Source organism: Arthrobacter sp. YD4 (assembly GCF_030410515.1).
In the GTDB taxonomy this organism is placed as follows: domain Bacteria; phylum Actinomycetota; class Actinomycetes; order Actinomycetales; family Micrococcaceae; genus Arthrobacter.
Genome location: NZ_JAUHHD010000006.1, coordinates 112,339 through 169,152, shown reverse-complemented (window position 1 = coordinate 169,152; position 56,814 = coordinate 112,339). Strand labels below are relative to the sequence as shown.

General features: G+C 69.9%; 53 protein-coding genes and 3 riboswitches (2 of these 56 cut by a window edge). Of the genes, 37 read left to right on the top strand and 16 right to left on the bottom strand.

Features of this window, described 5'->3' with window-relative positions; all coding sequences use genetic code 11:
- The 7 genes in view from fliP to QWJ39_RS15330 are tightly spaced (at most 40 nt apart) and all read left to right on the top strand, a layout consistent with a single transcriptional unit that may run on beyond the window.
- Positions 1–576: the 3' portion of a flagellar type III secretion system pore protein FliP gene (gene fliP, locus QWJ39_RS15360; protein ID WP_290258802.1), read on the top strand. It extends 213 nt beyond the left edge of the window; only the last 576 of its 789 coding nucleotides appear in the window; its start codon lies off the left edge, out of view; it ends in the stop codon at positions 574–576.
- Positions 573–848: a flagellar biosynthesis protein FliQ gene (gene fliQ, locus QWJ39_RS15355; RefSeq protein ID WP_290258740.1), complete on the top strand. Its 276-nt coding sequence runs from the start codon at positions 573–575 to the stop codon at positions 846–848. Before fliP ends, fliQ begins: the two co-directional genes overlap by 4 nt.
- 1 nt (position 849) lies before the next feature.
- Positions 850–1,608: a flagellar biosynthetic protein FliR gene (locus tag QWJ39_RS15350; RefSeq protein ID WP_290258739.1), complete on the top strand. Its 759-nt coding sequence runs from the start codon at positions 850–852 to the stop codon at positions 1,606–1,608.
- Positions 1,608–2,690, top strand: coding sequence for an EscU/YscU/HrcU family type III secretion system export apparatus switch protein (locus QWJ39_RS15345; RefSeq protein ID WP_290258738.1), 1,083 nt, complete (start codon positions 1,608–1,610; stop codon positions 2,688–2,690). The genes QWJ39_RS15350 and QWJ39_RS15345 overlap by 1 nt, the downstream gene beginning before the upstream one ends.
- Before the next feature lie 40 nt (positions 2,691–2,730).
- Positions 2,731–4,779, top strand: coding sequence for a flagellar biosynthesis protein FlhA (locus QWJ39_RS15340; RefSeq protein ID WP_290258737.1), 2,049 nt, complete (start codon positions 2,731–2,733; stop codon positions 4,777–4,779).
- Entirely contained in the window at positions 4,757–6,229 is a 1,473-nt protein-coding gene (locus QWJ39_RS15335; RefSeq protein ID WP_290258736.1) for a hypothetical protein, read from the top strand. Before QWJ39_RS15340 ends, QWJ39_RS15335 begins: the two co-directional genes overlap by 23 nt.
- 9 nt (positions 6,230–6,238) lie before the next feature.
- Positions 6,239–6,589 (top strand): carbon storage regulator, encoded by a 351-nt coding sequence (locus QWJ39_RS15330; RefSeq protein ID WP_290258735.1) that lies wholly within the window; start codon positions 6,239–6,241, stop codon positions 6,587–6,589.
- Here QWJ39_RS15330 and flgN read toward each other — a convergent pair.
- Complete coding sequence (flgN, locus tag QWJ39_RS15325) at positions 6,586–7,107, bottom strand: flagellar export chaperone FlgN (protein WP_290258734.1); 522 nt, start codon at positions 7,105–7,107, stop codon at positions 6,586–6,588. The genes QWJ39_RS15330 and flgN overlap by 4 nt on opposite strands.
- Before the next feature lie 216 nt (positions 7,108–7,323).
- Here flgN and QWJ39_RS15320 point away from each other — a divergent pair, with 216 nt between their 5' ends.
- The gene (locus tag QWJ39_RS15320; RefSeq protein WP_290258733.1) at positions 7,324–8,142 is read left to right on the top strand and encodes a sigma-70 family RNA polymerase sigma factor; all 819 of its coding nucleotides are present in this window, start codon (positions 7,324–7,326) and stop codon (positions 8,140–8,142) included.
- A 122-nt stretch (positions 8,143–8,264) separates the two neighbouring features.
- Entirely contained in the window at positions 8,265–8,747 is a 483-nt protein-coding gene (locus tag QWJ39_RS15315) for a DNA starvation/stationary phase protection protein (RefSeq protein WP_290258731.1), read from the top strand.
- A 145-nt stretch (positions 8,748–8,892) separates the two neighbouring features.
- On the opposite strand, the gene QWJ39_RS15310 is transcribed toward QWJ39_RS15315, so the two are convergent.
- Positions 8,893–10,455, bottom strand: a complete 1,563-nt coding sequence (locus QWJ39_RS15310) for an MFS transporter (RefSeq protein ID WP_290258730.1) — start codon at positions 10,453–10,455, stop codon at positions 8,893–8,895.
- A 67-nt stretch (positions 10,456–10,522) separates the two neighbouring features.
- On the opposite strand from QWJ39_RS15310, the gene QWJ39_RS15305 reads away from it, so the two are divergent.
- The 6 genes from QWJ39_RS15305 to QWJ39_RS15280 all read left to right on the top strand — a co-directional run bounded on the left by QWJ39_RS15305 (position 10,523) and on the right by QWJ39_RS15280 (position 19,325).
- Positions 10,523–11,062: a TetR/AcrR family transcriptional regulator gene (locus QWJ39_RS15305; RefSeq protein WP_290258729.1), complete on the top strand. Its 540-nt coding sequence runs from the start codon at positions 10,523–10,525 to the stop codon at positions 11,060–11,062.
- 409 nt (positions 11,063–11,471) lie between these two features.
- Positions 11,472–11,569: riboswitch (glycine riboswitch) on the top strand.
- Positions 11,570–11,738: 169 nt separating this feature from the next.
- Positions 11,739–14,588 carry an aminomethyl-transferring glycine dehydrogenase gene (gene gcvP, locus QWJ39_RS15300; RefSeq protein ID WP_290258728.1) on the top strand — a complete coding sequence of 950 codons (2,850 nt, stop codon included), beginning with the start codon at positions 11,739–11,741 and terminating at the stop codon, positions 14,586–14,588.
- An 8-nt stretch (positions 14,589–14,596) separates the two neighbouring features.
- A complete protein-coding gene (gene gcvT, locus QWJ39_RS15295; RefSeq protein WP_290258727.1) occupies positions 14,597–15,760 on the top strand; it encodes a glycine cleavage system aminomethyltransferase GcvT in 1,164 nt (387 codons plus the stop codon).
- A 75-nt stretch (positions 15,761–15,835) separates the two neighbouring features.
- Entirely contained in the window at positions 15,836–16,222 is a 387-nt protein-coding gene (gene gcvH, locus QWJ39_RS15290; RefSeq protein ID WP_290258726.1) for a glycine cleavage system protein GcvH, read from the top strand.
- Complete coding sequence (glyA, locus tag QWJ39_RS15285) at positions 16,219–17,547, top strand: serine hydroxymethyltransferase (RefSeq protein WP_290258725.1); 1,329 nt, start codon at positions 16,219–16,221, stop codon at positions 17,545–17,547. The genes gcvH and glyA overlap by 4 nt, the downstream gene beginning before the upstream one ends.
- Before the next feature lie 365 nt (positions 17,548–17,912).
- A complete protein-coding gene (locus QWJ39_RS15280) occupies positions 17,913–19,325 on the top strand; it encodes an L-serine ammonia-lyase (RefSeq protein ID WP_290258724.1) in 1,413 nt (470 codons plus the stop codon).
- A gap of 9 nt (positions 19,326–19,334) precedes the next feature.
- On the opposite strand, the gene QWJ39_RS15275 is transcribed toward QWJ39_RS15280, so the two are convergent.
- Entirely contained in the window at positions 19,335–19,898 is a 564-nt protein-coding gene (locus tag QWJ39_RS15275) for a TspO/MBR family protein (protein ID WP_290258723.1), read from the bottom strand.
- A gap of 133 nt (positions 19,899–20,031) precedes the next feature.
- On the opposite strand from QWJ39_RS15275, the gene QWJ39_RS15270 reads away from it, so the two are divergent.
- Positions 20,032–21,105 carry a peptidoglycan bridge formation glycyltransferase FemA/FemB family protein gene (locus tag QWJ39_RS15270; protein WP_290258722.1) on the top strand — a complete coding sequence of 358 codons (1,074 nt, stop codon included), beginning with the start codon at positions 20,032–20,034 and terminating at the stop codon, positions 21,103–21,105.
- A gap of 31 nt (positions 21,106–21,136) precedes the next feature.
- A complete protein-coding gene (locus tag QWJ39_RS15265) occupies positions 21,137–22,633 on the top strand; it encodes a threonine/serine exporter family protein (RefSeq protein WP_290258720.1) in 1,497 nt (498 codons plus the stop codon).
- Positions 22,634–22,679: 46 nt separating this feature from the next.
- Here the strand turns inward: QWJ39_RS15265 and QWJ39_RS15260 are convergent, their stop codons facing one another.
- Positions 22,680–23,522 (bottom strand): siderophore-interacting protein, encoded by an 843-nt coding sequence (locus tag QWJ39_RS15260; protein WP_290258719.1) that lies wholly within the window; start codon positions 23,520–23,522, stop codon positions 22,680–22,682.
- A gap of 116 nt (positions 23,523–23,638) precedes the next feature.
- Positions 23,639–24,388: a uracil-DNA glycosylase gene (locus QWJ39_RS15255; RefSeq protein ID WP_290258801.1), complete on the bottom strand. Its 750-nt coding sequence runs from the start codon at positions 24,386–24,388 to the stop codon at positions 23,639–23,641.
- Between the two features lie 301 nt (positions 24,389–24,689).
- Between QWJ39_RS15255 and QWJ39_RS15250 the strand changes: the two genes are divergently transcribed.
- The 6 genes from QWJ39_RS15250 (at position 24,690) to QWJ39_RS15225 (ending at position 30,455) form a co-directional block, all read left to right on the top strand.
- Complete coding sequence (locus QWJ39_RS15250) at positions 24,690–24,935, top strand: DUF3263 domain-containing protein (protein WP_290258800.1); 246 nt, start codon at positions 24,690–24,692, stop codon at positions 24,933–24,935.
- A gap of 102 nt (positions 24,936–25,037) precedes the next feature.
- Positions 25,038–25,676, top strand: coding sequence for a LytR C-terminal domain-containing protein (locus QWJ39_RS15245; RefSeq protein WP_290258718.1), 639 nt, complete (start codon positions 25,038–25,040; stop codon positions 25,674–25,676).
- 166 nt (positions 25,677–25,842) lie between these two features.
- Positions 25,843–26,046, top strand: coding sequence for a cold-shock protein (locus tag QWJ39_RS15240; protein WP_290258717.1), 204 nt, complete (start codon positions 25,843–25,845; stop codon positions 26,044–26,046).
- 110 nt (positions 26,047–26,156) lie between these two features.
- The gene (locus QWJ39_RS15235) at positions 26,157–27,395 is read left to right on the top strand and encodes an ABC transporter substrate-binding protein (protein ID WP_290258799.1); all 1,239 of its coding nucleotides are present in this window, start codon (positions 26,157–26,159) and stop codon (positions 27,393–27,395) included.
- Between the two features lie 286 nt (positions 27,396–27,681).
- Positions 27,682–29,319, top strand: a complete 1,638-nt coding sequence (gene groL / locus QWJ39_RS15230; RefSeq protein WP_290258716.1) for a chaperonin GroEL — start codon at positions 27,682–27,684, stop codon at positions 29,317–29,319.
- A 161-nt stretch (positions 29,320–29,480) separates the two neighbouring features.
- Entirely contained in the window at positions 29,481–30,455 is a 975-nt protein-coding gene (locus tag QWJ39_RS15225) for a ribonuclease HI family protein (protein WP_290258715.1), read from the top strand.
- Positions 30,456–30,458: 3 nt separating this feature from the next.
- Here QWJ39_RS15225 and QWJ39_RS15220 read toward each other — a convergent pair whose 3' ends face one another.
- From QWJ39_RS15220 to QWJ39_RS15210, 3 genes are all read right to left on the bottom strand, one after another.
- Positions 30,459–30,746, bottom strand: a complete 288-nt coding sequence (locus QWJ39_RS15220; RefSeq protein WP_290258714.1) for a WXG100 family type VII secretion target — start codon at positions 30,744–30,746, stop codon at positions 30,459–30,461.
- 164 nt (positions 30,747–30,910) lie between these two features.
- Entirely contained in the window at positions 30,911–32,494 is a 1,584-nt protein-coding gene (locus QWJ39_RS15215; protein WP_290258713.1) for a HAMP domain-containing sensor histidine kinase, read from the bottom strand.
- A 2-nt stretch (positions 32,495–32,496) separates the two neighbouring features.
- Entirely contained in the window at positions 32,497–33,207 is a 711-nt protein-coding gene (locus QWJ39_RS15210) for a response regulator transcription factor (RefSeq protein WP_290258711.1), read from the bottom strand.
- A 184-nt stretch (positions 33,208–33,391) separates the two neighbouring features.
- On the opposite strand from QWJ39_RS15210, the gene QWJ39_RS15205 reads away from it, so the two are divergent.
- Positions 33,392–33,658 carry a hypothetical protein gene (locus tag QWJ39_RS15205; protein WP_290258710.1) on the top strand — a complete coding sequence of 89 codons (267 nt, stop codon included), beginning with the start codon at positions 33,392–33,394 and terminating at the stop codon, positions 33,656–33,658.
- A 1-nt stretch (position 33,659) separates the two neighbouring features.
- Positions 33,660–34,535, top strand: a complete 876-nt coding sequence (locus tag QWJ39_RS15200) for an FHA domain-containing protein (protein WP_290258709.1) — start codon at positions 33,660–33,662, stop codon at positions 34,533–34,535.
- Between the two features lie 114 nt (positions 34,536–34,649).
- Here the strand turns inward: QWJ39_RS15200 and QWJ39_RS15195 are convergent, their stop codons facing one another.
- The 3 genes from QWJ39_RS15195 to QWJ39_RS15185 are packed head-to-tail and all read right to left on the bottom strand — an operon-like array spanning position 34,650 to position 39,047.
- Positions 34,650–36,296 carry a DNA repair helicase XPB gene (locus QWJ39_RS15195; RefSeq protein ID WP_290258708.1) on the bottom strand — a complete coding sequence of 549 codons (1,647 nt, stop codon included), beginning with the start codon at positions 36,294–36,296 and terminating at the stop codon, positions 34,650–34,652.
- Entirely contained in the window at positions 36,293–38,803 is a 2,511-nt protein-coding gene (locus QWJ39_RS15190) for a helicase-associated domain-containing protein (RefSeq protein WP_290258707.1), read from the bottom strand. Before QWJ39_RS15190 ends, QWJ39_RS15195 begins: the two co-directional genes overlap by 4 nt.
- A 10-nt stretch (positions 38,804–38,813) precedes the next feature.
- Positions 38,814–39,047, bottom strand: coding sequence for a hypothetical protein (locus QWJ39_RS15185; protein WP_290258706.1), 234 nt, complete (start codon positions 39,045–39,047; stop codon positions 38,814–38,816).
- Between the two features lie 177 nt (positions 39,048–39,224).
- Here QWJ39_RS15185 and QWJ39_RS15180 point away from each other — a divergent pair, with 177 nt between their 5' ends.
- Genes QWJ39_RS15180 through QWJ39_RS15170 form a run of 3 tightly spaced genes read left to right on the top strand, consistent with a single transcriptional unit; the run spans position 39,225 to position 41,670 of the window.
- Entirely contained in the window at positions 39,225–39,608 is a 384-nt protein-coding gene (locus QWJ39_RS15180; protein WP_290258705.1) for a cold shock domain-containing protein, read from the top strand.
- A 10-nt stretch (positions 39,609–39,618) separates the two neighbouring features.
- The gene (locus tag QWJ39_RS15175; protein WP_290258704.1) at positions 39,619–40,296 is read left to right on the top strand and encodes a DUF3027 domain-containing protein; all 678 of its coding nucleotides are present in this window, start codon (positions 39,619–39,621) and stop codon (positions 40,294–40,296) included.
- A 42-nt stretch (positions 40,297–40,338) separates the two neighbouring features.
- Positions 40,339–41,670 carry an MFS transporter gene (locus QWJ39_RS15170; RefSeq protein WP_290258703.1) on the top strand — a complete coding sequence of 444 codons (1,332 nt, stop codon included), beginning with the start codon at positions 40,339–40,341 and terminating at the stop codon, positions 41,668–41,670.
- Positions 41,671–41,695: 25 nt separating this feature from the next.
- On the opposite strand, the gene serC is transcribed toward QWJ39_RS15170, so the two are convergent.
- Entirely contained in the window at positions 41,696–42,826 is a 1,131-nt protein-coding gene (gene serC / locus QWJ39_RS15165) for a phosphoserine transaminase (protein ID WP_290258702.1), read from the bottom strand.
- A gap of 253 nt (positions 42,827–43,079) precedes the next feature.
- Between serC and QWJ39_RS15160 the strand changes: the two genes are divergently transcribed.
- From QWJ39_RS15160 to QWJ39_RS15120, 9 genes are all read left to right on the top strand, one after another.
- Entirely contained in the window at positions 43,080–43,775 is a 696-nt protein-coding gene (locus QWJ39_RS15160) for a metal-dependent transcriptional regulator (RefSeq protein WP_290258701.1), read from the top strand.
- A 119-nt stretch (positions 43,776–43,894) separates the two neighbouring features.
- Positions 43,895–44,137: riboswitch (cyclic di-AMP (ydaO/yuaA leader) on the top strand.
- Between the two features lie 2 nt (positions 44,138–44,139).
- Positions 44,140–44,958, top strand: a complete 819-nt coding sequence (locus QWJ39_RS15155) for a peptidoglycan DD-metalloendopeptidase family protein (RefSeq protein ID WP_290258699.1) — start codon at positions 44,140–44,142, stop codon at positions 44,956–44,958.
- 112 nt (positions 44,959–45,070) lie between these two features.
- Positions 45,071–45,264, top strand: a riboswitch (cyclic di-AMP (ydaO/yuaA leader).
- A gap of 266 nt (positions 45,265–45,530) precedes the next feature.
- On the top strand, positions 45,531–46,301 hold the full coding sequence (locus QWJ39_RS15150) for an NlpC/P60 family protein (protein ID WP_290258698.1): 771 nt from the start codon (positions 45,531–45,533) through the stop codon (positions 46,299–46,301).
- A 255-nt stretch (positions 46,302–46,556) separates the two neighbouring features.
- Entirely contained in the window at positions 46,557–47,057 is a 501-nt protein-coding gene (locus QWJ39_RS15145; protein ID WP_290258696.1) for an HNH endonuclease, read from the top strand.
- 36 nt (positions 47,058–47,093) lie between these two features.
- On the top strand, positions 47,094–47,741 hold the full coding sequence (locus tag QWJ39_RS15140) for an NTP transferase domain-containing protein (protein WP_290258695.1): 648 nt from the start codon (positions 47,094–47,096) through the stop codon (positions 47,739–47,741).
- Positions 47,742–47,751: 10 nt separating this feature from the next.
- A complete protein-coding gene (locus tag QWJ39_RS15135; RefSeq protein WP_290258694.1) occupies positions 47,752–48,036 on the top strand; it encodes a DUF6457 domain-containing protein in 285 nt (94 codons plus the stop codon).
- Positions 48,033–49,406 carry a molybdopterin-binding protein gene (locus QWJ39_RS15130; RefSeq protein ID WP_290258693.1) on the top strand — a complete coding sequence of 458 codons (1,374 nt, stop codon included), beginning with the start codon at positions 48,033–48,035 and terminating at the stop codon, positions 49,404–49,406. Before QWJ39_RS15135 ends, QWJ39_RS15130 begins: the two co-directional genes overlap by 4 nt.
- Positions 49,407–49,538: 132 nt before the next feature.
- Positions 49,539–50,426, top strand: a complete 888-nt coding sequence (gene fdhD, locus QWJ39_RS15125) for a formate dehydrogenase accessory sulfurtransferase FdhD (RefSeq protein WP_290258692.1) — start codon at positions 49,539–49,541, stop codon at positions 50,424–50,426.
- Positions 50,427–50,511: 85 nt separating this feature from the next.
- A complete protein-coding gene (locus QWJ39_RS15120; RefSeq protein ID WP_290258691.1) occupies positions 50,512–53,532 on the top strand; it encodes a glycoside hydrolase family 38 C-terminal domain-containing protein in 3,021 nt (1,006 codons plus the stop codon).
- Positions 53,533–53,762: 230 nt separating this feature from the next.
- Here the strand turns inward: QWJ39_RS15120 and QWJ39_RS15115 are convergent, their stop codons facing one another.
- From QWJ39_RS15115 to QWJ39_RS15100, 4 genes are all read right to left on the bottom strand, one after another.
- Complete coding sequence (locus QWJ39_RS15115) at positions 53,763–54,497, bottom strand: hypothetical protein (protein WP_290258690.1); 735 nt, start codon at positions 54,495–54,497, stop codon at positions 53,763–53,765.
- A gap of 12 nt (positions 54,498–54,509) precedes the next feature.
- A complete protein-coding gene (locus QWJ39_RS15110) occupies positions 54,510–55,259 on the bottom strand; it encodes a hypothetical protein (RefSeq protein ID WP_290258689.1) in 750 nt (249 codons plus the stop codon).
- Positions 55,256–55,975: a hypothetical protein gene (locus tag QWJ39_RS15105; protein ID WP_290258688.1), complete on the bottom strand. Its 720-nt coding sequence runs from the start codon at positions 55,973–55,975 to the stop codon at positions 55,256–55,258. Before QWJ39_RS15105 ends, QWJ39_RS15110 begins: the two co-directional genes overlap by 4 nt.
- 102 nt (positions 55,976–56,077) lie before the next feature.
- Positions 56,078–56,814: the 3' portion of a hypothetical protein gene (locus QWJ39_RS15100; protein WP_290258687.1), read on the bottom strand. It continues 43 nt past the right edge of the window; the window shows 737 of its 780 coding nt (coding positions 44–780); its start codon lies beyond the right edge, outside the window; it ends in the stop codon at positions 56,078–56,080.

The following is a 56,814-nucleotide window of genomic DNA, read 5'->3' as shown; positions in this document are numbered from 1 at the left end:
CTGCTGCTGATGATGACCTCTTTCACCAAGATCTTCGTGGTGCTGGCGATGACCCGGAACGCGCTCTCGCTGCCCTCGATCCCGCCGAACCAGGTCCTGGCCGGCCTGGCCCTGTTCCTCTCGATCTTCGTCATGTGGCCGGTCATCAACGAGATGAACACCACCGGCGTGCAGCCCTACCTGAATGGCACCATCGACTTCAACGGCGCACTCAGCGCCGGTTCCGTGCCGTTGCAGCACTTCATGCTGGCGCACACCCGCGAGGAGGACATCGCGCTGATGACCCGCGCTGCGGGAATGGAGAACCCCGCCAACCCGGACGCGGTGCCGTTGCAGACCCTCATCCCGGCGTTCATGATCTCCGAGCTGCGCGCGGCCTTCATCATCGGCTTCGTCATCTTCATCCCGTTCCTGGTGATCGACCTGGTGGTCTCCGCCGCTCTGATGTCCATGGGCATGATGATGTTGCCGCCGGTCATGATCTCGCTGCCGTTCAAGATCCTGCTGTTCGTCCTGGTGGACGGGTGGGGCCTGATCATCACCTCGCTGATCCAGAGCTACGCGGGGACCGGATGAACGCCAACGCCGTCCTGGACATCTGCCTCCAGGCCATGATCGTAGCCGCCAAGCTCTCCGCCCCGGTGCTGGTCACCGCGCTCGTGGTGGGCCTCGCCATCTCGCTGCTGCAGTCCATCACCCAGCTGCAGGAAGCCACGCTGTCCTTCGTGCCCAAGCTCGCCGCCGTCGCCGTGGCCCTGCTGGTCTGCGGCCACTGGATGATCACCGAGATGGTCTCCTTCACCAACGACCTCTTCGCCAAGATCCCCGGACTGCTCGGGGGCATGTGAGGTGGGCATCCCGATCGACCAGACCTGGCTGGAAGTCCTGCTCCTGGCGAGTGTCCGGATGACCGCGTTCCTGGTGGTGGCACCGCCGTTCGCGCACGCGGCCTTCCCCGCGCGGATCAAGGCGATGCTGGGCGTGGGCCTCGGCCTGGCCGTCACCAGCCGCGTCTCCGGCGGCTACACCGCCAAGGACACCGCGGGGTTCTTCACCGCCGTGGTCCTGGAACTGGCCACCGGTCTGGTCCTGGGCTTCCTGGTGCTGCTGGTCTTCGCCGCCGTGCAGTCCGCCGGCAGCCTGATCGACCTCTTCAGCGGCTTCCAGATGGCCCAGGCGTTCGACCCGCAGATGATGGTCAACGGCGCGCAGTTCACCCGCCTGCTGCAGATGGCTGCCCTGGCCCTGCTCTTCGCCTCCGACGGCTACCAGCTGGTCATCGCCGGACTCACCGGCAGCTTCACGGCGCTGCCCCTGGCCGGCGGCCTCGACCTCGCCCAGCCCGTCCAGGCCATGACCTCCGCCGTGACCGGGATGTTCCTGGCCGCGGTGCAGATTGCCGGGCCCCTGCTGGTGGTGCTGTTCCTCGCCGACGTCGGGCTGGGCCTCCTGACCCGTGTGGCGCCGGCGCTGAACGCGTTCTCGCTGGGCTTCCCGCTGAAGATCATGCTCACCCTCTCGCTGGCCGCCTTCCTGTTCCTGGCGCTGCCGCGGATCGTGTCCACCCTGGCCGGCCAGGCCGCCAAGACGGTGCTGGGGGTGGGCTGATGGCTGATTCACAGGAAAAAACCGAGCAAGCCACCGACAAACGGATGCGGGAGGTCCGGTCCAAGGGCCAGCTCTCCCGCTCACAGGACCTCACCGCCTGGCTGGCCGTCGGCGCGGCCGCCGTGATGATCCCCGCCACCATCCAGAGCGGCGCCAACTCCGCCGTGGACCAGATCTTCAGCGTCCGGTCCGTCATGGCGGACCCGGACCCGGCGAAGGCCCTCAAGGCCCTCACCGACGGACTCGGCTCCGTCACCGGCATCATCACCCCGATGCTGGTGGTGGTGTTCCTTGCGGTGCTGATCGGCTCCGCCCTCCAGGGCGGCATCCACGTCAAAAAGTTCCGTCTCGACTTCGAGAACTTCAACCTGCTCAACGGGCTCAAGCGCAGCTTCGGCACCCAGGCACTCTGGGGCGGGGCGAAGGCACTGCTCAAGGTCGCCGTCGTCGGGCTGGTGCTCTACTCCGTCGTGCAGGGGCTGATCCCGGTCCTGCTGACCGCGGGCGGGCTGCCGGTCTCCGGCGTCGTCGCGGCGGCCGGCGGCGGCGTCGCCTCCCTGGTGCAGTTCGCGGTCTTCGCCGGCATCGGCCTCGCGGCGGTGGACTTCTTCGTGGTCATGCGCCGGAACCGCAAGAAGACCCGTATGTCCAAGAAGGAAGTCCAGGACGAGAACAAGAGCAGCGAAGGCGACCCGCTGATCCGCTCCCAGCGCCGGGCACGGCAGCTGGCGATGAGCCGGAACCGCATGATCGCCGCGATCAGCGACGCCGACGTCGTCCTCGTCAACCCCACGCACGTCGCCGTCGCGCTCAAGTACGAGCCGGGCAAGTCCGCCCCGCGCGTGGTGGCCAAAGGCGCCGGCCACGTCGCGGCCCGCATCCGCCAGGAAGCGGAGGACAAGCGGGTGCCGATGGTGCAGGACATCCCGCTGGCCCGGGCGCTGCACGGCGCCTGCGAACTGGGCCAGGAAATCCCGGTCGATTTCTACCACGCCGTTGCCGGCGTCCTGGCCTTCGTCATGTCTCTCAAGGCCCGTGGCTCCGCCGCCGGGCTGCACCGGATGGCGGGAGCCACACTATGAACCCTCGTTGCTGCGCACGCCCCAGTGAAAGGACCGCGTCATGAACAACAGGCTCGCCCGGCTGGCGGTGCCCATCGGCATCGTCGGCATCGTGCTCCTGCTGGTGGTCCCGGTCCCGGCACCGCTGCTCGACTTCCTGATCGTCTGCAACATCCTGCTGGCGCTGCTGGTGCTGCTGACCAGCATGTTCGTGAAGAAGCCGCTGGACTTCTCCGTCTTCCCCTCGCTGCTGCTGGTGGCCACCCTGTTCCGGCTGGGCCTGAACGTGGCCTCCACCCGCCTGGTGCTGGGCAACGGCTACGCCGGCCAGGTCATCGAGGCGTTCGGCAAGGTCACCGTGGGCGGGTCCATGATCATCGGCGCCGTCGTCTTCCTGATCCTCGTGGTCATCCAGTTCGTCGTCGTCACCAAGGGCGCCGAGCGCGTCGCCGAGGTGGGCGCCCGCTTCACCCTCGACGCGATGCCCGGCAAGCAGATGGCCATCGACGCCGACCTCAACGGCGGCCTGATCACGGACACCCAGGCCCGCGCCCGCCGCGCCGAAGTCTCCGCCGAAGCCGACTTCTACGGCGCCATGGACGGTGCCTCCAAGTTCGTCAAGGGCGACGCGATCGCCGGCATCATCATCATCATCATCAACTTCGTCGGCGGCATCGCCATCGGCATGCTGCAGCGCGGCCAGCAGATCGGCGACGCGCTGGGCACCTACGGCCTGCTGACCATGGGCGACGGCCTGGTCACCCAGATCCCCGCCCTGCTGATGGCGGTCTCCACCGGCATGATCGTGACCCGGTCCAACGCCGAGGCGGACATGGGCCGGACGGCCTCGACCCAGCTGCTGCAGTCCCCGAACGCGCTGATGATCGCCGGCGTGGCCGCGATGGCCATGGCACTGATCCCCGGCATGCCGCCGCTGCCGTTCATCCTGGTGGGCGCCGGCCTGGTCCTGGCCTCGCGCCGCACCGTCGCCGCCCAGCGGCAGGCCGCCCAGGACAGCGAGGCCGAGGCCGCCGCCCTGGGCGCCCCCCAGCAGGACCCGAACGAGAAGCTGCTCGAGGAGATGCGGATCCACCCGGTGGAGATCCTGCTCGCCCCGGACCTGGTGGACATGGTCTCCGGCGCTTCCGACGACCTGCTGGCCAGGGTCCGGTCCCTCCGGCACAAGATCGCCATGGACCTGGGCCTGGTCATCCCGCCGGTGCGGACCCGCGACAGCGTGGACCTGCCGCCGGCCACCTACGCCATCCGCATCGCCGGCGTGGAGGCCGGGAGGGGCAGTGCCCCGGCCGGGCAGATGCTGGCCCTGGGCGACTCCCTGGAGTCCCTGCCGGGGGTGGCGATGATCGAACCGGTCTTCGGCCTGGCCGGGAAGTGGATCCCCGCCGAGATGCGGCACAACGCGGAAATGACCGGCGCCACCGTGATCGACCGCGTCTCCGTCCTGGTCACCCACCTGTCCTCGATCGTCACGGCCAACGCCGCCCGGCTGCTGTCCCGCGAAGACGTCCGGGTCCTCACCGAGGGCGTGCGGAAGCAGAGCCCGTCCGCCGTCGAGGAACTTACTCCCGCGCTGCTCTCCCTCGCCGAACTGCAGCGGGTCCTGCAGGGCCTGCTGGACGAGCAGGTCCCGATCAACGACCTCGCCCGGATCTACGAGGCGCTCACGCTCCGCGCCAAGGTCTCCACCGATCCGGAGTCCCTCGTGGAGGCGGCCCGCCAGTCCCTGGGCCCGGCGCTTACCGCCCGGTTCATGGACGGACCGGTGCTCAACGTGATCATGATCGACCCGCTGCTGGAGCAGTCCATGCTGGAGGACATGCGCCCGGCCGAGGGCGGCAGCCAGATCGTCATGGGCCAGGACCGCCTCGACGCCGTGCTCCGCTCGGTCCAGAACGCCATGGACTCCGCGGCGGCCGCCAACCGACAGCCCGTGCTGGTCTGCGCACCCGCCCTGCGCCCGGCCATCCACCGGCTGATGGGTGCCCAGCCCGGGTCCCTCCCGGTGCTCTCCTACCGGGAGGTCACCTCCGCCAATGTCCGGATCGAGACCGTAGGAGTCGTGCGCCATGCCGAACCGCTATCGGCTTAAGGGGGCCTCGCTCGAGGAAATCCAGGCTAAGGCCCGGGCCCAGTACGGCCCCGCGGCGCGGATCGTCTCGGCCGAACGCGTCATCAGCCCGGGCATCGCGGGCATGTTCGCGGCCAACCGCTACGAGGCGGTGGTCGAGTTGCAGCCCCGGCACGACGTCGTCACCGGTGAGGTGGTGCCCGACGCCGACGTGTTGAACGCCGACGGCGACGGCGCGCCGGCCGCCACCGTCGACAGTGTCCCGGCGGCCCCGGCCCCGGCGTCCGATCCGTCCTCGGCGCCTGACTCGTCCTCGCCGTCGGTGCCGGCCGCTCCGTCCGTGCCGGGCGCCCCGGCCGCTGCACCTCAACCGGCGTCGACGGCGCCGAGCGCGTCCCCGGCAGCCCCGGCTGCCGAGGAGCCCGGCCGCAAGTCCCGCCGCAAGGCCGCCAAGGCGGCCAAGTCCGGCCGGGCAGCGAAGACTGAGCCCGCCGCTTCCGCCACGCCGGCGCCGCCGGCGGGCGCCGCCGGGGGAGCCGCCCCGGGGCCCGCCGCTTCTGCTACCGCCCCCGGCGAGCAGGCCCGGGTATCCGCCCCCGGCCATGCCCTGCAGGGCGGCGCCATCGCGGCCCTGCTGGCCGAGGCAGATGCCGCCGAGATGACCATGCACAGGCCGGCACAGCCGGCACTGTCCACGGAGACGCCCGGCTTCGCCGAATTGCTGAATCAGCTCGGCTCCGGGCTGCAACCGCCGTCGGCCGCCGCCGCTCCGGCACCCGCGCGGGCGCCGCAGCCCGCCGGCGCGCCGTCCGGCGCACCCGCGGGAACCGCACCCGGCGCCGCGGCAGCCGGTGCCCGCACCGCCGCCGTGAGCCTGCTCGGGCCCGCCGAACCAGCCGAAAGCGCTCGCCGCACCGAGGAACGGTCCGAGGCGCCTGCGGCTCCCAAACGCATCCCGGCTCCGGTTCCACTGCGCGGCACCGGAGACCTGGTGGTTCTGGTGGGCCTGGGCGACGACCCGCTCGACACGGCCCTGGACATGTCCATCGCCGCGGGCGGCGCGGACGTGCGCACCGCGGGCGAGCTCAGCGCCTACGGCCACCTGCACCTGGACGGGCGCCAAAGCGCGACGGCGGCCCGCGCCCACGCCGTGGAAACCGAACAAACGGTCATTGCGGCCTTCGGCCTCGGCAAGGGCCGGCACGCGCTGGCGCGGCTCCAGGCCCTCGCGGCCCTTTCCCCGGACCAGGTCTGGGTGGTGGTGGATGCCGGCCGGAAAACCGCGGACACCGCCCGCTGGATCAACCTGGTCCGGTCGCGGCTGGAGATCGACGCCATGGCCGTCGTTGGCGCCGCCTACACTTCCTCGCCGGAGACCGTCGAGGCACTGAACATCGCGGTGGGATGGATCGACGGGAAGCCGGCCGGTCACCCGCTTCCATGGGCCGCCGCAGACGGCAGCGAAGGGTAGATTGAGAGCATGCTGGTACTCACACGCAAGCCGGGCGAACAGATCATGATCGGCGACGGCATCGTCATCACTGTTCTGGAGGGCCGCGGCGACGGCGTCCGGATCGGCATCGAGGCACCCCGCGGTGTCCCGATCCAGCGCCGTGAGGTCATCGAGGCGATCGCCGCGGCGAACCTCGCGGCCGCCCAAGCGGGAGCCGACGACGGGTCCGGCACCGAGGACGCGCTGCGCGGCCTGCTCGCGCCGGCTCCCGCGGCCACCACGGCGGTTCCGTCCGCACCGGTCCCCGCCGCACCGGTACAGCCCAACCCCACCACACCGGCACCCGACGCCGAACCCGTTGCCGGAGCCAACGGCTAGAGCGAGTTCGCGTCGTCCCCGAGGTACTGGGCCATCAGCGGCTGTGCGGCGCGCCGGGTGATGGTCAGGGCACGTTCGATGTTGGCGGCCAGCGTCAGCTGGTCGAGCATCGCCTCGGAGCTCGCGGCCGCCGGCGGTTCAAGCCCCAGGAGAGCAGTTTCGTTAGTGGCGGAGGCGGCGGCGAGCCGCCGGAGCAGGGCCCGCAACCCGTCGAGGTGATCTTGCAGGACCGCGGGCCACGCGCCGGGCGGCGCGGCGGCGATCAGCTCTACTAAGGTGGCCTGCGCCGGGAGGCCCCACTCACCGGCGACGGCCGCGGATTCGACGTTGCGGGCCAGCGCCTCGAAGCGGAGCCGGTCCAGCACGGCTTCGATTTCGGACGAGGTGAAATTCAGCCAGGCGAGGTTGCCGGCGGCCAGATGGAGGCGCTGCGTTTCGAGCCGGAACAACAGCAGCTCAAGCTGCCGGCGTTCCTGCCACAGCGCCGCCGAAAGATCCCCCGCACCCATGGGCCCCATTCCCTTGCCATCCCGGCCGTATGACGGCTTTCCGCATTTTCGGCCAAGCTTTTTCCTGAGGGTACACGCAGATTCCGGATCAGGTGATAGGTTTCGATCTGGGTGCTGCACCCGACCGTCGAAGACCGACTCCCATGGGGGGAGCACGGGGCCGTTTGGGGATGCGGCTTCCGCTGTTTTACAGCTCCTGAACCGGTCTCATGGGGGGACACACTATTGAATCGCGTGGAACGCAACGAGATGGTCACTCAGCACCTTCCGCTGGTTGGCTACCTCGTCTCAGATTTGTGCTCGAAGGCGTCCCACCTCTCGCGCGATGACCTGGCGTCGGCTGGTGCCGTAGCCCTGATTACCTCGGCCGATTCCTTCGACCCCGAGCTCGGGGTTCCCTTCGGCGCGTTCGCCCGCCGCCGCATCCTCGGCGCATTTGCCGACGAGATGCGTGCCTCTGACTGGGCGACGCGCTCGGCACGCCGCCGGATCAAAGAGACCATGTCGGTTCAGGAGACCCTGGCCTCCGCCCTCGGACGGACCCCCACCGTCGACGAGATCGCCGCGGCCCTCGGTGTCCAGCAAAGCGTCGTGGAGGCAGCGCTCGCGGATGCCTCGCGCACCCTCACCCCGCTGGACGACGCCGTCGTCGATACCCTGGCCGCCGAAACGCTGTCTCCGGAGAGCTCGGTCCTGGCCGACGAGCGGCTCCAATACCTGCGCGCCGCCGTGAAGTCGCTGCCCGAGCGGATGCGCTACGTGGTGGAGGAGATCTACTTCGGCGACCGGACCGTCAAGGACCTCGCCGCGGAACTCGGCTCCACCCACGCCGCGGTATCCCAGCAGCGCGCCGAAGCCATCCGGCTGATGCGCGACGGTCTCACCGCGCACTACGCCGACGACCCGGACCGCGGCTTCGAGCCCGAATCCCGGATCACGCCGCGGCGCCGCAACGACTACCTGGCCCAGCTGTCCGAGGCCACCGCCGGCGGGATCACGCGGGCGATATTCCCGCAGGGACCCGCGCTGAATCAGGCCGTTTAGACCCCGAATCCAGCTTAGTAAGTTCACTTACTAAGCTTATCGTGAAAACCCTCCCTGCCGTCTCCTGCCTGCGGTAGCGTCTGTGGCATCAGCCCGTCCAGACGCTCCACCAAGGAGGATTCATGAAAGCAACACCCACCCTCGCAGGAAATATGCAGGCCGTGCTCGTGGACCTGATCGAACTCCACGTCCAGGGCAAGCAGGCGCACTGGAACATCGTCGGCACCAACTTCCGCGACCTGCACCTGCAGCTCGACGAGATCATCGACGCCGCCCGCACCTTCGCGGACGAGATGGCCGAGCGCATGCGGGCCCTGCACGCCCTCCCGGACGGCCGCAGCTCGACGGTGTCGAAGACCACCGCCCTGCCCGAGTTTCCCACCGGCCTGATCAATACCAAGGACGCGATCGAGAAGATCGTGGCCGCGCTGGAGGCCGCCGTCGGCACCATGCGCAAGGTGCACGACGAAGTGGACGAGGAGGACCCCACCACCGCGGACCTGCTGCACGCCTTCATCGCCAAGCTCGAGCAGTTCGCCTGGCTGGTCAACGCCGAAACCATGCGGGCCACGGCCTCCGTCGCGACGCCGGACGCCGGCAAGTAAACCGAAGGACACAGAGCAGCGTCCGACGCCGGGAGTCCCGGCGTCGGACGCTGCCGTTTTTGGGCCGGTGCAGGGCCGCTGGTGTCCCTTTGGGGCGCCCGAATCAGTGGGCGTGAGTCAATGGACCCGAGTCAGTGGGCCCGGCTCAGTGCGCCCGCGGCACCCGGCGGAGGACGACGGCGGCCAGCACCGCGGCGCCGGCCATCAGGATGAGCGCAATCGCCGCGGTGATGTGGACACCCGAATCGAACGCCGCGCGCGCGGCGGTCATCACGGCGTCTTCCAGGGGCCCGGGCAGCGTCCCGGCCAGCTCCGCCGCCCCGGCCAGGGTTTCCCGGGCCTGGCCCACGGCGGCCGGGTCGGCCTGGGGGAGGCCGGCCGGCAGGACCAGATTCCGTTGGTAGGACGCGGTCAGGATGGAGCCCAGCACGGCCGTGCCCAGCAGCGAGCCGACCTCGTACCCGGTCTCCGAGATCGCCGACGCGGCGCCCGACTTTGCGGCCGGGGCGGCGCCGAGGATCAGGTCGTTGGAGATCGTCTCGGCCGCCCCCACACCCAGGCACAGCACCAGGAGTGCCGCCAGCAGCATGGCGGGCCCGGAACTGTGGTCACCGAAGGCCACCAGTGCGTACCCGGCGGCGCTGAACAGCAGGCCGCCGGCGACGACGAGCCCGGGCCGGACCTTCCGCACCAGAGGGACCACCAGTAGCCCGGCCGCCACGGTCGCGGCCAGCGCGGGCACCATCGCCAGCCCGGACTCGGACGGTGTCTGTCCCTCCAGGAGCTGGAGGTGCTGGGCAAGGAAGAGGATGAAGCCGTTGTAGGAGAACAGCGCCAGGACGTTGGCCGTGATGGCCGTGCTGAACACGGGATTGCCGAACAGCCCCAGGTCCAGCAGGGGAGCGGTGGTTGCGCCCGCGGCAAGCCTGCGCTGCCGCCGGACAAAGGCGTACCCCATGACCAGTCCCGCGCCGAGGGCCGCCAGCGGCACCGGACCGGCGCCCTCCACGGCCAGCATCTTGATGCCATAGACGGCCGGCGCCATTGCCAGCATGGACAGCGTGATGCTGGGCAGATCCACCGGCCCGGGGTTCGGGTCGCGGGATTCCGGAATGAAGGCGGGGCCAAGGACCAGCAGCGGCACGATGATGGGAACTGCCATCAGCAGCACCGCGCCCCACCAGAGGTGCTCCACCAGCCAGCCGCCCAGGACCGGCCCCAGCGCCGCGCCGCCGGAGAAGCCCGCGGCCCAGATGGCCACCGCCAGGCGGCGCCGGTTCGGCTCCGGGAAGATGTTCCGGATCAGGGACAGCGTGGAGGGCATCAGCATGGCCCCGAAGAACCCCAGTGCCGCACGGCCGGCCACCAGCCACTCGGGGCCCGGGGCGAATGCCGTCGCTGCGGACACCGCCGCGAAGCCGGCGGCGCCGGTGAAGAGCAGCCGCCGGCGGCCGATCCGGTCCCCGAGGCTGCCCATCGCAACCAGCAGGCCGGCGAGCACCAGCGGGTACACATCGACCATCCAGAGCAGCTGGACGCCGGTGGCATTTAGGTCCCGGGCGATCGCGGGCAGTGCGAAGGTCAGTGCGGTGTTATCGACCGCCACCAGGAGGACCGGGAACATCAGCAGCGACAACGCCAGCCAGTCCCGCCACGGCGCCCGGGAGCGCGTCGCGGGATGCTCGGCATAAGGAAGCAAGGTCTTCATCCGAATAACTGTACCGTCTGGACGGTATAGTTAAGAAATCCGGCATCAAGCGGGCATGATGGGAGCCATGCCCAGGAAACCCGTCGCCCGCGAGGCCGTCCTCGACGCCTTCGAATCCCTGCTCATCGCCGAGGGGGAGCGGGCCGCCACCCTCGACGCGGTGGCAAAGCGGGCCGGGGTCTCCAAGGGCGGCTTGCTGTACCACTTCCCGAACAAGGAAGCCATGATCGCGGTCCTCCTGGAACGGCTGGACCGGCTGCTGGCCGAGGACCTGGCCGCCATGGCCGCGGCGCCGGAGGGCGCCGCCGCGTACTTCATTAGGTCTTCGGTCTGGGCTGATACCGCCCTGGACCGGGTCTTCGTCGCGGCCACCCGGCTCGCCGAGGTGGCGCACGCCGAGACCCTGCGCCGCATGGCCGGCGTGCAGGCCAGCTGGCTGGAACTGCTCGCCGCCGACGTCGGACCCGGAATGGCCAAGGCGGTGCTCTACATGGGGGACGGGCTGTATTTCAACGCCATGCTGGCCCGCAGCGCGGGTGCCACGCCCCTGGCGGTGGACGACGACGTCGAGAGCCTCCTCGCCGCCGTCGACCGCCTCCGCCCCTAAGGACGCTCCCTCACGTCCGGCACCTCCCCAGCGGTCGCTCCCTCACGTCCGGCGTCACTCCAGCGGACGCTCCCTCACGTCCGGTGCCTCTCCAGCGGACGCTCCCTCACGTCCCGCGCTCATTTGAGGGATGCACCCGCATGTCGGGTGAGCGGGCGGTCTGGAAATAACCTCCGAACCTGAGGGAGCGTCGTGGAAACGTGGACCGGAGGTGAGGGAGCGTCGCAGAAGATCGGGCTGAACCGGAGGGAGCGTTCCGGAAAAGTGGGCCGGGTATGAGGGAGGGCCGCAGGAAATCGCGCCGAAAGCGAGGGAGCGTCGGGCGGGGAGAAATGAAGTTTGCGGACGTGGGCTCCGGCATAGGACAATGAATGCTGTGACCATGGTCACGAGCAACTGAATATGCCTTTGATCTGCGGCGGGAGAGTCCTGCCAGTAGTACACGCAGGCGCCGTAGGAGCAAATCCTCCCCAGGAATCTCTCAGGCCCATGTACCGCCGCGGCGAGGCCACTCTGGAAAGCAGCGCGCCACAAGTCCCCCGGGATGCCGCGCTCACCGACGGTGCAAGCGGGACCCGCCAAAGGGTCGCGCGGAAACTCTCAGGTCCAATACAGAGCGGGGAGGAACCCGAATCACTGCGGCGTACCCTGCGCCGCCTTAGTTATGGAGTTCCTTGTGACCGTTACCTCAGCCTCCACGTCCTTCGTCGACAGGCATATCGGCGCCCGCCGCCAGGCCGACGTCGAGACCATGCTCAAGGCCGTCGGCTACGACACCGTCGACGCGCTCGTTGACACCGCCGTTCCCAAGGACATCCGTCAGGACTCCGGCCTGGCGCTGACCGCCGCGCTGAGCGAGGTGGAGGTCCTGGCCGAACTGCGCAAGCTCGCCGCCAAGAACAAGACCGCCGTGCAGATGATCGGCCAGGGCTACTACGACACCGTCACCCCCGCCGTGATCCGCCGCAACATCCTCGAGGCGCCCGCCTGGTACACGGCCTACACGCCGTACCAGCCCGAAATCTCCCAGGGCCGGCTCGAGGCCCTGCTGAACTTCCAGACCATGGTTCAGGACCTGGTGGGCCTGCCGATCGCCAACGCCTCGCTGCTGGACGAAGCCACCGCCGTCGCCGAGGCCGTGCTCATGATGCGCCGGGCCAACAAGAATAAGGACGCCCGCGACGGCAAAACCGTCATGGACGCCGACTGCCTCCCGCAGACCATCGCGATCGTCAAGGGCCGCGCCGAGGCCCTTGGCTTCGAGGTGGAAGTCGCCGACCTGTCCAAGGGTCTCCCGGAGGGCACCATCAACGGCATCGTGCTGCAGCAGCCCGGCGCCTCCGGCCGCGTCTTCGACCACTCCGCCGTCATCGCCGAGGCCAAGGAACGCGGCGCGCTCGTCACCGTCGCCGCTGACCTGCTGTCCCTGACCCTGATCACCCCTCCCGGTGAGCAGGGCGCCGACATCGCCGTCGGCTCCGCTCAGCGCTTCGGCGTCCCTTTGTTCTTCGGCGGCCCGCACGCGGCCTACATGGCCGTCCAGAAGGGCCTGGAGCGCTCCATGCCCGGCCGCCTGGTGGGCGTCTCCAAGGACTCCGCCGGCATCCCCGCCTACCGCCTGGCCCTGCAGACCCGCGAGCAGCACATCCGCCGCGAGAAGGCCACCTCCAACATCTGCACCGCGCAGGCGCTGCTGGCCATCGTCGCTTCGTTCTACGCCGTCTATCACGGCCCGGACGGGCTCAAGGCCATCGCCGAGACCACCCACGGCCACGCCCGGACCATCGCCGCATCGCTGAAGGCCGCCGGCCTGGACGTGCTGCACACCTCGTTCTTCGACACCGTCACCGTCTCGGTGCCGGGCAAGGCCGCCGAGATCATCGCCGCCGCGGACGCCAAAGGCATCAACCTGCGTTCCATCGACGCCGACACGGTCGGCATCTCCGCCGATGAGGCCACGACGGCGGCACACGTCGCCGACGTCGTCGCCGCCTTCGGTGCCACGGTCGTTGATTCCTTGGAGGGCTTCGCCCTGGACGCGGCCGTCGAACGCAGCTCCGATTACCTCCAGCACCCGGTCTTCAACACCCACCGCTCCGAGACCCAGCTGCTGCGCTACATCCGCCGCCTCTCGGACCGCGACCTGGCCCTGGACCGCACCATGATCCCGCTGGGCTCCTGCACCATGAAGCTGAACGCCACGGCCGAAATGGAGGCCATCTCCTGGCCGGAGTTCGCCTCCATCCACCCGTTTGCCCCGGAATCCCAGACCGCCGGCTGGCGCGAACTGATTGATGACCTCGAGGCCCAGCTGACCGAGATCACCGGCTACGACCAGGTCTCCATCCAGCCGAACGCCGGATCCCAAGGCGAGCTCGCCGGCCTGCTGGCCATCCGCGGCTACCACCTCTCCCGCGGCGACGAGCAGCGCAACGTCTGCCTCATCCCGGCCTCCGCGCACGGCACCAACGCCGCCTCCGCGGTGCTCGCCGGCATGAAGGTCGTCGTCGTCGCCACCGCCTCCGACGGCACCATCGACCACGCCGACCTGCAGGCCAAGATCGAGGAGCACAAGGACGCCCTGTCCTGCATCATGATCACCTACCCGTCCACGCACGGCGTGTACGACGCCGACGTCCGCGAGGTCTGCGACGCGATCCACGCCGCCGGCGGCCAGGTCTACATCGACGGCGCCAACCTCAACGCCCTCGTTGGCCTCGCCCAGCCGGGCCAGTTTGGCGGGGACGTCTCGCACCTGAACCTGCACAAAACCTTCTGCATCCCGCACGGCGGCGGCGGACCCGGCGTCGGCCCGGTCGCCGCCAAGGCCCACCTGGCACCGTTCATGCCCGGCAACGCCGCGGACCCGGCCAACGGCGCGGACGGCACCCCGATCTCCGCCTCCCGCTACGGCTCCGCCGGCGTCCTGCCGATCTCCTGGGCCTACGTGAAGCTCATGGGTGGCGAGGGCCTGACCGAGGCCACCAAGTCGGCGCTGCTCGCGGCCAACTACATCGCGGCGCGCCTGAACGACTCCTTCCCGGTGCTCTACACCGGCGAGGGCGGCCTGGTGGCGCACGAGTGCATCCTGGACCTGCGCGAACTCACCGCCAAGACCGGCGTCACCGCCGAGGACGTCGCCAAGCGCCTGATCGACTACGGCTTCCACGCCCCCACCCTGGCGTTCCCCGTGGCCGGAACCCTGATGGTCGAACCCACCGAATCCGAGGATCTCGGCGAGATCGACCGGTTCATCACCGCGATGATCGCCATCCGCGCCGAGATCGACCAGGTGGCCCACGGCGACTTCACCGTCGAGCACAGCCCGCTGCGCAACGCCCCGCACACCGCGGCCGCGGCCATCAGCACCGACTGGGACCGCTCCTACTCCCGCGAGCAGGCCGTCTTCCCGGTCCACACGCTCAAGCAGGACAAGTACTTCCCGCCCGTGGGCCGGATCGACGGCGCCGCCGGGGACCGCAACCTGATCTGCTCCTGCCCGCCGCTGTCCGAATTCGAAAACTGAGGCCACCGATGACTGAGAACTACACCGCCCTGTACGAAGAGCACAAGAAGCTCGGCGCCTCCTTCACCGACTTCGGCGGCTGGCAGATGCCGCTGAAGTACGGCTCCGAACTCGCCGAACACCACGCCGTCCGTGCCTCCGCGGGCCTGTTCGACCTCTCCCACATGGGCGAGGTCTGGGTCACCGGCCCCGACGCCGCGGCCTTCCTCGACTACGCCCTGGTGGGCAAGATCTCCGCTATGGCCGTCGGCAAGGCCAAGTACTCGCTGATCTGCAACGAGGACGGCGGCATCATCGACGACCTCATCACCTACCGCCGCCCGGCGGGGGCCGACGGTACGGACGCCTTCCTCGTGGTGCCCAACGCCGGCAACGCCAAGGTCGTCGCCGCGGCCCTGGCCGAGCGTGCGGGTTCTGCCCGGGATGGCGGCTTCGACGTCACGGTCCGGGATGCGTCCGCCGAGATCTCGTTGGTCGCGGTCCAGGGCCCCAAGGCCGAGGCCATCCTGCTGCGCCTGGTTCCCGCCGCCCAGCACGAACTGGTGACCGGCTTGAAGTACTACGCCGCCGTCGAGGTTCCCTTCATGGTCGCCGGCGCCGGCAAGGACCTGCTGCTCGCCCGTACCGGTTACACCGGCGAGGACGGCTTCGAGATCTTCGTGGACAACGACGACGCCGCCGCCCTCTGGCAGGCGCTGATCGCCATCGCCGAGGAGGGGGAACTGACTCCGGCCGGGCTCGCCTCCCGCGACTCCCTGCGGCTGGAGGCCGGCATGCCGCTCTACGGCAACGAACTCTCGCTCCAGGGCGATCCGTTCGCCGCGGGCCTCGGCCCCGTCGTCGCGCTCTCCAAGGAGGGCGACTTCGTCGGCAAGGCCGCGCTCGCCGCCAAGAAGGACGCGGGCGCCGGCACCACAACTGGCCGCCGCCTCGTCGGGCTTAAGGGCCTCGGCCGTCGGGCCGGACGCAGCCACTACCCGGTCCTCAAGGACGGCGCCGTCGTCGGCGAAGTCACCTCCGGCCAACCCTCACCCACCCTGGGCTACCCGGTGGCCATGGCCTACGTCGACGTCGCCTACACCGAACCCGGCACCACCCTGGACATCGACCTGCGCGGCAAGCCCGAACCGTTCGAGGTCGTCGCCCTGCCGTTCTATAAGCGCCAGAAGTAACACTCCGTGGGGCGCGCCCTTCGGGGGTGCGCCCCACGCGCTAGGCTTTTTACCCTCCGAACTTAGGAATTTTTCATGGCAAAAGTAGCTCCTGAACTGCAGTACTCCGACGAGCACGAGTGGGTTTCCCGGGAGGACGGCAGTGAAGTCGTCTCCATCGGCATCTCCGCCGTCGCCACCGACGCCCTCGGTGACATCGTCTACGTCGACCTGCCCGAGGTCGGCTCCACCGTGACCGCGGGGGAGACCTGCGGCGAGGTCGAGTCGACCAAGTCCGTGTCCGACCTGTACGCCCCCGTCACCGGCGAAGTCACCGAGGCCAACTCCGCCGTCGTCGACGATCCGGCCCTGATCAACAGCGACCCGTACGGCGCTGGCTGGCTCTTCAAGGTCGCCGCCGTCTCCGACGGCCCGCTCCTCTCCGCGCAGGACTACGCCTCCAAGAACGGCGGCGAACTGTGAGCGCGGCCGCCGGCACCCCCACCGCTGTGTTCGAACAGGTCGTCTCCCCGTCCCTGGACGCGGACCTCTCCGAGCTGGACCCGGAGATCGCGGCGAAGATCGACGCCGAACTCGCCCGCCAGCGCGACGGCCTGGAGATGATCGCCTCCGAGAACCACACCGCCCGCGCGGTCATGCAGGCGCAGGGCTCGGTCCTGACGAACAAGTACGCCGAGGGCTACCCGGGCAAGCGCTACTACGGCGGCTGCGAGCACGTCGACGTGATCGAGCAGCTCGCCATCGACCGCGTGAAGGCCCTCTTCGGCGCCGACTACGCGAACGTCCAGCCGCACTCCGGCGCCCAGGCCAACGCCTCCGTCATGCACGCCCTGATCCGTCCGGGCGACACCATCATGGGCCTGAACCTGGCCCACGGCGGCCACCTGACCCACGGCATGAAGATCAACTTCTCCGGCCGGCTCTACAACGTCATCCCTTACCAGGTGCGCGAGGACGACCACCGGATCGATATGGCCGAGGTCGAGCGCCTGGCGCACGAGCACAAGCCGCAGCTGATCGTCGCCGGCTGGTCTGCCTACGCCCGCCAGCTCGACTTCGCGGAATTCCGCCGGATCGCCGACGCCGTCGGCGCCTACCTGATGGTGGACATGGCGCACTTCGCCGGCCTCGTCGCCGCCGGGCTGCACCCCTCCCCGGTGCCGCACGCGCACGTCACGACGTCGACGACGCACAAGACCCTCGCCGGTCCGCGCGGCGGCATCATCCTCTCCAACGACGCCGACATCGCCAAGAAGATCAACTCGGCCGTGTTCCCGGGCCAGCAGGGCGGGCCGCTGGAGCACGTCATCGCCGGCAAGGCCGTCGCCTTCCAGGTCGCCGCCTCCCCGGAGTTCAAGGAGCGCCAGGAGCGCGTCCTGGCCGGCGCCAGGATCCTCGCCGACCGGCTCACCCGCGACGACGTCGCCGCCAGGGGCATTTCCGTGGTCTCCGGCGGAACCGACGTGCACCTGGTCCTGGTGGACCTGCGCGACTGCGAGCTCAACGGCCAGGAAGCCGAGGACCGGCTCGCCGCGATTGACATCACCGTCAACCGCAACGCCGTCCCGTTCGACCCGCGCCCGCCGATGGTCACCTCCGGGCTGCGGATCGGCACGCCGGCCCTGGCCACCCGCGGCTTCGGCGAGGCGGCCTTCACCGAGGTGGCGGACATCATTGCCGAGGCCCTCATGGCCGACGCAGACGCCGACCTCGCCGGGCTCCGCGACCGGGTCCAGGCCCTCGCCGCCGCCCACCCGCTCTACCCGTCGGTCACAAACCTGGGCTAACTCGCCCCTCGTTCTCCCGCCCCCGGTGCGCGCCTCTGTGGTCGGCTCCGGGGGCGGCTCCGGGGGTGGCTCCGGGGCCGGCGGACCGGACTTTTCACGCGTGCTCGCTCGTACCTCGCTTAGACGCACGCTTTCGAAAAGCCCGGCTCCGCCGCCCCCTCGTGGGTCGCTTGCCGTTGTTGTCATTACTCAATTGGCGTCCGGGACCACGGCGCCAAGGTGAGGGGCCAAGGGAGGGTGCCGGGCATCCGGCAGCATGCGTCAAAGCGACGAAGGAGCAGCATGCAGAGGATGTCCGGTGCACTCCCACCCAAGCCGCCCCGACGGCGAAGCTCACTTAAGCAGTGTTTAGTTAGGATTTAGTAATGGCTGTAGGCGTCTTTGATCTGTTCTCGATTGGGATCGGGCCCTCGAGTTCGCACACCGTGGGGCCGATGCGCGCCGCGGCGGTGTTTGCCGAGGAGCTGAAGGCGTCCGGCGACCTTGAGCGGGTGGCGTCGCTGCGGGTGGACCTGTATGGCTCGCTCGCCGCGACCGGACACGGGCACGGCACCATGACCGCCATCCTCTTGGGCCTCGAGGGGTACCACCCTGAGAAGATCCTCCCCGACGAGGTCGAGGAGCGGCTCGCCGCGATCGCTGGGACCGGGACGCTGCAGCTGGCCGGCGCCGTCGGCCTTCCCTACGGGGTCCAGGACATGGTGCTCCGCCCCCTCACGGTGCTGCCCCGGCACACCAACGGGATGACGTTCACCGTCTCCGACGCCGACGGCGGCGTCCTGCACCAGGCGACGTTCTTCTCCGTCGGCGGCGGCTTCATCGTCCGCGAGGGCGAGGAAGAGGCAGCGCAGCAGGAACTCGACGAATCCAAGAAGGAACTGCCCCTGCCGTTCCGCACCGCAGCGGAACTGCTCGAGCACTGCCGGAACACCTCCCTGCGGATCAGCGACGTGATGCTGGTCAACGAGGAGGACAGCCGCAGCGCCGAGGACATCCGGGCCGGTCTGCTGCACATCTACTCCGTCATGGAGGAATGCGTGGCCGTCAGCCTCAAGCGGACGGGCCTGCTGCCGGGCGGCCTGAACGTCCGTCGCCGCGCCCCGGACTGGCACGAACGGCTGATGAAGGAAAGCTGCGAGGAGGACCCGGACTTCCGGGACCCGAAGTACTGGCAGGAATGGGTGAACCTGATCGCCCTGGCCGTCAACGAGGAGAACGCCTCGGGCGGCCGCGTCGTCACCGCACCCACCAACGGCGCCGCCGGGATCATCCCCGCCGTGCTCTACTACGCGCTGCACTTCGCCCCCGGCATGGACAAGGCCACCCAGCAGGACCGGGACGAGACGGTGGTGAAGTTCCTGCTCGCCGCGGGTGCCATCGGTGTCCTCTACAAGGAACAGGCCTCCATTTCCGGGGCCGAGGTCGGCTGCCAGGGAGAGGTCGGGTCGGCGTCGTCGATGGCCGCCGCCGGCCTCGCCGAGGTCATGGGCGGCACCCCGCAGCAGGTGGAGAACGCCGCCGAAATCGCGATGGAACACAACCTCGGCCTGACCTGCGACCCGATCGGCGGCCTGGTGCAGATCCCGTGCATCGAACGCAACGCGATCGCGGCGGCCAAAGCCATCAACGCCGCCAAGATGGCGCTCTGGGGCGACGGGTCGCACCGGGTCTCCCTCGACGAGGTAATCGTGACCATGCGCGAGACCGGTAAGGACATGAGCTCTAAGTACAAGGAGACCGCCATGGGCGGCCTCGCCGTCAACGTGGTGGAGTGCTGAGGCGCCCGCTCAGTTGGTGACGGCCGCCCACAGGTTCAGCGTCGAGGCGAAGACCACCCACGCCAGGTAGGGGACCAGCAGCAACCCGGCCGGGCGGCTGATCCGCCGGAAGCGGACCAGCGTTGCGGCCAGGACCACGGCCAGCGCCACGATAATGGCCAGGGCAATCCACAGCGCCGGCGTACCCAGGGCCGGGTAGAGGGCGAAGAACGCGGGAGTCCACAGCAGGTTCAGCACCAGCTGGACGGCGTACAGGGTCAACGCCCGGCCGGTGCCCTCGGCGCGGGCGCGCCAGACCAGCCACGCCGCCACCGCCATGACTGTGTAGAGCAGCGTCCAGACCGGTCCGAACACCCAGTTCGGCGGCGACCACGGGGCCTTGTCCGCCCCGGCATACCAGCCGTCGACATTGCTGGCGGAGGCCAGCCCGCCGAGTCCGGCCACCAGCGCGGAAGCGGCGAGCAGCACGAGCAGGCCCAGCACCTGGGCGCCGGCTCCGCGGTGCGCCGACGCGCCCGGGCCGGCCCGGCGGGAAACGTCTAATTCCGGCTGCGGGTCCGGCTGAGGTTGCATGCCTTCAGCCTAGCCCGGGAGCCGGTGGCGGCCACAGGGTCGGCGTCCCGGCCACCCGTGACGCCGATAGACTTGGTGGTGCATGCCAGCCATGCCGCCGAAGCTCGTCCCGCAAAGATTGGATACCGCACCCTTGCGAGAATTCACCGCCCGCTTTGCCTCCGCCGAAGAGGTCGCCACCTGGGACGCCCGCGTCACCGCGAACCCCAACGGCGGGAACCTGCTGCAGTCGGAGGCCTTCGCCGAGGTCAAGCAGCACTACGGCTGGAAGCCCCTGCACCTGGTGTACGAGACGGCCGACTACACCAGCTACAACCTGGTCCTGGAGAAGAGCTTCCCCGTGCTGGGCAAGCTCTGGTACATGATCAAGGGACCCGACGTCGCCTCCGTCGAGGACATTCCGGGGATTGCCAAGGCCAACGCCGACTTCGTCAAGCGCGCCCGGCTGGGCGTCTTCGCGATCAAGATCGAGCCCGACGTCGTCCTCACCGACGACGCCCGGCGTGTCATCGAGGGCGCGGGCCTGGTCAAGACGCACAACCTGCAGCCCAACGATTCCACCGCCCTGCTGGACATCTCCCCGGAGGAGAACCAGCTGCTGCGCAACCTGCACTCCCGCGGCCGGAACGCCGTCCGCCGCGCCATCCGCGAGGGCGTGGAAGTGCACAACGTCGAGCCCACGGAGGAGAACTTCCGGGCCATGTACGGCCTGATGAGTACCACCGTCGAGGCCAAGTCCCAGGTCCGCGTCCGGGACTTCGGGTACTACCAGCGCTTCTGGACCAACTTCCTCAAGCGCGGCCAAGGCCGTCTCTTGTTCGTCTACGAAAACGGTGTCCCGTCCGTGGGTGCCTTCGTCATCAACTACGGCCGCAAGGGAACGTACAAGGATGGCGGCTCCCTGCAGCAGCGCGGCCAGTACGGCGACTCCCACCTGGTCCAGTGGACCGCCATCAACCAGCTGAAGGAGCTCGGCTGCACCGAGTACGACTTCTGCGGCACCCCGCCGAGCGACAAGCTCAAGGACACGTCCAACCCCTTCCACGGCCTGGGCTTGTTCAAGACCAGCTTCAGCAAGACCGTCACGGACTTCGTCGGCTGCTACGACCAGGTCCTCAGCCCGTTGAAGTACAAGGCCTGGACGGCAGCGGGGGAGCGGGTCGCCCGCCAGCTCTACACGCGCCGCACCGGCCAGCAGTTCTACTAGACCGCCAGCAAGGTGAAGTGAGATGGCCGGGATGAACAAGACCCCCGAGGGCCGCCGCGGACCGCAGACGGACGGCCTGCCCCGCACCGAACCGATGTCGGCCATGCAGGTGCGGCAGAACGCCGCCGCCCGGCGCATGCTCCGCCGCCTGGTCCAGGGGGAGAACCCGCCGACGGCACCGCTGAGCATCGTGGACCGGCTCGCCGGCAGCCCCTACGCGAACCCGATGATCCAGGTCGGCGGCGTGGACGCGTCCGCCCGGAAAACCATTGACTTCGCGCTCAAGCTCGCGGAATCGATGTTCCGGTACGGCGCCGGCGCCCTCGAGGTGGAGACCAGCATCATTGCGGTGACCGCCGCCCTGGGGCTGAAGAACATCGAGGTGGATATCACCAACCAGTCGGTGGCGATCAACTACGCCCCGAAGGACCAGACGCCGCTCTCGCTGTTGCGCGTGGTCCGGTCCTGGACCAACAACTACGCCGGCCTCGCCGAGGTGCACCAGCTGGTGACCGACATCGTCGCCGGCGGGGTGGGTCGCGAGGAGGCCGCCCGGCGCCTCGAGGAGATCACTCACAGCGCCAAGCCGTTCCCGCGCTGGATGGTCACCGTGGCCTTCGGCGTCTTCTCCGCCGTCTTCGTGGCGGTACTCGGCGGCGGCATCGCGGCGTCCGGGATCGCGTTCCTGTCCAACCTTCTGGTCAGCCTCCTGGCCCGGCAGCTGGGCCGCTGGCGCACCCCGGACTTCTTCATCACCGCCTCCTGTTCCTTCGTCGTCACCATCGTCGCCCTGCTGCTCTGGCGGTTCGGGAGCCCGGTGGGGATCACCATCGCCCCGGCAATTGTGGTGGTGGGAGGCATCCTGCTGCTGCTGCCCACGGGACGCCTCGTCTCCTCGGTGCAGGATGCCATCAACGGCTTCCCGGTCACCGCCGCCGGCCGTTTCCTCTCCACCATGCTGACCTTCGGAGCCCTGGTCTCGGGGATCGCCGTCGGGTTCGTGGTGGGGGCGATGACGGGCATGCAATCCATCGACGTGACCGAAACATTCCCGCCAAGGTATCCCCTCTGGGTGCTGGTGCCGCTGGTGGCGATCGCCGTCGTCGCAATCGGCGTGACGGAGCAGACCTCCGCGAAGCTGCTGCTGCCGACGGCGGCGGTCGGCGTCGTCGGCCACCTCGTGCTGATCGGCGGCACGGAACTGGGCATCGGGCCGCGCTTCGCCCCGGCCCTCGCCGCCGTCGTCATAGGCCTGCTGGCCCGGGTGGTGGCCCTGAGGATGGGCGCCCCGCAGCTGGTGGTGGCCGTGCCCGCGGCGCTGATCCTGCTGCCCGGCCTGACCATATTCCGTTCCATGTATGTTTTGACCATCGAGGAGCAGGAAATCCTCATGGGCGCCGGCGGGATGCTCAACGCCGGGGCGATCGTGCTGGGCGTCGCTGCGGGCATCGTCCTCGGCGACACCCTGGCCCGGCCGCTGACCCGCAGCCTGGCCAGCAACGAACGGCGCCGGGCCCGCCGCCGCTAGTCCGTCCCCGCCCGGCGGCAGCGGCCGTCAGCGGGCTGCCGGGCACTCAGATCTTGCCGATGGGGAGTTTCTTCTCGGCTTGGAAGTCGTCCTCCACCCGGCCGCGGGCCCAGTAACCGGAGAGGGAGACCTGCCCGCGTTCCAGCCCCCGCTGGGTGAAGAACACCTCCCGCAGGGCCTTCATGGCACCCCGCTCACCATGCGCAAAGACCGAGGGGCGTCCCTCCGGCCAGTCGGCGGACCCGACGGCGTCGGCCAGGCGGCGCTCGTCGTCGGCCCCCGTGTTGTTTCCGCGGAAAAGCCAGCGCAGTTCGACGCCGGCGGGGGCGGCCAGGGCCAGGACGTCCGCCGCGGAGCCCACCTCCAGGAAGGCCAGACCGCGGGCATCGCGGGGGAGAACCGCCAAGGCCGCGCCGATGGCGGGCAGCGCCGATTCGTCCCCGGCGAAGAGGTGCCAGTCCGCCTCCGGATCCGGGTTGTAGCCGCCGCCCGGGCCGGTGAAGATCAGGGCGTCCCCCTGACGCGCGGACGCGGCCCAGGGCCCGGCGAGCCCCTCATCCCCGTGGATCACGAAGTCGATGGCCAGCTCCTGCGCCGCCTCGTCCACCCAGCGGACCGTGTAGGTGCGGGTGTAGGGCCACTGCTCCCGGGGATGGGTCTCACGGACGGCCCACAGATCCAGCGGCTGGGGGTAGTCCACGCCGGGCTGCGGGAAAGCGATCTTCACGTAGCGGTCCACGTACGCGTTGTTGCGGTAGTCCGCGAAGCCGGGGCCGCCGGCGATGATCCGAACCATGTGCGGTGAAAGCTGCTCGCGCCGCAGCACCGTCAGGGTGGTCTGGGGCCGGGAGTTCCGGTTGGCGGAGGTGGCGGCGGGTACAGAAGTCATGCGGCTAAGCCTAGCCAACCAGGCCTCCTTCTTGTCTGTCCAGGGGCGCCGGGACCGCCGTCCCCGGACAGCCGGGAAGGTGGGGTGGCGCCGGGGTCGGGAGGCTCTGGGAAGGCTTAGGGCAGCGGCGGCAGTTCCCAGTCGACGGGTTCCGCGCCCTGGGCGGCCAGCAGCTCATTGGCCCGGCTGAACGGCCGGGATCCGAAGAATCCCCGGGCGGCCGAGAGCGGGCTTGGGTGCGGGCTGCTGACGACGGCGGTCCCGCCGAGCAGCGGCCGGACGGACTCCGCGTCCTTGCCCCACAGGATGGCGACCAGCGGGACCGGCCCGCCGTAGGCGTCCGTGCGGGCCGCCACGGCGCGGATGGCGGCGGCCGTGACCGCTTCCCATCCCTTGTTCCGGTGCGATCCGGCGGCGCCGGCGCGCACGCTGAGCGCCCGGTTCAGCAGGAGCACGCCCTGCCCCGTCCAGCGGCTCAGGTCGCCGTGGATCCGCGGCGGCAGGCCCAGGTCGGCGTGGAGCTCCTTGTAGATGTTGGCCAGGCTGCGGGGGAGGGGACGGGTGTGGCCCTCGACGGCGAAGGACAGCCCGATCGGGTGGCCGGGGGTGGGGTAGGGGTCCTGGCCCACGATCAGCACTTTGACGCCGGCGAGCGGCTGCTGGAAGGCCCGGAGCAGCCGGTCCGGAGCCGGCAGGACCTGGCGGCCTGCCGCGGCCTCAGCGGCGACGAACTCCAGGGCCCGGCGCAGCTGCGGCTCCACGGGTTCCAGGGCGGCAGCCCAGTCCGGGGCCACCAGCTCGCCCAGCGGGCGCTGGACCAGCGCGGCGAAACCGCCGCCGTCGCCGTCGTCGGAGCCCTGCGGCACCCCAACGGTTGGGCCGGAAACGGCATCCAGGGGGAACAGCGCTTCGGTCTGCGGGAATTCGCTCACCCCTTCATTCTGGCAGGTGCGAGCGGTGGCGTTTCGGGCCGGCGATCCGGGCAGACCTCCGGCGCGGCACGGCGCCGACCGAATGACAGGGCTGTTATTCGCCCGTAGCATTGGGGAGGAATCCACAACAGCGAGCAGGGAGTGAGCCGTGGCCGAAGCAGTGCCTGACAACGCGACGGCGGACGAGGTTCCGGTCGACGCAGGACACGGGGAAGCCGGACCGGACGAGTCCGGGCTGAGCAGCCGCGACAAGGAAATGCTGGCCCTCGAACGGCAGTGGTGGAAATACGCCGGGGCCAAGGAACAGGCCGTCCGGGAGCTCTTCGACCTGTCCGCCACGCACTACTACCAGATCCTCAACGCCCTCATCGACACCGAGGCCGCGCTGGCCCATGACCCGATGCTGGTGAAGCGATTGCGTAGACTACGTACGTCACGACAACGTGCCCGCACGGCCCGGCGCCTGGGTTCGGACGCCTGAACCCGCCGGGTACGCCCCGGGCAGAACGCGGCGCCGGAGTCCCGGAATCTGCACCGGTTCCGGCCGCGGACCACTAGAAATCAGCAAGGACAGCGCTTCACCATGACCAGATACCCACGGGATGAATTCGACCGGGTCCCGGAGACCTCCACGCGCCAAGGGGTTCACCGCACCGTCGCGGCTGCCAAGTCCCGCGGACTGGCGCCCATCCTGTCGGTAGGAGCGTTCGCCCTGGCCGTCGGCCTGGTTGCCTTCCTGCTGCTGCCCCGGCTGGGCTTTGGTCCCGCCGGCGGAACGGCGATGGCCGCGGATAAGAGCAGCGCCACGGCCGCCGCGTCCGCCACCGCGCAGCCCACCGCGGCCCCGACCGCGCAGCCGACAACGTCGCCCACCAGCGACCCGGGCAGCACGGTGGCTGCCGCTTCCTCCGGGACCACCCCGGCCCCGACGGCAACCGCGGCCGCCGTCGACAAGACGCAGCCGGTGGCGGTCTACAACGGCACGACGACGGCGGGCCTCGCCGGCCGCGTCGGCAGCACGGTCACCTCCGACGGGTGGGTCTTGGGCCCGCTCGGCAACTGGACCGGACCGCGGCAGCAGACCTCCGTGGTGTATTACAACGGCGCCGCGCAGAAGGCCAACGCCCAGGAACTCGCCGCCCTGCTGGGGATCGCCACCCTGGTCGATTCGGCCGACTTCAAGATGCCCCTGGTCGTCGTCCTGGGCCCCGGCTACCGCTGACCCGGTTGCTGGCCGGGCCGGTTACGCCTGCATAACGTTCCGGCCGACCCCCTGACGCGCGGACCGGCACGCCCGGGGCTGGCGGGTACAGTGGCCGGAGTTCATGACCGCTCCGCGGCGCACAGCGAGGTGCACCGCGGCCAAGCTAGCTGAAAGTGTGGAAACGATGGCTCTGGGCACCGTCAAGTGGTTCAATGCGGAGAAGGGCTACGGCTTCATCACCGTCGACGGCTCGGGCATCGACGTCTTCGTCCACTGGTCCGCCATCGCCGGCGAGGGCTACCGTGCGCTGGCCGAGGGCCAGAGGGTGGAACTTGAGGTAGGCGAAGGCGAAAAGGGCCCCCAGGCCGAGAGCGTCAGGCCCGCCTAGTGGCCCGTCCTGACTCAACGCCAACCGTCGCGGCTCAGACCACCGTTGGCCGACCCACTGCCGGCCGACGAACAGCCAGCCGACAAACGGCCGGCGGCGCCGCCGTCGTCCTGTCCGCCCTTCTTGCCTCCGGCCTGGCCCTCACCGGGTGCTCCGGTGCCACCGGCAACGCCCGGACGGACGCCGCCGAGGCCAGCGGGGACGGAACCCTGCGGATCGGTGTGCTGCTGGACAACACCGGGGACCAGAGCTTCCTCAACGCCCCGCAACTGGCCGCGGTGAAACTCGCCGTCAAGGAGATCAACGCCGCCGGCGGCCACAAGGGCAAGCCCGTGGAACTGCTCCCCGAAACCATCAGTGCGGACACCGCCGCCCAGGCCAAGGCCCTCGCGGCGGCCAGGGCCGACGTCGTCATCGGCCCCACGGATTCCAGCCACGCCGCCGCCGCGATCGACGTGCTCTCCAAAGCCAAAATCGCCATGATCTCCCCGGCCACCGCCGCACCGGGACTCAGCAGCTACCGGAGCGGAGGCTACTACTTCCGAACCGCCGCCGCCGACGTCGCCCAAGCCTCCATCCTGGTCAAGCTCGCCAAGGACGGCGGCGCCAAGACGCTCGCCGTCCTGCACGAGGCCGGAAGCTACGGCAAGGAGGTCTCCGTGGCGGTCTCCGCCGCGGCGAAGTCCGCCGGCCTCGGCACGCCCATCGACGCCGAATTCCCGGCCGGCCAGGCACAGCAGGCGGCGACCGCGGCCAAGGCCGCCGCGCCCGACGCCGTGGTCCTCATCGCCCGGCAGGGTGCGCAGGGCGCCATCGCCGAACTCAACAACGCCGGACTCGCGGGGAAAAAGCTGGTGCTCTCCGACGGCGCGGTGGGCCAGTACGGCCAGGGCCTGGGCTCCCACGCCCTGGACGGTGCCCGCGGAGTGCTCCCCGGCACGTTCCCCAGCGCGCAGTTCCAGGCGGGCCTGGTCGGCATCGATCCCGGGCTCAAGGACATGACCTTCGCCGCGGAGGCCTACGACGCCGTCAACCTCGCCGCCATCGCCGCCGCCGCGGCGCAGGACGACGCCGGCACCTCCATCGCCTCCCGGCTCATCGCCGTCTCCGGCGGCACCGCGGGCTCGGGCGGGGCAGTGGCCGGCGAGCCCGCCGACTGCCACAACTACAAGGAGTGCGTCGACGTCCTCCACGCCGGCAAGCGCCCCAACTACGAGGGCCAGTCCGGCCCCGTGAGCTTCGATAGCAATGGCGACGTGACCGCCGCGGCCTACATGGTGTACACCTACGGGCCGGACAACACGGCGAAGATGACCGGCAGTGAAACGGCCCGCAGCGGCGGGTCCTGATCGCCCTCGGCGAAGCGCTCCGCGTGGACAGGCCCCGGAGCGCGAAGCCTTCTTGCACTCTCCCCGGGGGAGTGCTAATTATGGAGTTAGCACTCCCGCTCATCGACTGCTAACGCCGGGCCCCGGTCCGGGCGCAGCATCGGTGCCGCGGGAGCAAAGGAAACACCTGGCTGGGTGAGATCCCGGTCCGGCGGCGTACAGAGGCTGCCGGGCAGGTATCGTCCGTCGCGGGCACCGACGCCAAGGTTCATTCTTTAACGACTGTCCCGAAAGGACTACTGCCGTTATGGCCAAGATCATTGCATTTGATGAAGAGGCACGCCGCGGTCTTGAGCGGGGTCTGAACATCCTCGCCGACGCCGTCAAGGTCACCCTCGGCCCGCGTGGACGCAACGTCGTCCTCGAGAAGAAGTGGGGCGCCCCCACGATCACCAACGATGGTGTTTCCATCGCCAAGGAGATCGAGCTGGACGACCCGTACGAGAAGATCGGCGCCGAGCTGGTCAAGGAAGTTGCCAAGAAGACGGACGATGTCGCCGGCGACGGTACCACCACCGCCACCGTGCTGGCCCAGGCCCTGGTCAAGGAAGGCCTGCGCAACGTCGCGGCCGGCGCTGACCCGCTGTCCCTCAAGCGCGGCATCGAGAAGGCTGTCGACGCCGTCACCGCCGAGCTCCTGGCCTCCGCCAAGGAGATCGAGACCAAGGAAGAGATCGCCGCCACCGCGTCCATCTCCGCCGGCGACAACGAGATCGGTGCCCTCATTGCCGAGGCCCTGGACAAGGTCGGCAAGGAAGGCGTCATCACGGTCGAGGAGTCCAACACCTTCGGCCTCGAGCTGGAGCTCACCGAAGGCATGCGCTTCGACAAGGGCTACATCTCCGCCTACTTCGTCACCGACGCCGAGCGCCAGGAAACGGTCCTCGAGGATCCGTACATCCTGATCGTCAACTCCAAGATCTCCAACGTCAAGGAACTGGTTGCTGTCCTCGAGAAGGTCATGCAGTCCAACAAGCCGCTGCTGATCATCGCCGAAGACATCGAGGGCGAGGCCCTGGCCACCCTGATCGTCAACAAGATCCGCGGCACCTTCAAGTCCGTCGCCGTCAAGGCTCCGGGCTTCGGCGACCGCCGCAAGGCCCAGCTGGCCGACATCGCCATCCTCACCGGTGGCCAGGTCATCTCCGAGGAAGTCGGCCTCAAGCTTGAGACCGCCGGCCTGGAGCTGCTCGGCAAGGCCCGCAAGGTTGTTGTCACCAAGGACGAGACCACCATCGTCGAAGGTGCCGGCGACGCCGACCAGATCGCCGGCCGCGTGTCCCAGATCCGCGCCGAGATCGAGAACTCCGACTCCGACTACGACCGCGAGAAGCTGCAGGAGCGCCTGGCCAAGCTGGCCGGCGGCGTTGCAGTTATCAAGGCCGGTGCCGCAACCGAGGTCGAGCTCAAGGAACGCAAGCACCGCATCGAGGACGCCGTCCGCAACGCGAAGGCTGCCGTTGAAGAGGGCATCGTCGCCGGCGGTGGCGTGGCCCTGATCCAGGCCGGCGCCAAGGCGTTCGCCAACCTGCAGCTCTCGGGCGACGAGGCTACCGGTGCGAACATCGTCCGCGTTGCCATCGACGCTCCGCTGAAGCAGATCGCCTTCAACGCCGGCCTCGAGCCGGGCGTTGTGGTGGACAAGGTCCGCGGCCTCGCCGCCGGCCACGGCCTGAACGCCGCCACCGGCGAATACGTCGACCTGCTGGCTGCCGGCATCAACGACCCGGTGAAGGTCACCCGCTCTGCCCTGCAGAACGCGGCCTCCATCGCCGGCCTGTTCCTCACCACCGAGGCCGTCGTGGCCGACAAGCCGGAGAAGAACGCTCCGGCCATGGGCGGCGGCGACGACATGGGCGGCATGGGCGGTATGGGCGGCTTCTAGCCACCCGGCCACCCGGCCCACCCCGGCCGGCAGTCCGCTGCAGGCCCCGGTACAACGACGACGGCGGTCCCACCTTATGGTGGGGCCGCCGCCGGCGTTTAAGCCGCCCGCGCCGGGGGTGAGGGAGCGGTGGAGGCAGGCAGGTCTGGCAGGATAGTGCAGTGACGATTACAGCTGCGGCCGACGGTTCGGCCCTTGGAAACCCCGGTCCGGCCGGATGGGCCTGGTACGTGAACGACAACTGCTGGCACGCCGGCGGCTGGCCGCACGGCACCAACAACCAGGGCGAGCTGATGGCCGTGCTGGACCTCTTCCGCTCCACGGCCCACCTCGCCGACGAGGAGCTGCACATCCTCTGCGACAGCCAGTACGTGATCAACTCGGTGACCAAGTGGATGCCGGGCTGGAAGCGGAAGGGCTGGAAGAAGTCCGACGGCAAACCAGTGCTCAATGTGGACCTGCTGAAGGACATTGACCGGGCCCTGGTCGGCCGCAAATACCGGTTCGAGTGGGTCCGCGGACACGCCGGCCACGAACTCAACGAGGCCGCTGACGACCGTGCCCGCGGCGCCGCCGTGGCCTACCAGCAGGGTGTCGCCGTCCGGCAGGGCCCCGGCTTCGTCCGCCCCGGCACCCCCGCGGCCCCGCAGGCAGCGCCCTCGCAGTCAACGGAACCGGCCACCGCCACACCCGTGGCCTTCGACGAGCCCACCCTCTTCGGCGACCCGGACGGGTACGCCGAACCGGACCTGTTCAGCGAGCTGGCGGAGCAGACCGCGGCCGCAGCGACGGCGCAGGAGCCGGAGCAGATCGTGGAGGCCCTGGAGCGGGAACTGCTGCAGCCGGAGACCAGGGCCGACCTGGGCCGGACCGGGGTGTTGCTGCACCCGGAGTTCACCGAGATCGGCAGCTCCGGGCGGCTCTGGACCCGCGACGAGGTCATGATGGCGCTGGAGGAAAACCCCGGCCCCCACGCGGCCCTGGAGACGCTGGCGGCGGACCGCATTGGCCCGGACGCCGTCCTGCTCACCTACCGCAGCCGGACCCGCGCCGGAACGGTGCTGCGCAGCTCGCTCTGGGTCCTCGACGGACACCAGTGGCGGCTCCGGTTCCACCAGGGCACCGCCGAGGCCTGATCCCTAGCCGAAGCGCTGCGCGTTGCTCAGCTCGGTCTGGTCGTAGTTCGCGGCCGCCGAACTGAGGGCGTGGTTGATCGAGGCGAGGGAGGCTTCCACCTTCCCCTGCGTCAGGGACCACTCGACGACCAGCGCCTGGAAGTTGGTGGCGGCGGCGCCGCGCCAGCTGGACTGAAGTTCCTCCAGCCCGCGTTTCATCGCCTGGACGTCGGCGCTGATCCGGTCGACCGTGGCCTGGACGGTGGCGGACTTGAGCTGCAACAGCTCGGTATCGACGGAAAGAATGCTCACGGTGCGGCCTTTCGAGGGGCAGGCAGCCGGGCGCCGGACCGGTAGGGGCGGCCACAGGGAGGGCCGTGCGGCGGGCTCCCGGCTGCCTGCGGTGGAGGGTCCGGGCTTTCCGGACTCCTCGAGCCTACGAAGGCGCCGCCGTCGGCTTCCACGCCGCAAAGTCGCTATGTGGATAACCCGGTTCCCTGGCTGCCGCCCGCGGCGCGGTCCGCACCACCGGTTGCAGCAACCTCGTCGGCAGGCCCGTCAGCCGGTACGGCCCGGTCGGCGCCGCCGCCGGACGCCGGGAGGGTCTCCGCCGTCCCGGGCTCCTCCGACGGCGCCTCGTCCAGGCACGGCAGGCTGACCACCAGGGTGGCGCCGCCGCCGTCGGTCGGTTGGACCCGGACGCTGCCGGAGTGGGAGGCGACGATGGCCGCGACGATCGCCAGCCCTAGCCCGCTGCCGCCGGTCTCCCGGGTCCGGGAGGTATCGGCGCGGTAGAACCGCTCGAAGATCCTGGCGCCCTCCTCCTCGGAGACGCCGGGGCCGTGGTCACGCACCTCGATCACCGAGCGGCGCCCGCCGTCGGCCTCGGTCCGCACGCCCACGGCCAGTTCGATCGGGCTGCCCTCCGGCGTGTAGCGCAGGGCGTTACCCACCAGGTTGCTGATCACCTGCCGCAGCTTGGCCTCGTCGCCGAGCACCGGCGCCGGGGACGCGGCGCCGCCGTCCAGCCCGCGCAGCGAGACCACCCGGCTGCGGTCGGCAACCTGGGTGTCCACAACGGCGTCATGGCCCAGCAGGAGCAGGTCAATGGGTTTCTGCTGCAGCGGCCGTTGCTCGTCGATCCGGGCCAAGAGCAGGAGGTCCTCCACCATGGCGCCCATCCGAATGGCCTCGCTCTCGATCCGTCCCATCGCGGTGGCCACGTCCTCGGGGGTGGCCAGGGCGCCGTGCCGGTACAGCTCGGAGAACCCGCGTATGGTCACCAGAGGGGTACGCAGCTCATGGGAGGCGTCGGCGGCGAAGCGGCGCATCTTGGCTTCGGAGGCCATTCGCGCGGCAAACGCGGTTTCGATGTGGGCCAGCATGGCATTGAGGGAGCGGCTAAGCCGGCCCACCTCGGTGTCCGGATTCTCCACGTCCACGCGCCGGGACAGGTCCCCGGCGGCGATCGCGGCCGCGGTCTTCTCCACGCGGGACAGAGGACGGAAGGACCGGCCGACGGTCCAGGTGGCAATGAAGAAGGCCAGCACCAGAGTCAGCAGTCCGACGCCGACCACCACCAGGGTGGCGTGCTCCATGACGGAGTCCACCGGGTAGAGGGGCAGGCCGATGACGACGACGGCGTTGCGCCGGTTGGCGTCCAGGACGTTGACTGCCACCACCCGCCAATTCCGGCCGTCGGTGCCGCGGACCTGGAACGGTACCTCAGCACGGCTGTGGGCGTCCTCCGGGCTGATGCTGCCGATGGCCGGCCGGGGACCCTTGCCGCCCAGGATCACCGATGGCTGTCCCGGGGTGAAAAGCAACAGCGAGTAGTCGGTGGGGACGTTGGGCCCCTGATCCTGAAGCTGCTCGAAGGACTGTTGCTGGCGGGCCGTTTCGACGGCGACCTTGAGCCGGTCATCGACCTGGCCCTGCAGATAGCTGTGCAGCAGGGCCAGCGTTCCCGCGCCGGTGGCGGTCAACGCCACCAGCATCAGTGCCATCATGATGGCCACCAGCTGCGAACGCAGCGAGGCCGCCTTCCACCGTCGCAGCAAGGTCAGCGCTTCTCGGCCGTCCGGAGCACGTAGCCGACGCCGCGCTTGGTCTGGATCAGGGCGGCGGCGCCGGGGTCGGTGTCCACCTTGCGCCGCAAGTAGGAGATGTAGGACTCTACGATCGAGGCGTCGCCATTGAAGTCGTACTCCCAGACGTGGTCAAGGATCTGGGCCTTGGAGAGCACCCGGTTGGGGTTGAGCATCAGGTAGCGGAGCAGCTTGAACTCGGTGGGGGAGAGCTCGATCACCGTGCCGCCGCGGCGCACCTCGTGGGCGTCGTCGTCGAGCTCCAGGTCATCGACGCGGATGACGGCGTCGTCGTCCTGCAACGGCTGGGTGCGGCGCAGCACCGCGCGGATCCGGGCCACGACCTCGTCGAGGCTGAACGGTTTGGTGACGTAGTCGTCGCCGCCGACGGTGAGCCCGGTGACCTTGTCCTCGGTGTCGTCCTTGGCGGTCAGGAACAGCACGGGGAAGTGCTTCCCGGCGGCGCGCAGGCGCCGTGTGACGGTGAACCCGTCCATGTCCGGGAGCATGACGTCCAGGACGGCCAGGTCGGGGGAGTGCTGGTCGGCGGCTGCCAGGGCATCGCGCCCGGTGCCGGCCGAGACAACCTCGAAGCCTGCGAAGCGCAGCGAGGTGGACAGCAGCTCGCGGATGTTCGGTTCATCATCGACGACGAGCAGCTTGGCTTCGGGACCGTTCTTTTTCATGATTCCCATCTTGCTCCCAGACTCTGTGAGTTTTCTGGACGAATCGTGTGTGTTGCGTGATCATCTCCGGGTGCCCTTCCGGAGAGAACCTTGGCGAAGCCATTCCCGTGCGGCGGGTCCCGGATTAGAGTTGGCTAACGGCCCGGTTCCAGCCGGGAGCGTCACTCTACGACTGGAGTAAACGATGTCTGAAGCGACAATTCCGCAGTCCGGCGGGGCGGACTCAGCGGCCAACCGTTCCATCCGGGACTGGGCGGATCTTGCAGAGGAAATGTGGTCCTACCTGACGGGCAAGGGCGCCGCGATCAACTACGAGTTCGTCGACATGACCGTGGAGGTTCCGCGTGACATCGGCCCGGATGCGCCGCGGGCCACGTGGAAGCTCAACGGCAGCCTTCGCGTCACAACCAGCGACCGCGATGCGGCGGGGTCCGACAAGAACAGACGCTGACATGGGACCCAGGTTCAGGGTCGACGCCGACCTGGAGTTCTCCGTGACGGAACCCTCGGGTGGGGGTACATCCGGCACGGTTCAGGCGGCCGGCACCGAGGTCAAGGTGACGCTGAGCAGCCTCGATTCGTCACTGGGGCAGCGGATGCCGTCCCTGCAGCAGCTGCGCCCGCTGGCCAAGACCTTGGCCGAGCAGGGACTCACCGTGGTGATCGAGGGCCCGCAGGGCCTCATCGCGTCCTTGGGGGCTGTCCGGACCGGCCGGGCCCAGCGGCTGCTGACCCGGTCCCCGCATATCCGGCTCGGGAACGTGCGGACCGTTGCCCCGCTGGCCCGGCGCGGCGGGCGGACCAAGGACGCCGGGATGTCCCTGCTCCCGCCGGAAACCCCGCTGCCGCTGCTGCCCACGGTCAAGCGGCGGATCGTGCGCAAGGTGACCACGACGCACCACACCAGGGGCAGCGGGCGTCCACGGCTGATCTTCGTCCAGGACTCGGCCACGTGGGACGGCCAGGTGCCGCGCGAGTTCAATCTCTCCGGGGAACGGATGAGCATCGGCAGCGGGCCGGACGCCGACCTGCGGCTGGACGGCCTCGAATCAATCCATGCGGAGATCGTCCACAACGAACGGGACGAGTACGTTTTGGTCCGGCACGGGGTGGTCACCGGAAGCTTCGGCCCCGCGGACAGCTCCATCCTCCGCACCGGCGCCCGGCTGCAGATGGGTCCGTGGTGCCTGGCCTACTTCCGGGAGGAGTTCGCCGACCACGGACGCCCCTTCGGTGGGCGCAGCGGCGGGGAGTTCGCCTACCAGAAGCCGCAGCTCGACCCGCGGACCGGGTTGATGGAACAGGACGGCTCCACCGGCGTCACCTAGGCGGCGAGGCAGGCAAGGACAACGGCGGCCCGGGCCCGTCCGCTGCGGCGGCGGGACCGGGCCGATCCGTGTCCGGGCAGTGATGCGGCTAGCGCGACCGGAGAGCGGCGGGGCCTAGTCCCCAGCGCCGACGTCCTTGGCGTCCATGATCCGGTAGGCGTAGCCCTGCTCGGCCAGGAACCGCTGGCGCTTCGCGGCGAAGTCCTGGTCCAGGGTGTCCCGTGCCACCAGGGAGTAGAAGCGGGCGGCGCGGCCGTCCTGCTTGGGCCGCAGCAGCCGGCCCAGCCGCTGCGCCTCCTCCTGCCGGGACCCGAAGGATCCGGAGACCTGAATCGCCACGGACGCCTCCGGCAGGTCGATGGAGAAGTTGGCCACCTTGGACACCACCAGGGTGCGGACCTCGCCGGCGCGGAAGGCATCGAAGAGGCGCTGGCGTTCCTTGACGGAGGTGTCGCCCTTGATCACCGGGGCTTTGAGACGCCCGCCGATCTCGTCCAGCTGGTCGATGTACTGGCCGATCACCAGCAGCTGCTCGCCCTCGTGCTCCGCAACCAGCCGCTCCACGATCCCGGTCTTGGTCTCGGACGTGGCACAGAGCCGATACTTGTCGGCGTCGTCGGCCATGGCGTACGCCACCCGCTCGTCCCGCGGCAGGTCCACCCGGACCTCAACACAGTCCGCCGGCGCGATGTAGCCCTGCGCCTCGATGTCCTTCCACGGGGCGTCGTAGCGCTTGGGGCCGATCAGGCTGAAGACCTCGCCCTCGCGGCCGTCCTCGCGGACCAGGGTGGCCGTGAGCCCCAGCCGGCGCCGTGCCTGCAGGTCCGCGGTCATCCGAAAGATCGGCGCCGGCAGTAGGTGGACCTCGTCATAGATGATCAGGCCCCAATCGTTGCCGTCGACCAGTTCCAGGTGCGGGTACAGGCCGCCGCGCTTGGTGGTGAGCACCTGGTAGGTGGCGATGGTCACCGGCCGGACCTCCTTGACGGAGCCGGAGTACTCACCGATCTCCTCCTCGGTCAGGGAGGTGCGCTTGAGCAGCTCGTCCTTCCACTGCCGGGCCGAGACGGTGTTAGTGACCAGGATGAGCGTGGTGGTGGAACTGGTGGCCATCGCCGCCGCGCCCACCAAGGTCTTGCCGGCGCCGCAGGGGAGCACGACCACGCCGCTGCCGCCGGCCCAGAAGTTCTCCGTGGCCAGTTGCTGGTAGGGCCGCAGCTTCCAGCCGGTCTCGTCCAGCATGATCGGGTGCGGGGTCCCGTCCACGTAGCCGGCCAGGTCCTCCGCGGGCCAGCCGAGCTTCAGCAACAGCTGCTTGAGCTGACCGCGCTGGGAGGAATGGACCACCACGGTGTCCGCGTCAATCCGCGGGCCGAGCAGCGGCGCGATCTTCTTCGCGCGGCTGATTTCCTCGAGGACCGGGTAGTCGGAGGTGCGCATGACCAGGCCGTGCTGGGGGTCCTTCTCCAGCCGCAGCCGGCCGTACCGGGACATAGTCTCCTCGACGTCGATCAGGAGGGCATGGGGCACCGGAAAACGGGAGTACTTCAGCAGCGTGTCCAGCACCTTTTCGGCATCCAGGCCCGCGGCCCGTGCGTTCCAGAGGCCCAGCGGCGTCAGGCGGTAGCTGTGCACGTGCTCGGGGGCGCGTTCGAGTTCGGCGAAGGCGGCGATGGCGTGGCGCGCCTCGGTGGCCAGCTCGTGGTCGACCTCCAGAAGGATGGTCTTGTCGCTCTGGACGATCAGTGGTCCGTCATTCACGGGAGCAGTTCCTCGGTGGCCTCGACATCAATGATCCGGTGGACGGACAGGACCCGTTCGGTCTCCCTCGCGGGGTCGAACACGCGGACCCGTCCGCCACTCACAGCAAGCGGAACAACGCGCTCGCGGGTGGCATTCCCGAGGCCGTCGACCACGTTCATCATCACCGCCTGCTTCAACCGGATCGCCCGGTGCAGGGTCTCCAGCCCCAGCTGGGTGCTCGCCTCGGCGGCCGGCCCCGGGGCGCCGCTACCGCCCGGACCGTGGGCGGAGCCGGGGCCTGTGCCGCCGGCCGGATGCCCGCCGCGGAGCACCGCGAGCTGGGCGTCGACGTCGGCGTCCTCGGGGGCCGAGCGGGGCGCCGTGTAGACGGGGCGTGCGCTGCCGGGCGCGGCGGCGCTGCGCCGCAGCCGGACGACGGCGGACGCGGCGTCATCGAGGGAGGGCGTCATGCCCAGTCCGCGCATCACCTGGGCCGCGTCCCGGGGAGCGGCCGTGGAGACCAGGACCGTCGGGGCGAGGCGGACCAGGCCCAGTCCCGCGGCGGCGGGGGCGTTGAGCAGTTCCAGGAGCGCCGTCTCGTCCTCGCTCTGGATGAAACTGGACGCCGGGCCCACCCGCAGCCGCGCGTGGCGGGACGCGGTGTCCTCGATCAGGTACTCCAGCGGCTGCGGCACCGCGGTGGCCGAGTGCGTCCGGAGGAATTCCAGCAGGCCCGCGGCGTCCTGGCCGGCGTCGAGGGCGCGCCGGATGGAGCCGACCGAGAACCGGTAGATGGTCGCCGGGCCCTGGCCCTCGGCGTCGGCCATGGCGAGCAGCTTCCCGCTTAGCTCCGGGTCCAGGTAGCCGGGGGCGACGGCGGTCAGGTCGGCCTGAAGCAGCACGTGGTTCACGGCCGCCGGAAGGTGTTCGCCGAGGATGCCGAGCGCCGTCTCCGGATGGTCCAAGGCGATCTCGGCGCCGATCTGGCTCAGCGCCCCGGAACCCACCAGGCCCAGCATCTCCGCCTCCGCCAGCACGCCGCGGATCAGCGAGCTGAAGCGGCGGGCCATGCGCGGCTGCGACCAGTCGGCCCGCTCCAGCACCGCCGCGGCGTCCAGCACCGGGGCCCGGCCGTCCGCGGCACCGGCCTCAATGGTGAGTTCCTGCAGGATCTCCAGGATCCGCTTGCGCACCACCGGAGCGTCCGGCCGCTGGGCCTCGGCGGAGAGCGCGTTGATGGTGCCGGCGGCCCCCGCGGCCCGGCCCGCCGGGGCGGACGCGCCGCCGGCAGGCTGGCCCACGAGGGAGGGGACGCGTTCGCTGGAGAGCCAGGCGTTGACCAGCCACAGCCACTGCTCCTGCCGCGGCAGGGTCAACCATTCCAGCTGCTCGGGCTGGACCCAGGCCGAGCTGTCCACGTCGAGCCGGAGCAGTCCGGCCAGGGCGCACAGTTCCACCAGCACCCCGGCTTCCGGCAGCCCGATCCGCAGCGTGTCCGCGAGCCGCTTCATTTCCCGGACGCCAACGCCGCCGCTGCGGAGCGTGACAAGCGGCTGGGCCTGGACGGCGTGCAGCAGTTCGCCGGCCAGCCGGAGGGTCTCGGCGATCGCGCCGAGCGCCGCGTTCCGGCGCAGCGCGGCGCTGGTCAGGCCCAGGTTCGGCACCGGCGGGGCCAGGGCGAAGTGGTCGATCACGTACCCGCCGCGCAGGGCCAGCCCCACGCTGTGCGGCAGTTCCACGTGCGCGGCGTCCAGCGGGACCAGCAGGCCGCGGGCCAACAGCCAGTCGACCGGTCCGGCGTCGGCAGTCTCGGTCAGCACGGACACGCGGCGCTGCGCCTGCGGGACCGCGCCCATGGCCCAGTTTCCGAACCGGTCCAGCAGCGCGGCGGTCCGCTCCGGGGCGCGGGAGAGCAGGTCCTGCAGCGCCTCGGGCGAGCCGGTCCAGTGCTGCAGGGCGAGGGCGGCGTCCATCGGGGTGTCCGCCGGCGCGATCCCCGCCCCGGACTGGTGCAGCTCGGCCACCAGCTGGACCACCCGCTGCGCGAACGCCGGCTGCAGGCGCACGAGCTCGGTGTAGCTGCGGCCCAGGCCCGCCGGATAGATGCCGATGACATCCTTCAGGCTGCCGACCGGCAGGTAGTGGCGTTGCCGTGCCGCCGGGGCCCCGGTGCCGTGCGACGGGTCGGCCCGGTGCACGAGGGCCAGGTCCTGGAGCGAGGCCAGCAGCCGCTCCAGCGCCGCCACGGTGGAGCCCTTGATCAGCCGCTTGAGTGTTGCCGCCGAGGCGCTGTGGCCGGTGTCGGCGTTGGTGCACAGGTGCAGCGCCTCCAGCACCTGCATCTGCGGCCGGTTCAGCCGTTCCAGGGCGCGCTGGACGCTGACGCGGCCGCTGGCCCGGGCGGCCAGCGCGGCGAAGTTGGGGACGGCGGGGATCATCAGGTCCGGCCGCGCGGCGAACAGGGCCCGCAGCGAATCGTCGCTGCGCGCCTGCAGGTCCTCGCCGAGCGCGCGGATCTGGGACATGGGGTCTCCGTCAGCCCCTGCCGAGGCCGCGGGCACGGCGGCGGGCGATGACGGCGTCGAGCACCAGGAGGGCCATCAGCAGGAATGCGGCCGGCAGGCCGTACAGCGCGGCCGAGGTCAGCCAGACCGGCGCCACGGCGTTGCCGGCGGCCAGGGCGATCACCGCGCCGAAGGCGGCCAGGGAAAGGACGGCGACGGCGGCGGCGAGGATCAGCAGGGAGCGCCGGAGACGCTGTGGAGTCATGACAGCAACGCTAACAGTCCGCCTGCATCCGCGCCTCAAGCGCTCAAATCTGCCCGGGCACGATAACCTTGAAGGAACAGACCAACACGGTCGGGGCGGTCATACCCTGAACCCGCACATCGGTGCGGATGCGGTGACCGCCGGCCGCGTCCCAGCAGAACGAAGAAGGTTGATTACGTGCCTACCGGCAAGGTCAAGTGGTATGACAAGGAAAAAGGCTTCGGATTCCTCGCGGGCGAGGACGGCCAGGAGGTCTTCTTGCCCAAGTCCGCATTGCCCGAGGGCGTCGTTGAGCTGAAGGCCGGAACCCGGGTTGAGTTCGGCGTGGCCGACGGCCGCAAGGGCGCCCAGGCCCTGGGCCTGCGGGTGCTGGACAAGACTCCGTCGATCGCCAAGGCGAAGCGGCCCAGCGCCAAGGACCTCGCGCCCCTGGTCCAGGACCTGGTGACGGTGCTGGACAACCTCTCCGGCACCCTGTCCGCCGGCAAGTACCCCGAGGGCAACAAGGCGAAGGCTATTGCCGCCGCCCTGCGCAAGGTTGCCGACGAGCTGGACGCGTAGGGTCCGGCCGATGACTGCGGAACCTGAAGAGACCGGCTCCCCGGTGCCCGACGCCGGACGGAAGCCGGCGTCCAAGGCGTCCGGCGCCGGAGCGAAGGGCACCAAGGCGGCGGCCAAACCGCGGTACGGCGTGCCCGTGTGGCGGGTGGGCAAGCCCGACGCCTTCCTGGCCGCGTCCATCGACGTCGCCCGCACCGCGGTGGAGGGCATCGCCGAGCCCGAGCAGGTGGGACGCCACCTGGCGGCCAAGAGCGAGGGCGACCGCCTGGTGACCCATCTGTTCGAATCCAAGCTTCCCGGCTACGGCGGCTGGCAGTGGTACGCCGTGCTGACCCGGAACTCCCGTTCCAAGGTGGTGACGGTGGACGAGCTGGGGCTGTTGCCCTCGGAGGACTCCATCCTGGCCCCCGAGTGGGTGCCGTGGGCCGAACGCGTCCGGCCCGAGGATGCCCAGCCCGACGACGGCCACGAGGACGCCGGGGCTGAGCACCGGGACGAGTCCGACGCCGAGGCGGACAACGCCTGCAGCCCCGACGCCGCCCGGGACGACGCCGTGCAGGACGCCCCCCAGGACGAGTCGGGCCAGGACGATGCTCCCGCGGAGTCCGGGACTGGCGCGACGGACGAGCCCGGGGACGAACCCGACGAACGCGCAGCGGACGCCCGGTCCGTCGCCGGGACCGACTAGCGGTTTGGCGGCGTTCAGGGCGGAGCAGCGGGAGGACCTTCCATGAGGTCCACCTTCAAATCGCTGCACATCCTGAACTACCGCATCTGGTTCCTCGGGGCCCTGGTTTCGAACATCGGCACCTGGATGCAGCGGACCGCCCAGGATTGGCTGGTCTTCGATCACCTCAGCCACCAGGACGCCGGCGCCATGGGCATCACCATGGCCCTCCAGCTGGGACCCCAGCTGTTCCTGGCCCCGGTCGCCGGACTGGTGGCCGACCGCTTCAACCGCAAGACCCTCCTGAACCTCACCCAGTCGTCCATGGCGCTGCTGAGCGCCCTGCTGGGCGCGCTGGTGCTCTCCGGGGCGGCGCAGCTCTGGCACGTGTACATCTTTGCCCTGCTTTTGGGCGTCGTCTCGGCCGTCGACGCCCCGGTCCGCCAGACCTTCGTCTCGGAGCTGGTCAAGGACGACTACCTGCCCAACGCCGTCGCCCTCAACAGCGCCTCCTTCAACGTCGCCCGGATGATCGGGCCCGCGGTCGCCGGTGTCCTGACCGTCGCGATCGGCCCCGGCTGGGTGTTCCTGGTCAACACCCTGACCTTCGTGGCGCTGCTGGCCAGCCTCGCCCGGATCCCGACGGCGTCGCTGCGGAAACTCCCCAAGGCGCGCGGCGGCAAGGGCCGGATCCGGGAGGGCCTGCGCTACGTGCGGCACCGGCCGGACATTGTGGTGGTCCTCGTGGCGGTCTTCATCGTCGGGACCCTGGGCCTGAACTTCGTGCTCTTCATCGCCGCGATGGTGGGCACCGAGTTCGGCCTCGACGCCGGTGCCTTCGGGCTGATGAACTCGATCATGGCCATCGGCTCGGTCGCCGGGGCCCTGCTCTCGGCCGGCCGCGGCCGCCCGCGGATGCGGATGATCTTCGGGGCCGCCGGGGTCTTCGGCATCACCTCCGGGCTGGCCGCTCTGGCCCCGAACTACTTCTGGTACGGCGTGGCCCTGGTTCCGGTGGGCCTGTGCGCCATCACCATGATGACCAGCGCCAACGGCTACGTGCAGACCACCACGGACCCGGCCATGCGCGGCCGCGTGATGGCCCTGTACATGGCGATCTTCATGGGCGGAACACCCATCGGGGCGCCGTTCGTCGGCTGGGTGGCGAACGTCGCCGGCCCTCGCTGGTCCATGGGCGTCGCCGCTGCAGCCGGCGTGGGCGCGGCCCTGATCGGGATGGTCTGGATCATCCGGGCACGCCACCTGCGGATCGCCTTCAACCGGCGGGCCCGCGGCCTGCGCTTCTTCCGGCTGGTGCCAGGCGGGGCGATCGGCACGGCAGACGACGACGGCGTCGTCCGGGCGGTAAACCCCGACGACGCCGCCAGCCGCTAGGCCGCCCCGGAGGGCGGCCCCGGGCCTACTTCGCCAGCTCTGCCACGACGTAGTCGATGCACTCCAGCAGGGCCGACACGTCGTCCGGCTCGATCGCGACGAAGGTCGCGATCCGCAGCTGGTTACGGCCCAGCTTCCGGTACGGCTCGGTGTCGACAATCCCGTTGGCGCGCAGCACCTTGGCGATCGCGGCGGCGTCGACCGACTCGTCGAAGTCGATCGTGGCGATCACGTTGGAGCGGTCGGCCGGGTCCGTAACGAACGGGGTGGCAAAGCTGGACGCCTCGGCCCAGCGGTAGATCCGTCCGGCGGAGTCGGCGGTGCGTGCCGCGGCGAAGTCCAGGCCTCCGCTGGCGTTGAGCCAGCGCACCTGCGCGTCCAGGGTCACCAGGGTGGCCAGCGCGGGGGTGTTATAGGTCTGGTTCAGCCGCGAGTTGTCGATGGCGGTCTGCAGGTCCAGGAAGTCCGGGATCCAGCGGCCGGAGGCCTTGACCCGGGCGGCCCGCTCCAGGGCCGCGGGGGAGAACAGGCCAAGCCACAGTCCGCCGTCGGAGGCGAAGTTCTTCTGCGGCGCGAAGTAGTAGACGTCGGACTCGGCGACGTCGACATCCAGGCCGCCGGCGGCGGAGGTCGCGTCGACCAGGACCAGCGAGCCCTCGTCCGCGCCGGCCACCCGCCGGACCGGGGCGGCCACGCCGGTGGAGGTCTCATTCTGCGGCCAGGCGTAGACGTCCACACCGGCCTCCGCCCGCGCCTCGGGCCGGGTGCCCGGCTCGGCCTTGATGATCGAGGACTCGGCCAGGAAGGGCGCCTTGTTCGTGGCGGCGGCGAACTTGGAGCCGAACTCGCCGAAGGAGAGGTGCTGTGCCTTGTTCTCCACGAGCCCGAAGCTGGCGATATCCCAGAACGCCGTCGAGCCGCCGACCCCCAGGACCACCTCGCAGCCCTCGGGGGCGCGGAAGAAGTCGCTGAGGCCGGAGCGGACCGAGCCCACCAGGTTCTTGACCGGGGCCTGGCGGTGCGAGGTGCCGAGCAGGGTGGCCGAGGCCGACGCCAGGGCCTCCATCTGTTCCGGGCGGACCTTCGAGGGCCCGGCGCCAAACCGGCCGTCCTTGGGAAGAAGGTTCGCGGGAATGGTGATGCTGGTGTCGCTCACAATGGCTCCAATGGTCGGCTGGGTGCGAGAGGTGGCTGGTCGGCCGGTAAGGACCGCTTCCATTCTGCCCGACGGCGGCCCCGGCGCCGGAAAACGGGCTGTCACAGTCCGGTCAGGAAGCCGGCCCTCAAATTATCCGGAGTAATTCACAATAGGCTAGGCTGTCCGGAGCGTATGGCGGATCCCGGGTGGCCGCACCCCGCACGCTGTACGGTGGAATGATGCAAGGACGGCGCTCAAGGAGCTGAGCTGGATGACGGATCTGATCGACACTACGGAGATGTATCTTCGGACCATTTTGGAGCTTGAGGAAGAGAACATCGTCGCGCTCCGGGCCCGCATTGCCGAACGACTCCGCCACTCCGGACCCACCGTCTCCCAGACCGTCGGCCGGATGGAACGCGACGGGCTGGTCGTGGTCTCCGGCGACCGCCACCTGGAACTGACCGAGGTGGGGCGGCGGCGCGCCACCGCGGTGATGCGCAAGCACCGCCTCGCCGAACGGCTGCTGGCCGACGTGATCGGCCTGGACTGGGCCTATGTCCACGAGGAAGCCTGCCGCTGGGAGCACGTGATGAGCGAACGGGTCGAGCGCCGCATCTTCGAGATGCTGGACCACCCCACCGTCTCCCCGTACGGCAACCCCATCCCGGGCCTCGCCGAACTGGGCGGCCTGCCGACGGCGGAGCCGGCCGACGGCGTCGTCAACCTCCTGGACGCCATGGCGGGATATGCCGCGGGCTCCCGCATTACCGTGAGCCGGCTTGCCGAACCCATCCAGGTGGAACCGGAACTCCTGGTGCAGCTGGACGAGGGTGGTATCCGGCCCGGGGCCACCGTCTCGCTGGAGCGGGTGGGGGAGTACATCTCCGTCCGCGTCCCCGACATCGAGGGGGCGCTCGAGCTGCCGCCCGAGGTCGCCGCGCACGTCTTCGTTACCCGCGGGTAGCGCGGCGCGGAAGCATACCGTAAGGGTGCTGTTTACTAGCCGGTCTAGGAGATAACGAAATTATTACTATGGGTCTTAATCCCCTATAGTTATCGACTAGTACCGAGACTAAAGCGTTACCTGATCCGAAGCCGAGCTCTGCCAGCGGATCAGGGTGCGAATCACCTTCTGGCAGAGGCGGGGGAACCACTACCGGCCGGTAATTCCGGCCTTGGGGTGAAGTCCGCTAGCGGCAAGCGAACTCTCTGAGGACACCTTTTCCGGGTGCCTCTCTGCCTGGATGCTTGCATCGGCGGACCGGGTCTATGCACTCTCTGACCCGAATCCGACAGCTAACTTCGCAGGCTTTTCAGAGAGGAACCACTTGAGCACGCAGACCGTCCGCGGGCGCCGCCGCGCCGCCGGCCCCGCTCCGGAGCCGCGCCCCGCCGTCGATGTCACCGCCCCGCGCCCCCGCGACGCGCACCGGGACGAGCGCCGCAGCCGGCGCAGCCCGCTCCGCCAGGTCGCAGACTTCGCCGCCGTCACCGGCATGGGCCAGAAGGCCGGCATGACCCTGGCCGCCGCTGGCATCGCGCTCACCGTGGCCGTCCCCGTTACCGGCCCCGCTCTGGCCGTCGACGCCCCCACCTCGGGATCTGTCTCCGCGGCGGCCCAGCCCGAGGTCAAGGCCGCCGCGGCCCAGATCGACTTCAACCGCACCGCCGTCACCACCAAGGGCGACCCGGACGGCAAGCTCAAGCAGCTGCTCAGCGCGCAATCCGTCGGCTCCATCACCCGCGCCGCATCCGCGGGGACGCTCGGCGCCCCGCTAGACACCATGATCACGGCTTCGCCCTTCGGTTACCGGATCAGCCCCATTACCGGCGCGGTGGGCGAATTCCACCGCGGCCAGGACTACGCCGCCCAGTGCGGGACGGCCGTCCATGCCGCAGCAAGCGGCACCGTAACCTTCTCCGGCTGGCACCCCTACGGGGGCGGCAACCGGATTGTGGTCGACCATGGCAATGGCCTGGAGACCACGTATAACCACTTGTCGTCATCCAGCGTCCACGTCGGCCAGAAGGTCTCCCGTGGCGATGTGATAGCGATGAGCGGAACAACCGGTGCCTCCACCGGCTGCCACCTCCACTTCGAGGTGATGGTCAATGGGGACGTCGTTGATCCGCTGGGCTGGCTCTAGAAGAGCCCTTCGCAATGCTCACACTTCCGTGACACGCCGTGATCTGAATGTGACATTGAGTCCGAACTGTTGTACCGTATGAAGCACGCCAACTTCACCGAAGTTGGCGCTCTTGAGTGGATTGCCTAACTCTGCCACCGCTCAAGGTCCGTTCGCATGACATCGTCTGGCAGGGGCGGGGGAACCAATTTTGGTCTTCGCAAGAAGGCCTAGGGGTTAAGTCGCAAAGCTTCCCAGGAAGCGGAGCGGCCGGGTGACTCCCATCCGAATCCGACAGCTCACCTCGTAGGCATTGGGAGAGGCTACTTTCGTGTCTTCACGCCACAATGCTGCGCGTTTTCGCGCCGGCGAGGCTCAGTCGAGCCCGCTGATTACCATGCACCGCGTTGCCCTTGCCGGCGCCCGGGATGGTTCACGCAATGCAGTTCCTGCTTTTGGCGCGTCTTCGCAGTACACCCTTCGCTAAAGAAACCCGTTTCGGGGCGATCCGGCGTACCCCCAAGATGCCGGAGCGTCCTTAGTCCCGCCTGTTCAAGAGCGCGGACACAAAGGATCACGAAAGAGAGAACTAAATGACTACTCGTGCAACCATTGCACGCCACCGCGCGGAGGTCACCAAGACCAACTCGCTGGCTGTCATTGCCAAGGCCGTCGGCGACAACGCCGGTGGCATGGGTCGCCAGGCTGCGGTTATCGCTGCTGCCTCGGGCCTGGTCCTGACCAGCGGTATCGCGGCCAACGCCGCCGAGACCAACGTTCAGCGCGAATCCACCTCTGCTTCCGCCACCGAGGTTCAGTCCACCGCTCCGGCCACCATCTCGGCGGCCTCCAGCATCGCCATCTCCTACGAGAAGCCTGCTGTGACCACCGCGGCCGCCCCCGTCGTCGAGGCCCCGAAGCCCGTCGTCAAGGTGCAGGAAGCTGACACCAACGCCAACACCGCCGCTGCCACCCCGGCTGCCGGCACCGCGGTCAACGCGTCTGTCGCCACCAAGGCTCCGGCCGCCACCAGCGGCATGGGCGCCTCGATCGCCGCCGCCGCTTACGCCCAGATCGGCGTGTCCCAGGACTGCACCATGCTGGCCACCAACGCCCTGGCCGCCGTCGGCATCCACTACCACGGCTGGCCGGCAGGTTACCTGTCCCTGGGCCGCACCGTCAGCGCCGCCGAAGCGCAGCCGGGTGACCTCGCGTACTACCAGAACGGCGGCATGGGCATGGCCCACATCGCCGTTTACGTCGGCAACGGCATGGCCGTCCACGGCGGCTGGAACGGCGGCACCACCGCCCTCTACAGCGTCAACGTCGGTTCCGGCCCGGTCTTCATCCGCGTCGGCGGCTAAGACCCCCGCTTCCCGCGAAGCTTCGAAAAGGACCCCTGTCACCGGCGGGGGTCCTTTTCCATTAAGCCCTCGGGCTCTCGCCGGAAGGCCCCGGAGCCGGACCGGCCCGGGATCCGCCACGGATGGCCCAAAGCCCGAAATTCGGTAATCCGGGCCACCCGTGTTTACTCTTGTGGTGTCGATCCTTAGCCTGACCATGCAGAGGGCAGCCGGCCCTCGTGCCACTGGCGGGTGCGGCCGTGAAGAGGGATGCGGATGCGCACACTCGTTCTGAATGCTGGATATGAACCGCTGGCGGTGGTGACCTTCCGCCGGGCACTGGTGCTCGTGCTGACGGGCAAGGCCAGCGTCGTGGCCGAGGGGGACGACCCCGTGGTGGGGCCGCAGGAGATCCTCGGCCGGCCGAGCGTCATCCTGCTCAACCGCTACATCCGTCCGCGCTACAACACCGTGACCGCGGTCAGCCGTCGCGGAGTGCTCCGCCGGGACGGCCACCGGTGCGCGTACTGCGCCAAACCGGCCCACACCATCGACCACGTCCAGCCCAAGTCCCGGGGCGGAGCCGACTCCTGGGAGAACCTGGTGGCTGCCTGCCTGCGCTGCAACAACGTCAAGGGCGACCACACCCCGGCAGAGATGGGCTGGAAGCTCGGGTTCACCCCCGGTCCACCGAAGGGCACCATCTGGCAGATCAAGGAACTGGAGAAGCCCACCCCCGCATGGGATCCGTTCCTGCTGCCGGAATCCGCGCACTAGCACCGCCGGCCGCCCGCAGGCGGCTAGGCTGGGCGGGTGGAATTCGACGCCGTCATCCTCGCCGGGGGTAGGTCCTCCCGGCTGGGCGGAACCCCCAAGGCCGCCCTCCGCTTCCGCGGGGATACCCTGCTGGAGCGGTCGCTGCTCGCTGCGGCCGGGGCGCAGGGCGTTGCAGTCGTGGGCCCGGAAGCCGGCGCCCGCGCGGCCGGAGTCCTCCTGTGTCGTGAAGACCCGCCCTTCGCCGGACCCGCGGCAGCCCTGGCCGCCGGACTCGAAGCCCTCGCCGGCGGGGGAGCGGCCGGCCGAAACCCCGCGCCGCTGACGCTGGTTCTGGCCTGCGACATGCCGCTGGTCGCCGAAGCCGTCCCCGCCCTCTTCGTCGACCGTTCCCGGGCGCAGCCCGGCTCGGATGGCAGTGTCGCCGTTTCCGCGGACGGCCGGATCCAGCCGTTGGCCGGTCTTTATGACACGGCCGCGCTACAACGATCGGTGGCGGACGCGGCACGGCGCGGCACGCTGGAGGGCGGATCGTTGTTCGGCCTGCTTGCTAGTCTGGACCTGCGGACGGTTCCCGTGCCGCCCGGGTCCACCGACGACGTCGACACCTGGGCGGACGCCCAGGCCCTGGGGGTCGCGTGTCCCGGCGTGGCCGGGAACGGAAGCGGCCGCCCGCACACGACATGAAAGGCCCACCGTGAAGAGCCAGGACGAAACCCTCGAGGACTGGTGCCGCGCGCTGCTCCAGGCCCTCGAGCTCGACGGCGTCGACATCGACATCAACGAGGTACTGGGACTCGCCGGGGTTGCCGCGCACTCCGTGGTCCGCCCGGCCGCACCGCTGACCACCTTCATCGCCGGTTTCGCCGCCGGGCTGGCCTCCGGCACCGGCCAGGCCACCGACGAGGTCTCCATGCGCGCCGCCATGGGCGTCGCGCGGAAACTCGCCAAGGAATACGCCGCCGAGGCCCCCGGGGAATGACGTCCGAGCCACCCCGCGACGACGCCGACGACGCCGGGACCGAGCCCGCCGCGCACCGGCACCTGGCCCACACCTGGCAGGAAGCCCGGGAGCTCTCGTTCGACTGCGCCAGCCCGATCCCGCCGGCCCCGGTGGCCCTGCGCCGCGCCCTCGGCCGCACCCTCGCCGCCGACGTCACCGCCCTGCACGACATGCCGCACTACGCGTCCTCGGCCATGGACGGCTGGGCGGTGAACGGCAGCGGGCCCTGGATCCTGGCCGAGCCGGGGCAGCGCCTCGCACCGCACCAGGCCAGTCCCATCGTCACCGGCGGGCTGATCCCGGCCGGTGCGAAGGCCGTCCTCCGCAGCGAGAGCGGGATGATCGGCCCCGACGAGGACCAGTTGCCGGTGCTGAAGCTTGGCGGCGGCGCGAAGCCGGGGGAGCCACGCAACGGCGACCACATCCGCAAAGCCGCCGAGGAAGCGGCCGAGGGTGAGGTCCTGATCCCCAAGGGGACCGTGCTCAACCCGGCCCACCTGGCCCTCGCCGCCCTCGCCGGCCATGACGCGCTGCCCGTGCTGGGGAAACCGGTGGTCCGCCTGGTTTTCACCGGCTCCGAGGTGGTCGCCAGCGGCGTGCCCCAGCCGGGGGAGGTCCGGGACACCTTCAGCCCGCAGCTCTCCGCCGTCGTCGACCTGCTCGGCGGCGTCCCCGCCGGCGAAATCAAGATCGGTGACGGGGACGCGGAATGGCTCGCCGCCCTGGAGGACCCCGAACCCGTGGGCGACGACGAGGACACCCCGCCCGCCGACGTCGTCATCACCACCGGGGGGACGGGCCGGTCCGGGACCGACCACCTGCGCCGCACCGTCGAGCAGTTGGGCGGCAGGCTGCTGATCGACGGCATCGCGATGCGTCCCGGCCACCCCGCGGTCCTGGCCGAACTGCCCGACGGACGCTTCATCATCGGGCTGCCCGGCAACCCGCTCGCAGCCATGATGGCGCTCTCCACCATCGGCGGACCACTCCTGGCCGCGCTGGGTCACCGGCCCCCGCCGCCCGTCACGGAGGTCCCGTGCGGCACGATGATCGACGCCGATCCCGGCCGCACCCGGCTGATGCCCTTCCGCATGGTCTACGGCATGGCCTCCCCGGCCCAGCACACCGGCCCCGGCATGATGCGCGGACTCGCTGCCGCCGACGGGGTCCTGGTGGTCCCGCCGCACGGGGCGCAGCTGGGCGAACCCGTCCCGGCGTTCGCGCTGCCCTGGGGGAGGCCGCTGCCCGAGCCTGACGCCGGCAAGCCCGCACCGAAACCCGCCGCCCGGCGCACCCCGAAGAAGCCGGGCGGCAACGGTCCGGTCGATTGGAGCGCCCTGCTTGGCTGACACCGGCCAGACGGGGCCCGGCGTGGCTGGCGCCGGCTTGGCTGGCACCACGGCCGAGTTCAGAATGGATCCAGGGGCGGGAGCCGGCCGCAGGCCGGGCCGCCCCACCGCACCGCTGATGAGGAGTACCGAATGGGCCGCGTGACGCAACGCCGCAAAGTGCACAAGTTTGTCCTGGACGGATCCCCGCAGGCGCGTGAGTTCCCGGTCCGGTACCGCGAGGACGTGCTGGCGGTGGAGGAACCACTGGAGGTGCGGCTGGGCAGCACGTCCTTCTCCGTCACCATGCGCACCCCGGGCAACGACTTCGACCTGGTGGCCGGCTTCCTGGTCTCCGAGGGGATCATCTGGTCCGCCGACCAGCTCGTCTCGCTGCGCTTCTGCGCCGGCGAGGACGAAGACGGCGTGCAGACCTTCAACGTGGTGGAAGCCCAGCTCCGGCCCGATGTCGTCCGCCCCGACACCGGACGGAACTTCTTCACCTCAAGCTCCTGCGGGATCTGCGGCACCGATTCGATCGAGGCCGTCGAGAAGTCCTCGCACTTCAGCCCCGCGGGGGACCCGGTGGCCGTGCCCGTCGAGACGCTGGCCGCGCTCCCGGACCGGCTGCGTGAGGCCCAGGCGGTCTTCGACGCGACCGGCGGCGTGCACGCCGCGGGGCTGTTCCGCATCTCCGACGACGGCGGCGCCGAGCTCCTCTGCCTGCGCGAGGACGTCGGCCGCCACAACGCCGTCGACAAGGTAGTGGGCTGGGCACTCCGGGAGGGGCTGCTGCCCCTGCGCGGCACCGTCCTGCAAGTCTCCGGCCGCGCCTCCTTCGAACTCGTGCAAAAGGCCTCGCTCGCCGGAATTCCCGTCCTGTCCGCCGTCAGCGCACCCAGCAGCCTGGCCGTGGAACTCGCCGAAGCCAGCGGGATGACGCTGGCGGGCTTCAGCCGGGGCACCAGCCTGAACGTGTACGCCGGCCACGAACGGATCGGCGTGCCGGCCGCCCTGCCCTCAACCGGACGGCTGGCCTAAGCCCCCGTGGCGCCGTAGATTAATCCAACGACTGGATTCAGGCCTGCGCCCGGTTCCTCCGCACCCGAGCAAAAAGAGGTTCACTGTGCACGACGACCGCCGTCTCACGGAAGTCCGGCTGGACCGCTTCGCGCGCGAACGCATCGTTCCGGCCATCTACCCCCGCACCGTCCCGCTGCGCCTGAGCAGCTGGACCGCGCCCGGGGAACCCGTCCCGGCCCTGGAAGCCCTGCAGCAGGACTTCACCCCGCAGGACCCCCGGGCACCCTGGGGCGGCCCGTGGTCCACCACCTGGCTGCGGCTCCAGGGCGAGGTGCCGGAGACCTGGGGCAGCGCGCCGGACACCGCCGTCGAGGTCCTGGTTGACCTGGGGTTCAGCGCGGACCTGCCGGGCTTCCAGTGTGAAGGCACCGCCTGGCGGCCCGACGGCACCGTCATCAAAGCCATCTCGCCGCGGAACCAGTACATTCCGCTGAAACTCCTCGGCAGCGGCATGACGGTGGACTTCTACGTCGAGGCGGCCGCGAACCCCGACCTCTCACAGGGCTGGACCTTCGCCGCCACGCCGCTGGGTGACAAGGCCACCGCGGGCACCGAGCCCCGCTACCGGCTGGGCCGGATCGTGATCGCCGAACTGGACCAGTGCGTCTGGGAACTGCACCAGGACATCTGGACGCTGCGGGGGCTGATGCACGAACTGCCCATGGAGCTGCCCCGCCGCCACGTGATCCTCCGCGCCCTGGAGCGGATGCTGGACACCATGGACCCGGACGACGTCGCCGGCACGGCCGCCGCCGGACGCGCGCAGCTCGCCGAGGTGCTCTCCCGCCCGGCCTACGCCTCGTCCCACCAGCTGCTGGCCACCGGCCACGCGCACATCGACTCGGCCTGGCTCTGGCCGGTCCGGGAGACCATCCGCAAGTGCGCCCGGACCTTCTCCAATGTGGTGGCGCTGATGGACGAGGACCCGGACTTCGTCTTCTCCTGCTCCTCCGCGCAGCAGCTGGCCTGGATGAAGGAGTTCTACCCGGAACTGTTCGAACGGATCCGGGACAAGGTCCGCGCCGGCCAGTTCGTCCCCGTCGGCGGGATGTGGGTCGAGGCGGACAGCAACATGCCCGGCGGCGAGGCCATGGCGCGGCAGTTCCTCGAGGGCAAGAGCTTCTTCCTGGCCGAGTTCGACGTCGAATGCCACGAGGCCTGGCTGCCGGACACCTTCGGCTACTCCGCCGCGCTGCCGCAGATCGTCAAGGCCGCCGGCAGCCGCTGGTTCCTGACCCAGAAGATCTCCTGGAACCAGGTCAACCGGATGCCGCACCACACCTTCGAGTGGGAGGGAATCGACGGCACCCGCCTCTTCACCCACTTCCCGCCGGTAGACAGCTACAGCTCCGAGATCAGCGGCCGCGAACTGGCCCACGCCGAGCGCAACTACCGGGACCACGGCCGCGGCAGCATGTCCCTGCTGCCCTTCGGCTACGGCGACGGCGGCGGCGGACCCACCCGGGAGATGCTGGCGGCCGCCCGGCGAACCGCTGACCTGGAGGGCTCGCCGCGGGTGCGGATCGGCTCCGCGGCGGACTTCTTCGGCGGGGCGGCGGAAGACTATCCGTCACCGCCGGTGTGGGTGGGGGAGCTGTATCTGGAGCTCCACCGCGGCACCTACACCAGCCAGGCCAACACCAAGCGGGGGAACCGCCGCTGCGAGCACCTGCTCCGGGAGGCGGAGCTCTGGTCCGCCACCGCGGCGGTCCGGGCCGGCGCAGCCTACCCGGCGGCCGAGCTGAAGCGGCTGTGGCGCCTGGTGCTGCTGCAGCAGTTCCACGACATCCTGCCCGGCAGCTCGATCGCCTGGGTGCACCAGGACGCGGAACGGAACTACGACGCCGTCGCCCGTGACCTCGAGGCGATCATCGCGGCCGCGGCCGCCGCCGCTCTCGGGGACGGGGACCGCGATATCCTGCTCAACGCCGCCCCGCACGCCCGCGCCGGGGTCCCCGCGCTCGGCGCGGCCGAACCTCAAACCGCCGGCGCCGCCGTGAACGCGACGGCGGCCGACAGCGGCTTCGTGCTGGACAACGGGATCATCCGTGCCGTAGTGGACGCGAACGGGCTGCTGGTCTCACTCCGGGACCACGCCAGCGGACGGGAGGCGATCGCCCCCGGCACCGCCGGCAACCTCCTGGAACTGCACCGGGACACCCCCAACGAATGGGACGCCTGGGACATCGATTCCTTCTACCGGCGCAACGTCACCGCCCTGACCGAGGCCCGGTCCGTGACCCTGGAGCGCGACGGCGGTGACGCCATCGTCGTGATCGAGCGGATGGCGGGCGGCTCACCCGTGACGCAGCGGCTGAGGCTGGCGTCGGGGTCCGCGTCGCTGGAGATCGCCACGGCCGTGGACTGGCGGGAGCGCGAGAAGCTGCTCAAGCTGGGGTTCCCCTTGGACCTGCGGGCGGACCGTTCCGCCGCGGAGACCCAGTTCGGCCATGTCTTCCGGCCCACGCACGTCAACACGTCCTGGGAGGCGGCGAAGTTTGAGATTTGCGCCCACCGCTGGATCCACGTGGAGGAGCCCGGGTATGGCGTGGCGGTCAGCAACGCGGCCAGCTACGGCCATGACGTCACCCGCCAGGTCAGGGACGACGGGGGAACCACCACCACGGTGCGGGTCTCGCTGCTGCGGGCGCCGAAGTTCCCCGACCCCGGCGCAGACCAGGGGCCGCACGAGCTGACCGTGACGGTGCGGCCCGGTGCGGGCATTGCCGACGCCGTCGAGGAGGGGTACCGCACCAACCTTGCGCCCCGCATGGTCAAGGGGGCGCACGGGGCGGAGCCGCTGGTCGCCGTGAGCAACCCGGCCCTGGTGGTGGAGGCGGTAAAACTGGCCGAGGACGGCTCCGGTGACGTGGTGGTCAGGCTCTATGAGGCCCTCGGCCGACGCTCGCGGGGGGTACTCTCGGCGAACTTCGCCGTGTCCCGGGTCTGGTCTGTGGACCTGCTGGAGCGTCCGGCGGACGCGCCCGGCGTCGAGATCCGCGGGGCCGATGCGGTGCTGGAGCTGCGCCCGTTCCAGCTGGTGACCCTGCGCCTGGCCCGCTGAACCGGGTCTTTCCGGCGGTTCCGGCAACCTGCGGGCGGCCGCGGAGCGGAAAAGTGGCCTTAAACCAGGCTGAGTGGGAGCGGTCCTTGCGGACCGCTACCACTCATCCCCCCAATGGCGCTTGGACGACCGCCGGTCCAATCAGACTGAATCCCCATTCAAGGGACCGGGCGGCGTTTTCACACATTCATGATTCTCTCACGGTCTAATGATTTTGTGAATGCATGACGTTATTTTTCCCGGAACGTTGCCGGAGCGTTATCTTGCGGCCGGGACAGGCGCCCCGACAACCAGAAGAGCAGCAGCCCGAGCACGTAGCCGAGGACCGCCGCGTAGTTCACCACGATGCGTGCGTCGTCCCAGGCGTCTGGCGCAAAACTAACGGGGACCGTGAGGATGGCGGCGACCGCTCCGGCGGCGGTCAGGCCCGCGCCGCTGCGCACCAGCCGGGGCAACTGTGCCCGCACCGCGGCGAGAAGGGCGGGCAGCAGGACCAGCGAGATGTAAGCAGGGTAGACGCGTCCGAAGCCCGCGTACAGCGGCTCGAGCGCTGCGTTCCGCCCACCCCGGTCCGGCAGCGCCTCCAGCCCCGCCGAGGAGCCGCGGGTGTCCATCAGGAAGAACGTCACCGCAAGCGCCACGCACGCCGCTGCCAGGGCCAGGCGTCCCCACCGGCCCGTCACCAGTTCCCGGGTACGGGCGCCGCCCAGGGCCCGGGATAGGCGCAGCCCCACCAGCAGGACCATGGCACAGACCAGGAAGCGCAGGACGAGATTGGTCAGGTTGATCCCGCCGAGGGCGCCGTCGACGGCGGCATAGGGGCCCGGGAGGCTGAGCAGGCTGCAGAGGGTGGCCAGGGACAGGATGCCAAAGACGGTCCGGTTCCGGCCGCGGACGGCGTCGGGCACACGGAGCAGCAGAGCCACGCCGCAAACAATCAGGGTTCCCCATCCCAGCAACGTCATGATGCCTCGTTTCTAGGGGGAGAAGCTGCTCTCGGATGAAGGCAGCGGATTTCGGCGCCGGGCCTGCGCCCTGATTTTGTCCGCCCAGACGGCGGCCAGGCCCAGGACGTAGCAGAGCACGGCGGTGTAATTGACGATGAACCGGATGAATCCCATGCCCGGTGGGATGATCGGTGACGACAGGCTGAGGACCAACCCCACCGCGCCGACCGACAGGAACACCGCCGCGAGCCGGATCAGCACCGGGAGGCGGCTGCGCACGGTACGGATCATGGTCGGCAACAGGACCACCGCGATGTAGCAGGGGTAAAGCCGGCCGAACGCGCCGTAAACCTCTACCAGTGCGGCGTTTCGAGCGTCCTTGGCTGCAATAGCTTTGAGGCCCGCAGAGGACCCTTGGGTGTCCATCAGCAGGAAGGTCACGATGACGGCGGCGCAGGCCAGGGCCAGTGCGGTGACGCCCGGCTTCCCGGCAATCCATGAGAGCGCCCGCCCGGCGCCGAAACCGCGGGCGACGCGCAGCCCGATCAGCAGAATGACCCCGAAGATGACGAACCTGAGCACCAGGTTGGCAATGTTGGTGCCGCCCAGGAGCTGGTCCACCGCGACGTAGGGCGCCTCCATGCTGAGCAGGATGGCGAGCGTCATCAGCAGAAAGATCCCGAACATGAGCCGGTTCTCCCCGCGGAGGGCGCTAGGGATGCGAAACACGGCCAGGAGTGCGCAGACGCCCAGCGTGGTCCATTGCAGGATGTCGATCACCCCAGGTTCTCCCAGATCTTCTCGGTCTGGGCCTGTTCCTGTTCCTGCCGCCGCAGGGTGCGGCCCAGGGCCTGGAGCCGGTCACCGGCGAGGGAAACGAGGTCACCGTCGGACAGGGCGTCGAGGGCTTCCTGCCGGGCTGAGGGGGACCAACCGGCCTCCGCCTCCGTGATCAGGCCGGTAGCCACAAAGCCGGCGCTGAAGCCGACGCCGGCAGCCCGCGATGTGGCAATGGCCAGTTCCGGGGACAACCGGTTGGCGGTCAGCTGCGCCGAGTAATTTTGCGGGGCGACGCCGGAGGCGGCCGACACCCGGTGCCGCAGTTCGCCGTCGTCGACGGCGTCCACCCAGTTCCGCACGGAGGTGGCGTGGGGCGGCGGGCTCAGTGTCAGTCGTCCGCTCCGGCCCGAGGAGCGCGCCACGACAGCCTCCAGGAGGTCCATGGTGGCGATCTGGCTCACGAGTTCCGCGGAGGTGGGAGGCCGCCTCAGCTGCTTGAGCTCGGCGTACTGATCGAAAGAGGACAGGGCCTCGGCGGGGTTGATCCCCAGTGCCCGGCTGATGCTGACCACGGAGGTTTCGGCCACCTTGCCCCGCACCAACTGCTGCGCCAGGGTCGTCCGTTTCAGTCCCGAGATCCTGCAGATGTCAGCGGTGCTTGCCGCGGGCGCAACACCATGGAGCCAGAGTTGGAAGGCTTTGGCGGGTAAGGGCATCTATGACTTTCTGCGGATTCGTACCGGAGCGGGGTGGCAGGGCCTCACAGCACTAGCGGTACGCCGCCGACGATGGCCGGCACCCCCCAATGCTGAGAACCATTATAGGTCGCTCTTGCCCGTCTTCGCCGGTCCCGCCATGCGGGATTCGTGGGAATTCTTCAGCCCGGAGCCCACGGACCGCCGGGCGGACAGCCGTCCCAGCCAGATCAGGGCCAGTCCCAGTACCAGCCCCATGACGGCAGCCGAGCTGATGTAGTACTGGAGGAAAGTCAGGCCGCGGGGGACGAGATCGCTGAACGGCATCACAACCATGGCGATAGAACCCAGCGTCAGGAGCGCGGCCCCTCCCCGAACCAGCCCCGGGAGGCGGGACCGCAGCGCGTGGATGGTTGCCGGCAGGAGGCAGGCGGCCACGTAGGCGGGGTAGAGCCGACCGGCCAGGGTGTAGAGGGCGATGAGCTGGCGGTTGTGCTCGCTTTGGTCCGGCAGCGTGGCCAGTCCTACCGAGGTGCCGGCGGTGTTCGCCAGCAGGAATGGCACGGCGGTGGCCAGGCAGATCAGCGCCAGAGCGGTCAGCCCGGCCGGGCCCAGCAGGAGCCGGAGGCTCCGTTTGTTCTCGAAGCCCTTGGCGATCTTGTAGCCGGCCAGCAGCACGGTGCCGTAGATGACGAACCGCAGGATCAGGTTGGCGTAGTTTTGAGACCCCAGTAGATGGTCGATGGCGTCATAGCTTGCCTGAATGCTGAGCACCATGGCCACGGTGGCCAGCAGGAAAATGCCGAACAGGGATCGGTTTTCGCCGCGCAACGCAGCGGGAATCCTGAGAAGTGTGATGA

What these genes read in the sequence shown, in the direction of transcription:
- QWJ39_RS15305 (WP_290258729.1), top strand. Translation starts at nt 10,523, where the DNA reads ATGCCCAGGAAACCCGTCGCCCGCGAGGCCGTCCTCGACGCCTTCGAA.
- QWJ39_RS15280 (WP_290258724.1), top strand. Translation starts at nt 17,913, where the DNA reads ATGGCTGTAGGCGTCTTTGATCTGTTCTCGATTGGGATCGGGCCCTCG.
- QWJ39_RS15265 (WP_290258720.1), top strand. Translation starts at nt 21,137, where the DNA reads ATGAACAAGACCCCCGAGGGCCGCCGCGGACCGCAGACGGACGGCCTG.
- QWJ39_RS15170 (WP_290258703.1), top strand. Translation starts at nt 40,339, where the DNA reads ATGAGGTCCACCTTCAAATCGCTGCACATCCTGAACTACCGCATCTGG.
- QWJ39_RS15240 (WP_290258717.1), top strand. Translation starts at nt 25,843, where the DNA reads ATGGCTCTGGGCACCGTCAAGTGGTTCAATGCGGAGAAGGGCTACGGC.
- fliQ (WP_290258740.1), top strand. Translation starts at nt 573, where the DNA reads ATGAACGCCAACGCCGTCCTGGACATCTGCCTCCAGGCCATGATCGTA.
- QWJ39_RS15340 (WP_290258737.1), top strand. Translation starts at nt 2,731, where the DNA reads ATGAACAACAGGCTCGCCCGGCTGGCGGTGCCCATCGGCATCGTCGGC.
- gcvT (WP_290258727.1), top strand. Translation starts at nt 14,597, where the DNA reads ATGACTGAGAACTACACCGCCCTGTACGAAGAGCACAAGAAGCTCGGC.
- QWJ39_RS15150 (WP_290258698.1), top strand. Translation starts at nt 45,531, where the DNA reads ATGACTACTCGTGCAACCATTGCACGCCACCGCGCGGAGGTCACCAAG.
- QWJ39_RS15275 (WP_290258723.1), bottom strand. Translation starts at nt 19,898, where the DNA reads ATGCAACCTCAGCCGGACCCGCAGCCGGAATTAGACGTTTCCCGCCGG.
- QWJ39_RS15200 (WP_290258709.1), top strand. Translation starts at nt 33,660, where the DNA reads ATGGGACCCAGGTTCAGGGTCGACGCCGACCTGGAGTTCTCCGTGACG.
- QWJ39_RS15190 (WP_290258707.1), bottom strand. Translation starts at nt 38,803, where the DNA reads ATGTCCCAGATCCGCGCGCTCGGCGAGGACCTGCAGGCGCGCAGCGAC.
- flgN (WP_290258734.1), bottom strand. Translation starts at nt 7,107, where the DNA reads ATGGGGCCCATGGGTGCGGGGGATCTTTCGGCGGCGCTGTGGCAGGAA.
- QWJ39_RS15310 (WP_290258730.1), bottom strand. Translation starts at nt 10,455, where the DNA reads ATGAAGACCTTGCTTCCTTATGCCGAGCATCCCGCGACGCGCTCCCGG.
- QWJ39_RS15210 (WP_290258711.1), bottom strand. Translation starts at nt 33,207, where the DNA reads ATGAAAAAGAACGGTCCCGAAGCCAAGCTGCTCGTCGTCGATGATGAA.
- QWJ39_RS15335 (WP_290258736.1), top strand. Translation starts at nt 4,757, where the DNA reads ATGCCGAACCGCTATCGGCTTAAGGGGGCCTCGCTCGAGGAAATCCAG.
- QWJ39_RS15145 (WP_290258696.1), top strand. Translation starts at nt 46,557, where the DNA reads ATGCGCACACTCGTTCTGAATGCTGGATATGAACCGCTGGCGGTGGTG.
- QWJ39_RS15185 (WP_290258706.1), bottom strand. Translation starts at nt 39,047, where the DNA reads ATGACTCCACAGCGTCTCCGGCGCTCCCTGCTGATCCTCGCCGCCGCC.
- QWJ39_RS15175 (WP_290258704.1), top strand. Translation starts at nt 39,619, where the DNA reads ATGACTGCGGAACCTGAAGAGACCGGCTCCCCGGTGCCCGACGCCGGA.
- QWJ39_RS15160 (WP_290258701.1), top strand. Translation starts at nt 43,080, where the DNA reads ATGACGGATCTGATCGACACTACGGAGATGTATCTTCGGACCATTTTG.
- fdhD (WP_290258692.1), top strand. Translation starts at nt 49,539, where the DNA reads ATGGGCCGCGTGACGCAACGCCGCAAAGTGCACAAGTTTGTCCTGGAC.
- groL (WP_290258716.1), top strand. Translation starts at nt 27,682, where the DNA reads ATGGCCAAGATCATTGCATTTGATGAAGAGGCACGCCGCGGTCTTGAG.
- QWJ39_RS15315 (WP_290258731.1), top strand. Translation starts at nt 8,265, where the DNA reads ATGAAAGCAACACCCACCCTCGCAGGAAATATGCAGGCCGTGCTCGTG.
- QWJ39_RS15115 (WP_290258690.1), bottom strand. Translation starts at nt 54,497, where the DNA reads ATGACGTTGCTGGGATGGGGAACCCTGATTGTTTGCGGCGTGGCTCTG.
- QWJ39_RS15245 (WP_290258718.1), top strand. Translation starts at nt 25,038, where the DNA reads ATGACCAGATACCCACGGGATGAATTCGACCGGGTCCCGGAGACCTCC.
- QWJ39_RS15105 (WP_290258688.1), bottom strand. Translation starts at nt 55,975, where the DNA reads ATGCCCTTACCCGCCAAAGCCTTCCAACTCTGGCTCCATGGTGTTGCG.
- QWJ39_RS15205 (WP_290258710.1), top strand. Translation starts at nt 33,392, where the DNA reads ATGTCTGAAGCGACAATTCCGCAGTCCGGCGGGGCGGACTCAGCGGCC.
- QWJ39_RS15130 (WP_290258693.1), top strand. Translation starts at nt 48,033, where the DNA reads ATGACGTCCGAGCCACCCCGCGACGACGCCGACGACGCCGGGACCGAG.
- QWJ39_RS15260 (WP_290258719.1), bottom strand. Translation starts at nt 23,522, where the DNA reads ATGACTTCTGTACCCGCCGCCACCTCCGCCAACCGGAACTCCCGGCCC.
- QWJ39_RS15330 (WP_290258735.1), top strand. Translation starts at nt 6,239, where the DNA reads ATGCTGGTACTCACACGCAAGCCGGGCGAACAGATCATGATCGGCGAC.
- QWJ39_RS15345 (WP_290258738.1), top strand. Translation starts at nt 1,608, where the DNA reads ATGGCTGATTCACAGGAAAAAACCGAGCAAGCCACCGACAAACGGATG.
- gcvH (WP_290258726.1), top strand. Translation starts at nt 15,836, where the DNA reads ATGGCAAAAGTAGCTCCTGAACTGCAGTACTCCGACGAGCACGAGTGG.